47 protein-coding genes (2 of these 47 only partly in view) are annotated in these 56,656 nt (G+C 64.8%); 25 read left to right on the forward strand and 22 right to left on the reverse strand.

Annotation, left to right across the window (positions count from 1 at the left end):
• Nucleotides 1-233 carry the final stretch of a DUF2927 domain-containing protein gene (locus AB5Y59_RS01835; protein ID WP_069784460.1) on the forward strand. The gene continues 580 nt to the left of window position 1, outside the view, so 233 of the gene's 813 nt are visible here — the last part of the coding sequence; its start codon lies beyond the left edge, outside the window; its stop codon occupies nt 231-233.
• Nucleotides 234-428: 195 nt separating this feature from the next.
• On the opposite strand, the gene AB5Y59_RS01840 is transcribed toward AB5Y59_RS01835, so the two are convergent.
• The gene (locus AB5Y59_RS01840) at nt 429-683 is read right to left on the reverse strand and encodes a DinI family protein (RefSeq protein ID WP_010674481.1); all 255 of its coding nucleotides are present in this window, start codon (nt 681-683) and stop codon (nt 429-431) included.
• 225 nt (nt 684-908) lie between these two features.
• Here AB5Y59_RS01840 and AB5Y59_RS01845 point away from each other — a divergent pair, with 225 nt between their 5' ends.
• Together AB5Y59_RS01845 and ykgO are read left to right on the forward strand one after the other, a co-directional pair.
• A complete protein-coding gene (locus AB5Y59_RS01845; protein ID WP_139737321.1) occupies nt 909-1,178 on the forward strand; it encodes a type B 50S ribosomal protein L31 in 270 nt (89 codons plus the stop codon).
• Complete coding sequence (gene ykgO / locus AB5Y59_RS01850) at nt 1,175-1,300, forward strand: type B 50S ribosomal protein L36 (RefSeq protein ID WP_010674479.1); 126 nt, start codon at nt 1,175-1,177, stop codon at nt 1,298-1,300. The genes AB5Y59_RS01845 and ykgO overlap by 4 nt, the downstream gene beginning before the upstream one ends.
• A 68-nt stretch (nt 1,301-1,368) precedes the next feature.
• Here ykgO and araC read toward each other — a convergent pair whose 3' ends face one another.
• The 4 genes from araC to AB5Y59_RS01870 form a co-directional block, all read right to left on the reverse strand.
• A complete protein-coding gene (gene araC, locus AB5Y59_RS01855) occupies nt 1,369-2,280 on the reverse strand; it encodes an arabinose operon transcriptional regulator AraC (RefSeq protein ID WP_039040092.1) in 912 nt (303 codons plus the stop codon).
• 132 nt (nt 2,281-2,412) lie between these two features.
• Complete coding sequence (gene araH, locus AB5Y59_RS01860) at nt 2,413-3,414, reverse strand: L-arabinose ABC transporter permease AraH (protein ID WP_010674477.1); 1,002 nt, start codon at nt 3,412-3,414, stop codon at nt 2,413-2,415.
• A gap of 48 nt (nt 3,415-3,462) precedes the next feature.
• Nucleotides 3,463-4,959: an L-arabinose ABC transporter ATP-binding protein AraG gene (araG, locus tag AB5Y59_RS01865; RefSeq protein WP_201890593.1), complete on the reverse strand. Its 1,497-nt coding sequence runs from the start codon at nt 4,957-4,959 to the stop codon at nt 3,463-3,465.
• A 66-nt stretch (nt 4,960-5,025) separates the two neighbouring features.
• Nucleotides 5,026-6,009: an arabinose ABC transporter substrate-binding protein gene (locus tag AB5Y59_RS01870; protein WP_139737323.1), complete on the reverse strand. Its 984-nt coding sequence runs from the start codon at nt 6,007-6,009 to the stop codon at nt 5,026-5,028.
• A 360-nt stretch (nt 6,010-6,369) separates the two neighbouring features.
• Between AB5Y59_RS01870 and AB5Y59_RS01875 the strand changes: the two genes are divergently transcribed.
• From AB5Y59_RS01875 to araA, 3 genes are read left to right on the forward strand one after another with little or no spacing between them, the layout of a single operon-like run.
• Entirely contained in the window at nt 6,370-8,046 is a 1,677-nt protein-coding gene (locus AB5Y59_RS01875) for a ribulokinase (RefSeq protein WP_368211367.1), read from the forward strand.
• Nucleotides 8,043-8,741: an L-ribulose-5-phosphate 4-epimerase gene (locus AB5Y59_RS01880; RefSeq protein ID WP_045524707.1), complete on the forward strand. Its 699-nt coding sequence runs from the start codon at nt 8,043-8,045 to the stop codon at nt 8,739-8,741. The genes AB5Y59_RS01875 and AB5Y59_RS01880 overlap by 4 nt, the downstream gene beginning before the upstream one ends.
• A 15-nt stretch (nt 8,742-8,756) precedes the next feature.
• The gene (gene araA, locus AB5Y59_RS01885) at nt 8,757-10,256 is read left to right on the forward strand and encodes an L-arabinose isomerase (protein ID WP_342040739.1); all 1,500 of its coding nucleotides are present in this window, start codon (nt 8,757-8,759) and stop codon (nt 10,254-10,256) included.
• A gap of 71 nt (nt 10,257-10,327) precedes the next feature.
• Here the strand turns inward: araA and AB5Y59_RS01890 are convergent, their stop codons facing one another.
• Complete coding sequence (locus tag AB5Y59_RS01890) at nt 10,328-11,218, reverse strand: LysR family transcriptional regulator (protein WP_368211369.1); 891 nt, start codon at nt 11,216-11,218, stop codon at nt 10,328-10,330.
• A gap of 115 nt (nt 11,219-11,333) precedes the next feature.
• Here AB5Y59_RS01890 and AB5Y59_RS01895 point away from each other — a divergent pair, with 115 nt between their 5' ends.
• From AB5Y59_RS01895 to AB5Y59_RS01905, 3 genes are read left to right on the forward strand one after another with little or no spacing between them, the layout of a single operon-like run.
• A complete protein-coding gene (locus AB5Y59_RS01895; protein WP_368211370.1) occupies nt 11,334-12,485 on the forward strand; it encodes a methionine aminotransferase in 1,152 nt (383 codons plus the stop codon).
• 8 nt (nt 12,486-12,493) lie between these two features.
• Nucleotides 12,494-13,309, forward strand: coding sequence for a carbon-nitrogen hydrolase family protein (locus AB5Y59_RS01900; protein ID WP_368211371.1), 816 nt, complete (start codon nt 12,494-12,496; stop codon nt 13,307-13,309).
• Nucleotides 13,310-13,362: 53 nt separating this feature from the next.
• Nucleotides 13,363-14,133, forward strand: a complete 771-nt coding sequence (locus AB5Y59_RS01905; protein ID WP_119197703.1) for an ABC transporter substrate-binding protein — start codon at nt 13,363-13,365, stop codon at nt 14,131-14,133.
• A 92-nt stretch (nt 14,134-14,225) separates the two neighbouring features.
• Here the strand turns inward: AB5Y59_RS01905 and AB5Y59_RS01910 are convergent, their stop codons facing one another.
• Both AB5Y59_RS01910 and mprF read right to left on the reverse strand, forming a co-directional pair.
• Nucleotides 14,226-14,939, reverse strand: coding sequence for an AcvB/VirJ family lysyl-phosphatidylglycerol hydrolase (locus AB5Y59_RS01910; RefSeq protein WP_319885276.1), 714 nt, complete (start codon nt 14,937-14,939; stop codon nt 14,226-14,228).
• 10 nt (nt 14,940-14,949) lie between these two features.
• The gene (mprF, locus tag AB5Y59_RS01915; RefSeq protein ID WP_368211373.1) at nt 14,950-17,505 is read right to left on the reverse strand and encodes a bifunctional lysylphosphatidylglycerol flippase/synthetase MprF; all 2,556 of its coding nucleotides are present in this window, start codon (nt 17,503-17,505) and stop codon (nt 14,950-14,952) included.
• A gap of 219 nt (nt 17,506-17,724) precedes the next feature.
• On the opposite strand from mprF, the gene AB5Y59_RS01920 reads away from it, so the two are divergent.
• The 3 genes from AB5Y59_RS01920 to AB5Y59_RS01930 all read left to right on the forward strand — a co-directional run bounded on the left by AB5Y59_RS01920 (nt 17,725) and on the right by AB5Y59_RS01930 (nt 20,696).
• Entirely contained in the window at nt 17,725-18,435 is a 711-nt protein-coding gene (locus AB5Y59_RS01920) for a metallophosphoesterase (RefSeq protein ID WP_201926937.1), read from the forward strand.
• 178 nt (nt 18,436-18,613) lie between these two features.
• Nucleotides 18,614-20,041: an exodeoxyribonuclease I gene (gene sbcB / locus AB5Y59_RS01925; protein ID WP_342040744.1), complete on the forward strand. Its 1,428-nt coding sequence runs from the start codon at nt 18,614-18,616 to the stop codon at nt 20,039-20,041.
• Nucleotides 20,042-20,189: 148 nt separating this feature from the next.
• Nucleotides 20,190-20,696, forward strand: coding sequence for a hypothetical protein (locus AB5Y59_RS01930; protein ID WP_039038881.1), 507 nt, complete (start codon nt 20,190-20,192; stop codon nt 20,694-20,696).
• A 58-nt stretch (nt 20,697-20,754) separates the two neighbouring features.
• Here the strand turns inward: AB5Y59_RS01930 and AB5Y59_RS01935 are convergent, their stop codons facing one another.
• Nucleotides 20,755-22,470 (reverse strand): glycoside hydrolase family 36 protein, encoded by a 1,716-nt coding sequence (locus AB5Y59_RS01935; RefSeq protein WP_368211376.1) that lies wholly within the window; start codon nt 22,468-22,470, stop codon nt 20,755-20,757.
• 130 nt (nt 22,471-22,600) lie between these two features.
• Here AB5Y59_RS01935 and AB5Y59_RS01940 point away from each other — a divergent pair, with 130 nt between their 5' ends.
• The 3 genes from AB5Y59_RS01940 to cdd all read left to right on the forward strand — a co-directional run bounded on the left by AB5Y59_RS01940 (nt 22,601) and on the right by cdd (nt 24,813).
• Entirely contained in the window at nt 22,601-22,960 is a 360-nt protein-coding gene (locus AB5Y59_RS01940) for a CidA/LrgA family protein (protein WP_368211378.1), read from the forward strand.
• A gap of 58 nt (nt 22,961-23,018) precedes the next feature.
• Nucleotides 23,019-23,705 (forward strand): LrgB family protein, encoded by a 687-nt coding sequence (locus tag AB5Y59_RS01945; protein ID WP_368211379.1) that lies wholly within the window; start codon nt 23,019-23,021, stop codon nt 23,703-23,705.
• Between the two features lie 226 nt (nt 23,706-23,931).
• Complete coding sequence (gene cdd, locus AB5Y59_RS01950; protein ID WP_010674459.1) at nt 23,932-24,813, forward strand: cytidine deaminase; 882 nt, start codon at nt 23,932-23,934, stop codon at nt 24,811-24,813.
• 791 nt (nt 24,814-25,604) lie between these two features.
• On the opposite strand, the gene AB5Y59_RS01955 is transcribed toward cdd, so the two are convergent.
• From AB5Y59_RS01955 to AB5Y59_RS01965, 3 genes are all read right to left on the reverse strand, one after another.
• Nucleotides 25,605-27,269, reverse strand: coding sequence for an AMP-binding protein (locus tag AB5Y59_RS01955; protein WP_368211381.1), 1,665 nt, complete (start codon nt 27,267-27,269; stop codon nt 25,605-25,607).
• Between the two features lie 99 nt (nt 27,270-27,368).
• Nucleotides 27,369-27,647, reverse strand: coding sequence for a YfcL family protein (locus tag AB5Y59_RS01960; RefSeq protein ID WP_010674457.1), 279 nt, complete (start codon nt 27,645-27,647; stop codon nt 27,369-27,371).
• Between the two features lie 107 nt (nt 27,648-27,754).
• Nucleotides 27,755-28,870 (reverse strand): ATP-NAD kinase family protein, encoded by a 1,116-nt coding sequence (locus AB5Y59_RS01965; RefSeq protein WP_069652588.1) that lies wholly within the window; start codon nt 28,868-28,870, stop codon nt 27,755-27,757.
• A 117-nt stretch (nt 28,871-28,987) separates the two neighbouring features.
• Here AB5Y59_RS01965 and AB5Y59_RS01970 point away from each other — a divergent pair, with 117 nt between their 5' ends.
• The gene (locus AB5Y59_RS01970) at nt 28,988-29,710 is read left to right on the forward strand and encodes a TerC family protein (protein ID WP_010674455.1); all 723 of its coding nucleotides are present in this window, start codon (nt 28,988-28,990) and stop codon (nt 29,708-29,710) included.
• A gap of 86 nt (nt 29,711-29,796) precedes the next feature.
• Here the strand turns inward: AB5Y59_RS01970 and aroG are convergent, their stop codons facing one another.
• From aroG to AB5Y59_RS01995, 5 genes are all read right to left on the reverse strand, one after another.
• Nucleotides 29,797-30,852: a 3-deoxy-7-phosphoheptulonate synthase AroG gene (gene aroG, locus AB5Y59_RS01975; RefSeq protein ID WP_041212942.1), complete on the reverse strand. Its 1,056-nt coding sequence runs from the start codon at nt 30,850-30,852 to the stop codon at nt 29,797-29,799.
• 197 nt (nt 30,853-31,049) lie between these two features.
• Nucleotides 31,050-32,330 carry a 3-phosphoshikimate 1-carboxyvinyltransferase gene (gene aroA, locus AB5Y59_RS01980; RefSeq protein ID WP_041212941.1) on the reverse strand — a complete coding sequence of 427 codons (1,281 nt, stop codon included), beginning with the start codon at nt 32,328-32,330 and terminating at the stop codon, nt 31,050-31,052.
• A 170-nt stretch (nt 32,331-32,500) separates the two neighbouring features.
• Nucleotides 32,501-33,589 carry a 3-phosphoserine/phosphohydroxythreonine transaminase gene (serC, locus tag AB5Y59_RS01985; protein ID WP_010674452.1) on the reverse strand — a complete coding sequence of 363 codons (1,089 nt, stop codon included), beginning with the start codon at nt 33,587-33,589 and terminating at the stop codon, nt 32,501-32,503.
• A gap of 224 nt (nt 33,590-33,813) precedes the next feature.
• Nucleotides 33,814-34,743, reverse strand: a complete 930-nt coding sequence (locus AB5Y59_RS01990; protein WP_042017251.1) for an electron transfer flavoprotein subunit alpha/FixB family protein — start codon at nt 34,741-34,743, stop codon at nt 33,814-33,816.
• A 103-nt stretch (nt 34,744-34,846) separates the two neighbouring features.
• Complete coding sequence (locus AB5Y59_RS01995) at nt 34,847-35,596, reverse strand: electron transfer flavoprotein subunit beta/FixA family protein (RefSeq protein WP_368211383.1); 750 nt, start codon at nt 35,594-35,596, stop codon at nt 34,847-34,849.
• A gap of 126 nt (nt 35,597-35,722) precedes the next feature.
• On the opposite strand from AB5Y59_RS01995, the gene AB5Y59_RS02000 reads away from it, so the two are divergent.
• The 3 genes from AB5Y59_RS02000 (at nt 35,723) to AB5Y59_RS02010 (ending at nt 39,335) form a co-directional block, all read left to right on the forward strand.
• A complete protein-coding gene (locus AB5Y59_RS02000) occupies nt 35,723-37,366 on the forward strand; it encodes an electron transfer flavoprotein-ubiquinone oxidoreductase (RefSeq protein ID WP_368211384.1) in 1,644 nt (547 codons plus the stop codon).
• Nucleotides 37,367-37,781: 415 nt separating this feature from the next.
• Nucleotides 37,782-38,729: a magnesium/cobalt transporter CorA gene (corA, locus tag AB5Y59_RS02005; protein ID WP_005301617.1), complete on the forward strand. Its 948-nt coding sequence runs from the start codon at nt 37,782-37,784 to the stop codon at nt 38,727-38,729.
• Nucleotides 38,730-38,873: 144 nt separating this feature from the next.
• On the forward strand, nt 38,874-39,335 hold the full coding sequence (locus tag AB5Y59_RS02010; RefSeq protein ID WP_045524977.1) for a DUF2919 domain-containing protein: 462 nt from the start codon (nt 38,874-38,876) through the stop codon (nt 39,333-39,335).
• Nucleotides 39,336-39,344: 9 nt separating this feature from the next.
• Here AB5Y59_RS02010 and AB5Y59_RS02015 read toward each other — a convergent pair whose 3' ends face one another.
• Nucleotides 39,345-40,094 carry a hypothetical protein gene (locus AB5Y59_RS02015; RefSeq protein WP_368211386.1) on the reverse strand — a complete coding sequence of 250 codons (750 nt, stop codon included), beginning with the start codon at nt 40,092-40,094 and terminating at the stop codon, nt 39,345-39,347.
• 215 nt (nt 40,095-40,309) lie between these two features.
• Between AB5Y59_RS02015 and AB5Y59_RS02020 the strand changes: the two genes are divergently transcribed.
• The 5 genes from AB5Y59_RS02020 to AB5Y59_RS02040 all read left to right on the forward strand — a co-directional run bounded on the left by AB5Y59_RS02020 (nt 40,310) and on the right by AB5Y59_RS02040 (nt 46,598).
• Nucleotides 40,310-41,545 (forward strand): MFS transporter, encoded by a 1,236-nt coding sequence (locus tag AB5Y59_RS02020; protein WP_104455806.1) that lies wholly within the window; start codon nt 40,310-40,312, stop codon nt 41,543-41,545.
• Between the two features lie 60 nt (nt 41,546-41,605).
• Nucleotides 41,606-43,579, forward strand: a complete 1,974-nt coding sequence (locus AB5Y59_RS02025; protein WP_010674445.1) for a siderophore amonabactin TonB-dependent receptor — start codon at nt 41,606-41,608, stop codon at nt 43,577-43,579.
• 78 nt (nt 43,580-43,657) lie between these two features.
• Complete coding sequence (locus AB5Y59_RS02030) at nt 43,658-44,674, forward strand: amonabactin ABC transporter permease subunit 2 (RefSeq protein ID WP_010674444.1); 1,017 nt, start codon at nt 43,658-43,660, stop codon at nt 44,672-44,674.
• Nucleotides 44,675-44,686: 12 nt separating this feature from the next.
• Nucleotides 44,687-45,736, forward strand: a complete 1,050-nt coding sequence (locus AB5Y59_RS02035; protein WP_039038895.1) for an amonabactin ABC transporter permease subunit 1 — start codon at nt 44,687-44,689, stop codon at nt 45,734-45,736.
• 43 nt (nt 45,737-45,779) lie between these two features.
• Nucleotides 45,780-46,598 (forward strand): amonabactin ABC transporter ATP-binding protein, encoded by an 819-nt coding sequence (locus AB5Y59_RS02040; RefSeq protein WP_124244602.1) that lies wholly within the window; start codon nt 45,780-45,782, stop codon nt 46,596-46,598.
• 90 nt (nt 46,599-46,688) lie between these two features.
• Here the strand turns inward: AB5Y59_RS02040 and AB5Y59_RS02045 are convergent, their stop codons facing one another.
• A complete protein-coding gene (locus tag AB5Y59_RS02045) occupies nt 46,689-47,420 on the reverse strand; it encodes a 4'-phosphopantetheinyl transferase (protein ID WP_368211387.1) in 732 nt (243 codons plus the stop codon).
• Between the two features lie 185 nt (nt 47,421-47,605).
• Here AB5Y59_RS02045 and AB5Y59_RS02050 point away from each other — a divergent pair, with 185 nt between their 5' ends.
• Complete coding sequence (locus tag AB5Y59_RS02050) at nt 47,606-48,544, forward strand: ABC transporter substrate-binding protein (RefSeq protein WP_368211388.1); 939 nt, start codon at nt 47,606-47,608, stop codon at nt 48,542-48,544.
• Nucleotides 48,545-48,750: 206 nt separating this feature from the next.
• Here AB5Y59_RS02050 and amoH read toward each other — a convergent pair whose 3' ends face one another.
• The 3 genes in view from amoH to amoA are tightly spaced (at most 14 nt apart) and all read right to left on the reverse strand, a layout consistent with a single transcriptional unit that may run on beyond the window.
• Nucleotides 48,751-50,295 (reverse strand): amonabactin biosynthesis glycine adenylation protein AmoH, encoded by a 1,545-nt coding sequence (gene amoH / locus AB5Y59_RS02055; protein WP_368211390.1) that lies wholly within the window; start codon nt 50,293-50,295, stop codon nt 48,751-48,753.
• Complete coding sequence (gene amoG, locus AB5Y59_RS02060) at nt 50,292-56,555, reverse strand: amonabactin biosynthesis non-ribosomal peptide synthetase AmoG (RefSeq protein ID WP_368211392.1); 6,264 nt, start codon at nt 56,553-56,555, stop codon at nt 50,292-50,294. Before amoG ends, amoH begins: the two co-directional genes overlap by 4 nt.
• Nucleotides 56,556-56,569: 14 nt before the next feature.
• Nucleotides 56,570-56,656: the final stretch of an amonabactin biosynthesis protein AmoA gene (amoA, locus tag AB5Y59_RS02065; RefSeq protein ID WP_368211393.1), read on the reverse strand. The gene runs 663 nt beyond the window's last position; only the last 87 of its 750 coding nucleotides appear in the window; its start codon lies off the right edge, out of view; its stop codon occupies nt 56,570-56,572.

Here is a 56,656-nt window from a genome sequence, read left to right on the forward strand (position 1 = left end):
ACAAGGTGTTCCCCTCCATCTTCAATGACAGCAGCATCGACAGCTTTCTGACCGGGCTCGACTACGTGTTGCTCAAGCTTGCCTACCACCCGGCATTGCAGCCGGGGATGACGGCGGACGAGGTACGCGCGGCGCTCCCCACGGCCCTCAAGGCACTGCGTGTCAATGGCGACATCGCACAGGCCACCCAACGGGTGCAGGTCGACAGCCTCAAGCGCTGGGCGGGACTCTGAGCGCAGCCAGAAACATGACTCTTTCGCCTTTCGCCTTCATGGTCATGCGCCTCCCCCATCAACGCAACACGCAGCCCATGGCTGCGTGTTTTGAAGAGCGGTTCGGCAAAGCCAGTACAGGGATCATCATCCGGCTGGAGACTCCTCCTCTCGGCCTGGCAGATCACGACGATGCTTGCTGCTGAGAGCTTATCTTCAGGCCTCCAGAGCCTCTTCTTCCGGCATCCAGCTATCGGCGTTTTCCCACACCTCCTGAACCATGGCTTCGGCCAGCTCCTTGTCTTCCTTGCTGGCGCGACTGACTGTCAGAGCCATGGCACTACCCGGTGCCACCCGCACATGCAGATCGGGAAAGCGCTCGCCCAGTTGCTTGAGCAGCTCCTGGCGCAAGGCCTCCATGGTCGAGGTGGGGATCTGGTGTTTTCTGTCGATGATGATTTCCAGGCGCATAGGGTACGTCTCCATGATAATTAACTGTATTTTTATACAGTAATTTTAAAAAGTAAAGATGGTGGCTGCACATAGGCCCTCACCGCTCACACCTTCTCGCTGACGATGTGCAGCCGAACGGCCCCGATTTTCCCCCATCGCTGTCATCATGGAAAAAACAGTTGATATTGATTCTCATCCATCGCATCATTTATGCCTTGTTATAACATAACAACAGAGGCAATCATGCGCCCCCATATTCACCCTGAATACCGCAAGGTTCTGTTCCACGATCTCGCCAGCAATACCTACTTTCTGATCGGCTCCACGCTGGCCACCGATCGCACCAGAGTGTGGGAAGATGGCAACACCTACCCCTATGTGACGCTGGATGTCTCCAGCGCGTCCCACCCCTTCTATACCGGCAAACAGAAGCAGGTCGGCAAGGAAGGTCAGGTCGCTCGCTTCGGCCAGCGATTCGGTCAGTTCTTCAGCAAAGGAAAAGAGAAACAATGAAAGTCCTCGCCTCCCTGAAATCCGCCAAGTCGCGTCACCCGGATTGCCAGATCGTACGTCGACGCGGCAAGCTGTTCGTCATCTGCAAGAGCAATCCCAGGTTCAAGGCTCGTCAGGGCTGATTGCGCATCCGCCCCTCATGGATAACAAAAGCCCTCGTCATGAGGGCTTTGTCATCTCTGGGCTCTGCTCACAGCGGGGTGGCGCACTTGCGGTATTCGGTGGGGCTGACCCCCACCCGCTTTCGGAATACCCGCGAAAAGTAGAGCTGATCGTCATAGCCCACCTGCTGGCCTATGGTGGCGACCGACAACGGCGTGGTCTGCAGCAGCAGCTTGGCCCGCATGATGCGCTGATCCTCGCGCCAGCGCACTATGCTCACCCCCACCTGCTCGCGAAACAGGTGCGCGAGGCGCGAGGGGGACAAGAACACCTGCTCCGCCAGCGCTTCCACCGAGATCTCGGCCGAGAGGGACTCGCTCAGGATCTGGCACGCCTCGTGGACCCGGTGATCGATGGCGGGATAGGCATTCTGGGACGATGCCTCGTAGCAGCGGATGAGCAACCGCTCCAAGAGGTTCATGGCCAGTTGCTCCGACATGGGCCGCAGCTGCTTGTGGGTCTCCTCGATGTCGAGGAAGAGGGCGTCGAATTCGGTGAGCAGCTGGTTGTCCGCCAGTTGCAGCCGCCCCACCTGCTCCGTCACCTGGGGCCACTTGAGCCAGTCAGCCCAATAGGCTCGCGGCCGGAAATAGACCCAGCGGTGATACCACTCCCGGGCATCCGGCGCCCGGCCGTAATGGTGCACCGCCGCTGGAGGAAAGAGCAGCAGGTCGCCGGGTTCCACGGTGAAGGCCTTGTCCCCCTGAAAGATCTGCCCCTTGCCCTTGATGGTCAGATTGACGATGAACCCCTTCATGCCGTGGGGCCTGTCGATGGTGAAATCCAGCGCGCTCCCCTGCTCGATGGGAGTCATCCCCGAGACCAGGAAGACGTCGAAAGCGTAGCCAGGCAGCAGGGGATTGAGTTGTTTCGGCTTCTCTTTTTGCATCGAGGACATGGCGGAAAACAGGGTTTCAGTAAAAAAGTCGACATGGGCCATTGTAGAGATCCGGCGTAGGAACCCCCTAAGTTCGCAAGCTGTTCGTTGTGAAATTGTTGAACTGGCTCACAGCTTGCCGGGGAAAACACCGGGCCGGCGCGAGGCCGGCCCGGTGACAAGGAAAGACATCGCTCAGATACGGGCTTTGCGCACCTGCTTGTAGCGGTCGAACAGCACGGCGGCGAGCAGGATGAGGCCACGCACCACGTACTGGGCAAACGGGGAGATGTTGAGCAGGTTCATGGCGTTCTCCATCAGCCCCAGGATCAGCACCCCAGCGATGATGTAGGAGATCTTGCCGATCCCCCCCTTCATGGAGACCCCACCCAGCACGCAGGCGGAGATCACCACCAGCTCGAAGCCGATGGAGGTCATGGGCTGACCCGAGGTCATGCGGGATGCGAGGATGATGCCGGCGAGCGAGGCGATGAGCCCGGTCATGGTGAAGATGATGATCTTGGTGCGCACCACGTTGACCCCGGCCAGACGTGCCGCCTCCTCGTTACCCCCCATGGCCAGGGTATTACGCCCGAAGGTGGTCTTGTTGAGCAGCAGACCGAACAACACGAAGCAGACCGCCGTCAGCCAGATGGGCGTCGGGATGCCGAGCAGGGCGGAGTTGCCAAGCTCGAAGAAGCCCTCCTCCACGATGCCCACTGCCTTGCCGTCGGAAATGATGTATCCCACCCCGCGCGCCATCTGCATGGTGGCAAGGGTGGTGATGAGGGCGTTGATCTTGAATTTGGCAACGACGATACCGTTGATGAGGCCAAAGACAAGGCCCACCGAGAGACCGGCCAGAATGCCGAGGGGGATGCTCTCGGTGGCGTTGATGCCCACTGCGCAGGCAACCCCGGAGCAGGCCACCACGGAGCCCACCGACATGTCGAACTCGCCGGAGGCGAGGCAGAACAGCATGCCGCAGGCCACCATGCCCGACATGGAGACGGCAAGCCCGAGCCCCCGCATGTTGATAAGGCTGGCGAAGTTGGGGACCAGCACGCAGGCGAGCAGGAACAGGATGGCGAAGATCACCAGCATGCCGTACTGATCCCAGATGCGGGTCAGTTGCAGGCGGGTACCGCTCGCCGCGGTGTCGTTGGCGGCTTGGCCGACCGAGGTCGTTGTTGTCATGGTATTTCTCCTGAAAATTCCGGGTGCTATCTCGTTGCGGTCAGCGGGTCAACGGGCCGGCATGGCCAGATTGAGCGCCTTGACCTCGTTGGCCTCGTCGTGGGAAAGCTCGCCGGCGATCTCCCCCTCCCGCATGACCAGGATCCGATCCGCGATGCCCAGCACCTCCGGCAGCTCGCTCGAGACCACCACCACGGCAATGCCCACCTTGGCCAGATCGTAAATCACGTTGTAAATCTCGTTCTTCGCCCCGACGTCGATGCCCCGGGTCGGTTCATCGAGCAGGATCACTTTCATGTCTTCCGACAGCCAGCGCCCCAGAATGGCCTTCTGCTGGTTACCGCCGGAGAGGTTCATGATGGCCTGCTGGGGAGACGGGGTCTTGACCCGCATGTCGCGGATCCGCAGCCTCGCGTTCTCGTCTTCCCACTTCTGGTTGATCCAGAAGCCTCCCCACGCGTGGTGGCGGCGGGCGCTGATGTTGATGTTCTCCTGCACCGAATGGATGGGGATGATGCCGAGCGCCTTCCTGTCTTCGGTGCAGAGCATGATGCCGCTGCGAATGGCGTCGATGGGGCTCTGAATGACCACCTGTTTGCCAAACACCGATATCTCGCCCCCTCGAGGTGTCTCGGCGCCGAAGATAAGCTTCATCAGCTCGCTGCGCCCGGCCCCCACCAGCCCGAAGATGCCGAGGATCTCCCCTCTCTTTACCTCGAGCGACACCGGCGCCTTGAGGCCGGGCCCCATCAGGTGCTCCACCTTGAGGCCCGCCTCGCCTAGCGGCCTTGGGTTGTAGCCATAGATGTCGGTCAGCTCGCGCCCCACCATGGTCTTGACCAGCAGATCCCGGTCCACCTCGGCCATGGAAGCGAAGGTGCGCACGAACTGGCCATCCTTGAACACCGTGATGGCATCGCACAGGGCGAAGATCTCGTCCATGCGGTGGGAGACGTAGAGAATGACCTTGCCCTCGTCCCGCAACTGGCGGATGACCCGAAACAGCTGCTCAATCTCGCGGGACGACAGGCTGCTGGTCGGCTCGTCGAAGGCGATGACGCTGGCGTCCCGGGTCAGGGCCTTGGCGATCTCCACCATCTGCCACTGACCCAGGGACAGGTACTTGAGCGGCGTCTCGGGGGAGACGTCCATCCCGAGGCGCGCCAGCTGCCTGGCTGCATCCTGATAGAGCTTCTCCCGATCGATGACGCCGCGCCGGGTCGGCAACTGCCCCAGGTAGATGTTCTCCGCCACGCTCATTTCAGGGACCAGGTGCAGCTCCTGATAGATGATGGCAATCCCGCTCTCAAGGGCATCGACCGTGTTTTGGAACACTTTCTCCTGACCCGCCAGCTTCACCACCCCGCGGGTGGGCGCCTGAAAACCGCTCAGGATCTTGAGCAGGGTGGACTTGCCGGCCCCGTTCTCTCCCATCAGCGCGTGTACCGTGCCCTGCTGGCAGGCGAAGGAGACGTTCTGCAGCGCCTTGACGCCGGGAAACTCCTTGCTGATGCCGCAAAACTCCAGATATGGAACTTGATTCATGAGATGACTCCAGCCAGCCGGCACGGCGCACTCCGCCATGCCGGCATGGGTATCAAGGGATGGGGATCACAGCCCTTTCTTTTGCAGCTCGGCCTTGAAGTTGTCGCGGGTGATGAGTACCACGTCGGTCACCTCGGTGAACTTGGCAGGCTCGGCGCCGTTGACGACCCAGTCATGGAGCATCTGGATGCTCTTGTAGCCGTGTACGTCCGGGCTGGGCAGCAGGGAGCCGAGGAAGCCGGTGGCGCTGGACTTGGAGAGCTCGTTCACCGCATCCACCCCGTTGATGCCGATACCGATGACGTTCTCCGCCTTGAAGCCCTGCCCTTCGGTGGCGCGCACGCCGCCGAGCACCGTGTTGTCATTCATGCCGACGATGAGCCAGTTCTTGACCTCGGGGTGTTGCACCAGCATGGAGTTGGCGGCATCCAGCGCCCCCGGAATGTCGTTGCTCTTGGTGGGCGCGCGGAAGATCTGGCCCTCGGGGAAACCGGCGGCCTTGAGCGCGCCCAGGGAGCCCTCGACCCGGCGACGGGCGGTGTCGAGCTCGTCGGCGGTGATGGCGAGCACCCCGGTGGCCTTCAGATCCCACTGGCGCTTTTGCATCTCCTTGTAGAGCTCCTGCCCCTGACGCTCGCCAATCTTGGTGGCGGCCATCATCACCAGCGGCACCTGATCCATGGGCTGGCCCTTGGCGTTGACGAACTGGTCATCCACCGTGATGACCTTCAGATCCATGCTGTTGGCCTTGGCCATGATGGCGGCACCGAGTTTGGGATCCGGGGTACAGATGACGAAGCCCTTGGCGCCATTCGCCGCCAGACTGTCGATGGCATTGAGGGTCTTCTCCCCGTCGGGGACGGCTATCTTGATCACCTCGAAGCCCAGATCCTTGCCCGCCTTGTCGGCGAAGTTCCACTCGGTCTGGAACCAGGGCTCCTCGGGCTGCTTGACCAGGTAGCCCAGCTTCAGCGCTTCGGCCGAGAAAGCAGAATTTGCCATACCAAGGGCGAACCCCATCGCGATCATGCCTTTAACGATTTTGTTCATGCGAATGTCTCCAACGGTTCTATCAATCCATGTATCCACGCAATGCTGCTCGTTGAGTCAATCAAGTCGCAGCCATATAAAAACATGCTTAAACAGGACGTTATTGTTGTTGCTGGTTGAGCGAACCAAGTTGTAATCGTTTTCACTATTAAAAATGGAGAGCAGGATCACGCCATGAGATTGCAGCCATTTCGTCTATATAATTAGCAATTTCGTCACATATTGAATTTTAGAGAGCCGTCACCCTGTCGCACTGACAGCGTTAAAATCCATATTTCCAGCAGCCAATGGCTAACCGCCCCTCCTGCCCATCTCCTATGGTTCCCCCCAGTCACCCCTCATTGATGGTCAGGAGCACTTATGTCTGAGCACATCGTCATCGGACTCGATTTCGGCAGCGACTCGGTCAGGGCACTCGCCGTGCGCTGCCAGGACGGCGCCGAGCTGGCGACCCATGTCGTCTATTACCCGCGCTGGCAGGCAGGCCACTACTGCCAACCGGTCAACAACCAGTTCCGCCACCACCCCCTCGACTATCTGGAGTCCATGGAGCAGGCGGTGGTGGCGGTGGTGAGCCAGCTCACCCCGAGCCAGCGCGCCGCCGTGCGCGGCATCGGGGTGGACAGCACCGGCTCCACCCCCGCCCCCATCGACAGAGAGGGGCGCGTGCTGGCCCTGCGTCCGGAGTTTGCCGACAACCCCAACGCCATGTTCGTGCTGTGGAAGGATCACACCGCCATCGAGGAGGCGGAGGCCATCACCGCCCTGTGCCACGGCGGCCAGTTCCCCGACTACAGCCGCTACATCGGCGGCATTTACTCCTCCGAGTGGTTCTGGGCCAAGATACTGCACGTCTCCCGAGCCGATGCGGCAGTGCGCGCCGCCGCCTGCAACTGGGTCGAGCTGTGTGACTGGGTACCCGCCATCCTGAGCGGCACCCAGGCCCCGGCCACCCTCAAGCGCGGGCGCTGCGCCGCCGGTCACAAGTCCCTCTGGCACCCGAGCTGGGGCGGTCTGCCTGCCGCCGACTTCCTCAATGCCCTGGATCCGCTGCTGACCCAGGATCTCGACTACCCCCTCTTTACCGACAGCTGGACCGCCGATCTGCCGGTCGGCACCCTGACCCCGGAGTGGGCCGAGCGGCTGCACCTCTCCTGCGAGGTGGTGATAGCGGGCGGCGCCTTTGACTGCCACATGGGGGCGGTGGGAGCCGGGGCCGGCAACAATGCGCTGGTGAAGGTGATCGGCACCTCCACCTGCGACATCCTGATCGCCGACGAGGCCACCATCGGTGATCGGGCCATTGCCGGGATCTGCGGTCAGGTGGACGGCAGCGTGGTGCCGGGCATGGTGGGGCTGGAGGCGGGACAATCGGCATTCGGCGACATCTATGCCTGGTATCAGCGCCAGCTCGGCTGGCCGCTAGACAGCCTCGCCGCCCAATACCCCGAGCTTCGTACCGCCATCGAGGCCCACAAACGGGAGCTGTTGCCCAGCCTCGCCGCCGCCTGGGAGCAGCAGCGCGATCTCGCCCACCTGCCGGTGGTGCTCGACTGGTTCAACGGCCGCCGCACCCCCTATGCCAACCAGCGCCTGCAGGGCACCCTCACGGGGATCAACCTCGGCACCGATGCCCCCGACTTGTTCGGCGCCCTAGTGGCCGCCACCGCCTTCGGCGCCCGCAGCATCATGGAGTGTTTGACCCACCAGCAGGTGCCGGTGGAGCAGGTGATCGCGCTCGGCGGCATTGCCCGCAAATCAGCGACTGTGATGCAGACCTGCGCCGATGTGATGAACAGGCCCATCCAGGTGGTGGCCTCGGATCAGTGCTGCGCCCTGGGGGCAGCCATCTTGGCCGCCGTGGCGGCCGGGATCCATCCCGATGTGGCCAAGGCCCAGCACCACATGGCGAGCGCCGTGGAGCGCACCCACCAGCCACACCCTGAGCGGGTCGCCGAATACGAGCGCCTCTACCAGCGCTACCTCGCCTGGGGCGCCGCCGCCGAACCGCTCTACAACCGGGGGGTGCCGGCATGAACTTCAAGATCCTCAAGGAGCAGGTGCTCGCCGCCAATCTGGATCTGCCGCGCCATGGCCTGGTGACCTTCACCTGGGGCAACGTGAGCGGCATCGACCGAGAGCGCAATCTGGTGGTGATAAAGCCAAGCGGCGTCAGCTACGAGCGGATGCGGGTCGAGGACATGGTGGTGCTGGATCTGGCGGGCAAGCAGGTTGAGGGCGCCTTGCGCCCCTCCTCCGACACCGCCACCCACCTGGTGCTCTATCGCGCCTATCCGGAGCTTGGCGGCGTGGTGCACACCCACTCCACCCATGCCACCGCCTGGGCCCAGGCGGGGCGCCCCATCCCCATTTTCGGCACCACCCAGGCCGACTACTTCCACGGCGAGATCCCCTGCTCCCGCCTGCTCACCCCGGGCGAAGTGGAGGAGGACTACGAGGGGCTGACCGGTCATCTCATCGTCGAAACCCTCAAGCAGACCCCCATCCTCACCATGCCGGGGGTACTGGTGGCCAACCACGGCCCCTTCAGCTGGGGCAAGAGCGCCGAGGATGCAGTACACAACGCCGTGGTGCTGGAAGAGGTGGCCCGCATGGCCTGGCTCACCGGCCAGATCAACCCGGGGGCCCGCCCCCTGCCCGATTACCTGCTGGAGAAGCACTACCAGCGCAAGCATGGCAAACATGCCTACTACGGCCAGACAAAAGCATAAACAGAGGACACCAAGATGGAATTGATGAAACAGCTGGAAGTGTGGTTCCTGGTCGGCAGCCAGCACCTGTATGGCGCCACCACATTGAAGCAGGTGGCCGATCACGCCCACACCATCGCCAGCCAGCTCAACGAGGGGGCGAACCTGCCCCTCAAGATAGTGCTCAAACCCACCGGCACCACCCTGGATGAAATCAGCGCGGTGGCCCGGGATGCCAACCACGACCAGCGCTGCGCCGGGCTCATGGTGTGGATGCACACCTTCTCCCCCGCCAAGATGTGGATCCCGGCGCTGAGCCAGTTGCAAAAGCCTCTGCTGCAGTTCCACACCCAGTTCAACCGGGATCTCCCCTGGAGCGAGATCGACATGGACTTCATGAACCTGAACCAGACCGCCCACGGCGGACGCGAGTTCGGCTTCATGGGGGCCCGCCTGCGGCTGCCACGCACCGTGGTGGTGGGTCACTGGCAGGATGAAGAGGCCAGACAGAAGATTGGCAACTGGATGCGCATCGCCGCCGCCATCCACGACAGCCGCCACCTCAAGATCGCCCGTTTTGGCGACAACATGCGCAACGTGGCGGTCACCGAGGGCGACAAGATTGAGGCCCAGATCCAGTTCGGCTATCAGGTGAACTACCACCCGGTCGGCGATCTGGTCAAGGTGATCGATGCCGTGCCCAAGAGCGACATCGAGGCGCTGCTGGCCGAATATGAGGCGACCTACACCCTGACCGAGGCGGTGCAGGCGGGTGGGGGGCTTCGTGCCTCACTGTACGAGGCGGCGCGCCAGGAGCTGGGGATGAAGAAGTTCCTCACCGACGGTGGTTTTGGCGCTTTCACCACCACCTTCGAAGATCTCTATGGTCTGCACCAGCTGCCGGGCCTCGCCTGCCAGCGCCTGATGGAGCAAGGCTTCGGTTTTGGGGCAGAAGGGGACTGGAAGACCGCGGCCCTCTTGCGCACCCTGAAAGTGATGGGTGCAGGCCTTGCGGGGGGCGCCTCCTTCATGGAGGACTACACCTACCATCTGGAAGCGGGCAACAACCTGGTGCTGGGAGCCCACATGCTGGAAGTCTGCCCCTCCATCGCCGCAGGCAAACCCGTGCTGGACGCCCAGCATTTAGGCATAGGCAAGAAGGCCGATCCGGCCCGCCTGCTGTTCGCTGCCCCCGCCGGCAAGGCGGTCAACGCCAGCCTCATCGATCTCGGCAACCGCTTCCGCCTGGTGGTCAATCAGCTGGAGGTGGTGGACCTACCAGAGGCCATGCCGAAACTCCCGGTGGCGAGCGCCCTGTGGAAACCCCTGCCGGACCTGCAGACCAGTGCCGAGGCCTGGATCCTGGCGGGCGCCGCACACCACTCGGTGTTCACCCAGGCGGTGGACATCGAGCAGCTGCGCACCTTCGCCGACATCATGGGTATCGAGTTTGTGGTCATCGACGAGCACACCCGCATCCCCGCGCTCAAGGAGCAACTGCGCTGGAACGAGGTCTACTATAAGATCTGCCAGTGACCCTTTAATCGGCCAGCGGCCATCACAATGACAACAGCCCCGCCCGCGGGGCTGTTTCATTTCGCGTCCCCTCAGGGATGACCCTCCCCCTCCAGCAGCCAGTGACAGACCCGCTGCACCCCGTGGCGCTGGCTGTCAGGCCGGGCGAGCAGGGCGTATTCGTGATCCGTCTCCAGCACGGGGGCGAAGGGAGCGACCAGGGCGCCGCTCTCCAGCTCCTCGGCCACGATTGTGGGATCCCCGAGAGAGAGGCCAAACCCCTGCAGCGCAGCATTCATCGCCAAGTCCAGGGTATCGAACAGCTGGCCGCCCTGGGGCTGCCAGGGGGTGGCAACGAAGGCGGCAAACCAGTTGCGCCAGTCCCGCCGATCCGCGCTGGCATGGATGAGGGGCAACAGGGGCAGCTCGCTCAGGTCACGCTCGAACAGGTGGTGCTTGGCGGCAAAGGCCGGGGCACAGACCGGGGTCAGCCGTTCCCGAAACAGGGGCTGGCTGTGGGGATAGCGCCCCAGGCAGGGCTGGTAGACGATGGCGAGATCGAAGGGCTCCCGGGAGAAGTCGATGCCGTGGCTGTGGCTGCCACGCACCTCCACCGCCTCCCCCTCGAACGCCTGCAACCGCCGCAGCAGCCAGCGGCTGGCGCAGGAGGGCACCTTGATGCTGATCGCCTGCTCGTGGGGCAGGGTCTGCAGGGCACTGAGCCCCTCCCCCATGCGGGCCAGCCCCTCGCGCACGAAGGGCAGCAGCCGCTCGGCGGCGGGGGTCAAGGTGAGACAACGGGTGCCACGCACGAACAGCAGGTGGCCGAGGCGCGCCTCCAGCTGGGCGATCTGCTTGCTCACCGCCCCCTGGCTCACGCACAGCTCATCGGCGGCCAGGGTAAAACTCAGGTGGCGGGCAGAACACTCGAAGACTTGCAGGCCATAGAGAGGCAACTGAGTACGCGGCTGGGTGGACAACATGACAAGCCTCCATGCTTGAGAAAAACTCATGCATACCATGCCGAATAATCCGTTGTCCGGCAAGCCTTGGGGGGGCTAAAAAGGGACCTCTTTCACACACGCAGGTGACGGCCCCATGTCCATCCCCCAGGTTTCCAGCAAACTGCCCCAGGTGGGCACCACCATCTTCACCGTGATCGGGGATCTGGCCGCCCGCCACCCCAGCATCAACCTCTCCCAGGGGGCGCCGAGCTTCCCCTGCGATCCCGAGCTCATCCGGGTGACCCACGAGGCCATGCTGGCCGGTGAAAACCAGTACGCCCCCATGACGGGGCTGCCTGCCCTGCGCGAACAACTGGTAGCCAAGATTGCAGCCAGCTACGGCCATCACTATGACGCCGGCGAGGAGGTCACTATCACCGCCAGCGCCAGCGAAGCCCTGTTCTGCGCCATCACCGCCCTGGTGCACCCCGGCGACGAGGTGATCATGTTCGAGCCGGCGTTTGACAGCTACCGCCCCATGATCCAGTTGCAGGGAGCCACCCCTGTGGTGATCGCCCTCAAGGCGCCGGATTTCGCCATTCCCTGGGACGAGGTCGCCGCCCGCATCACCCCCCGCACCCGCATGATAGTGCTCAACACCCCCCACAACCCCACCGGCACCGTCTGGCAGGCGGGGGATCAGGAGCGCCTCGCCCGCCTGGTGCGCGGCACCGACATCCTGATCCTCTCGGACGAGGTGTACGAGCACGTGGTGTTCGACGGCGCCCTGCACCAGAGCGTCATCCGCTATCCGGAGCTGGTGGAGCGCTCCGTCGCCGTCTTCTCCTTCGGCAAGACCTTCCACGTCACCGGCTGGCGGGTGGGCTACTGTGTGGCTCCCCGTCCCCTGATGGAGGAGATCCGCAAGGTGCACCAGTTCGCCATGTTCGCCGCCGACACCCCCATGCAGTACGGCTTCGCCCACCTGTTGCAGCAACCGGCCCACTATCAGGGGCTGGCAGCCTTCTACCAGCGCAAGCGCGACCTGCTCGCCTCGGCCCTGGCCGGTTCGCGCCTGACCCTGCTCCCCTCGGCAGGCAGCTTCTTCATGCTGGCGAGCTACGAGCGGGTAAGCGACGAGCCCGACAGCCTCTTCGTGCAGCGGCTCATCCGCGATCACGGGGTCGCCACCATTCCGGTCTCCGCCTTCTATCACGACGGCACGGATCAAAGAGTCATCCGCCTCTCCTTCTCCAAGGATGACGACACCCTGCTGGCGGGCGCCGAGCGCCTGTGCGCCGTCTAGGGGGCACCATGGATTCACTGCGCGTTGCCGTCCTCCAGATGGTCTCCGGGGATGACCTTGACCACAACCTGACCCAGGCCGAGGCGTTGCTGCGTCAGGCCGCGGCCGAGGGGGCAGAGCTGGCCCTGCTGCCCGAATACTTCTACCTGATGCCGGTCGATGAGCGGGCGCGGGTGGCCCTGGCCGCCCCCGTTGGCGATCACCCCCTGCTTGCCTGGGCACAAGGCTTGGCCCGGGAGCTCGGCGTCTGGATCCTGGCCGGCACATTGCCGCTTGCCAGCCACGAGCCCGGCAAGATGCACAACAGCAGCCTGCTCATCGACCCGCAAGGGCAGCTCGCAAGCCGCTACGACAAGCTGCACCTGTTTGGCTTTTGCACCGGGCAGGAGCAGTATGACGAGGCCGCGACCATGACCCCGGGCCGGGAGGTGGTGAGCCATCCCCTGCCCTGGGGCGTGCTGCGCATCGGGATCTGTTACGACCTGCGCTTCCCGGAGCTGTTTCGCCTGGGGCCCGCCCCCGATTTCATCGCCCTGCCCGCGGCCTTCACCCACACCACCGGGCTCGCGCACTGGGCGCTGCTGCTGCGGGCCCGGGCGGTGGAAAACCTGGCCTTCGTGTTTGCCAGTGCCCAGGGGGGGCACCACCCCGGTGGGCGGCGCACCTTCGGCCACAGCATGATCATCGATCCCTGGGGCCGGATACTGGCCCAGGTAGAGGAGGGTCAGGGCATGGCCATCGCCACCCTGGATCTGGCAGCACAGCGCACGGTGCGCAGCCAGTTGCCGGCCCTAACCCATCGCAAGATAGCCGTCGGCCCTTGAGGCCGGCACCCTTTAGCACGCTAGGAATGACACCACACTTCAAGGGACTGACCATGAAACTCAACACACTGATGATGCTGATGGCCCTGGCCACCGCCGGCCAGGCCGCCGCCAAACCCCTGGTGATCGCCACCGATGCCACCTATCCCCCCTTCGAGATGGTCGACAGCAACGGCAAGCTCGGCGGCTTCGAGGTCGATCTGGCCTATGCCCTGTGCGCGGCCATGAAGACCGAGTGCGAGGTGATCAACCAGCCCTGGGATGCCCTGCTGCCCGGCCTGCAGGTGCGCAAGTACGACGCCATCATGTCCTCCATGAACATCACCGACGAGCGGCGCCAGAAAGTGGACTTCAGCCAAGTCTACTACATGATGCAGAACCGCTTCGTGGGGCGCAGCGACAAGGCCGCCGACTTTGCAGACGATCCGGCCCACTTCAAGGGCAAGGTGATCGCGGTGCAGGAGGGCACCCCCCAGGACAACTTCGTCACCGCCCGCTATGGCGAGGTGGCCAAGATCAAGCGCTACGTCAATGCCCAGTCCCCCATGCTGGATCTGCAGTCCGGCCGCGCCGACTACACCTTCGGCAACATGGTGCAGTTGAAGGTGGGCTTCCTCGACAAGGAGATGGGCAAGCAGTTCGCCTTCGTCGGTCCCCAGTTCAACGGCACCCAGGACAAGATCCTGGGAGAAGGGGTGGCGGTGGCCCTTCGCAAACACGATGACAAGCTCAAGGCCCGCTTCGATGCCGCCATCGAGAGCGTCAAGGCCGACGGCACCTTCAACACCCTGCTCAAGAAGTACCAGCTCGAAGATCTGCTCTGATCCCGGCATGCCAGCCCCCTGGACAGTTGCAAGGGGCCACGGCAACAGGGCGGCCATTGGCCGCCCTGTGTCGTTTTCCCAGCCTCTCGCCGTTATTGGGCCAGGCCCAGGTGCCCGGCAATCTCCTGATACAGGGTCTGGTAGTTGTCGTCGAAGTGGTGGGAGCCCGGCAGGGTCACCGTCGTCACGTTCGGCTGCTGCAAGCGCGGACAGAGTTTGACCGGGGAGTCATCCTCCGCGCCCTGCACGCAGAGCAGCGGCAGAGTCTGAATGCGTGTCACCTCCGGCAGGGTGGGATAGCGGCCCCCCTTGCCGTGCACCACCATGTCGCTGACGTGGATCTCGAAATCCGACGCCGTCGAGGGGGAGAGCATCACGGCCCCCGCCAGGCTGTCGCGATAGGCTGGCGGCAAACGATTGATGACGAAGGGCACTATCTCGGCACCAAAGGAGAAACCCACCAGCAACCAGCGCTGGCGCCCCCAACGGGACTGGTACTCGGTGAGGATGCGCACCAGATCCGCCGTCGCCTGCTCCGGCGTCTTCTTCTTCCAGTAATAGGAGAGCGAGCTCCAACCCACCACCGGCATGCCGTGGGCCTGCAACTGGGCGCTGAGCCCCTTGTCCAGCGCCGCCCAGCCGCCATCCCCGCTCATGAAGACCACCATGGGGGCAGACGAGGCTTGCACCACCGGCAACTCCACCAGCCCCAGATCCGCGCCGACCCGCCCCGGCTGGGCGGCCACTGCCGGCAAGGTGAACGAAGAGACGAAACAGCAAATCAACAGCAACAACATGGCTCTCATGGGCCAACTCCTATTTCTTCATGAGCCCGAAGGGGCCGCGACTGATGAGGGAGACGAGGTGAGTCAGGGTGCGGGGCAGCACCAGATGACCGGTACAGAGCAGGTAGCGGGGCTCCCACCTTGGGCCGAACTTCTCCTTGTAACGCCGCAATCCCTGGAAGTTGTAGAAACGGCTGCCCCGGGTGAACAGGGTGTTGCCAAGGCGGGCCCAGTAACCGCCGAGGGGGTTGTCGTTGAAGCCCGACATGGGGGCCATCCCCAGGTTGAAGCTGGCATAACCCTCCTGCTTGCCCCACAGCAGGAGCTCGACAAACAGGAAATCCATGACGGGCGCCGCCCCCGTGTCCAGGCTGTAGCGCATCAGATCGATGGAGAGGCTCTCCTTGTTGTCGCTGGTCCAGAGGTTGGCAAACCCGACGATCTGCCCCTCACGCCGCACCAGCGCCATCGGGTTGAGGGTGAGGTAGGCAGGATCGAAACTGCCCACGGAGAAGCCCTTCTCCCTGCCCTGCTTGCTGTGCAGCCAGCTGTCGGAGATCCCCTTCAACTCGGGCAGCAGGGGGGCAATCTCACCGGGGACCACCACCTCGAAGCGCAGCCCTTCCCGCTTGCCCTTGGCGTGGCTCTGGCGCAGGTTGCGCAGGCGACTGCCGGCGAGATCGAAGCTCGGCAGATCCACGATGGCCTCCTCCCCCAGCTTGAAGGGGATGAGCCCGAGATCCAGATAGACAGGCAGATAACGGGCCGACACCTGGTAGAAGACCGGGCTGACGTCGTGCTCGTCACAGCGCTCGCGAAACTGCCAGAGCAGCTCCTCCACGAGGGAGGGCTGACCGACGGGATCCCCCATCACTATCCAGCTGCTGCCCTCGGCCCCGTACATGAGGAAGGCCTCGCCGCTGGGATGGAACAGCAGGGACTTGTCACCGATCTGGGCCAGGTAGCCGTGGCCTCCCCCTGCCCGCATCACCAGCCCATGGGCACGGGAGAGCGCCTCGGCATCCGGCTTGCCGACGGCCAGGCGCAAGGGAGCCAGCAGATGGGCCACCCCGACCACCGCCAGCACCCCGATGACGCTCCCCATGGCGCGCAGGGCGCGGGAGGCGGCCCCGGGCCCGTGGGCCGAGACGTGCAGCCAGAGGGAGGGGTCGTACTCCACATGGCGGTAGGAGAAGAGCAGCAACCACAAGGCTCCCAGCAGCACGGCCCCCACCGACATCAGCCAGGAAGGGGTGAAGCGGGCGTGAAGCAGGGAACCCTTGCGATAAAAGAGAGGGCGGCAGGGAGTGATGACGAGCAAGAAGCCCCCGAGCAGCAGGGCAGACTCCCAGTCAAACCCCTTGAACAGGGAGAACAGCATGCCAAGCCCCAGCAGCCACTGGGTGATCCTGAAAGCCCCGTCATGGCGGCGATAAAGGCTGTGGGCCAGCAACAGCAGCAGCACGCCACTGACGCTGCCCAGCACATGGGAGAGCTCCAGCAGGTGCAGGGGCAGCACCTGCAGGAAGGCTTCAATCCGCCCCCTCATGGTCGGGATCATCCCGGAGCAGAGCAGCAGGGTACCCGCCGCGAAGGTACCCATGCTCACCAGGGCGGGCACAAACTCCCGGGTCGCCATCATCACCCCCTGCAGCCGGTGCAGGCGGGCCCGCTGTTGCAGCAGCTCCTGACCTGCGAACAGCAGCAGGGCACAGAGGAAGGGCAGGAAGTAGTAGACGCAGCGGTAGATAAGCAGGGAGGCGAGCAGCTTGTCCACCGGCAGATAGTGGGTGAGCAGCAGGCTCATGCTCGCCTCGAAGACCCCGATGCCCCCCGGCACATGGGCCAGCACCCCGAGCAGACTGGAGAGCACGAAGGCACTGAGCAGCACCGGATAGGGCACGCTGCCCGATGGCAGCAGCACATAGAGCACGGCGGCGGCGGCCATCCAGTCAAGCAGGGCGATGAGCAGTTGCAGCAGGCGGTATCTGATGCGCGGCAGGAACAGCGGGTGTCCGCGCCAGACCAGGGCAGCCCCCGGCCACACCAGATATGCCAGCACCGTCAGCAGGGCCAGGCCCCCCGCCAGTTGCAACAACCCGGTCGCCCAGCGGGGCCAGTCCACCAGCAGGGCCGCCCCCTGCCCCAGCAGCAGGGCACTGCCCCCCCAGCCCAGCAGACCGAGGAAGAAGGTGATGGAGCAAAAGAGGATCACCCTGGCCACCTCCCCGGTGCCAAGCCCCAGGGAGGAGTAGAGCCGGTAGCGTACCGAGGAGCCGGTGAGCAGCGCAAAGCCCAGGGTGTTGGAGAAGGTGTAGGCGATGAAGGAGGTCATCCCCACCTGCTGCCAGGGCAGTCGCTTGTCCAGCACCTTCAGGGCCAGCAGATCGTAGCAGCAGAGGCAGCCATAGCTGAGCAGGGTGAGCAGCAGGGCGCCCCCCAACTGCGGCAAGGGTTGAGACCAGATGGCCTGGCGGATGTCGTGCCAGTGCCACAGGTGGGTCAAATGATAGAGGACGGTCAAGGCCGCCCCCAGCAGCAGCAGGCTGCACAGGGGGCCTATCCAGATCAACAGCTGACGCCGCATTCAAGATTCCTGTCAAAAAGCGTGGAGAAAGAGAGGCTCCGAAAGCGGGCGGACAAGGCGCCCTCCCGGAGTGACTCCCCCACAGGCGGCGCGTGACGCCGCACGTTCACGGGGGCAATCCTATGATTTACCAGGCCCTGCCCGCTCGCCACTTTTCTTCTGTAACCTTATGTACAGGCAGACAAAACATCCCCGTCCGGGATAGAGGCAGGAGACGTCATGACACCCTCCCCCCTGATAAGACGTTTCCCCCAAAACGCCCAGGGGCGCGATATGGCCGTCGGCGACATCCACGGCCACTTCGCACTGTTGCAGCAGGCCCTCGACACCCTGAATTTTGATCCCGCCCGGGACCGTCTCTTCAGCGTCGGGGATCTGGCGGATCGCGGGCCCGAGTGCAGCGAGGTGATCCACTGGTTGGCCAGGCCCTGGTTTCACCCGGTCTGCGGCAATCACGACGACTACGTCTGCCGTTACGAGAGCTGCGATCGGGAGAACTGGATCCAAAACGGCGGCGGCTGGTTTCAGCAGCTGACCCCTGCCGAGCAGGCGGCGTTCGCCGTCCACTACCGCAGCCTGCCCCTGGCCATCGAGGTGGCCACCCCGGCCGGCCCGGTCGGGCTGCTTCACGCCGATTGCCCCTTCTCCGCCTGGCAGGGGCTGCTGGACCAACTCGATGCAGGGGTGAGCGGCGGACGGCTTCGGGCCATCAAGAACGTCTGCCTCTGGTCAAGGCGCCGCATCGAACGGCTGGACGAGAGCGGGGTCGCGGATCTCGCCGCCCTGGTGGTGGGCCACACCCCGGTGAGGGTGCCGATGCGCCTTGGCAACGTCCACTACATCGACACCGGCGGCTGGTATCCCGAGGAGGGCGGCTACTTCACCCTGCTGGACCTCAATACCCTGACCCCTCACTTTCCCCAGCCCTGAGCCGAACCGATGGGATGACCAGGCTCACGGACAACGCCCACTGCCCATTAAAGCGCCAGGCGAACGCCCCGGACTTCGCTCTGCCAGCGCGATGGTTTACCATGCAGGCAATTGCGGTGCATGGCACCCCCACCCAGGCGCCAGGCGCCGCCGTCATCGGATACTCCTTTCGAGCAACATGAGCACATCAGCGCACCCGGCCAGCGGGCCCACGTTCTACTTCCACGACTACGAGACCTTCGGCATCAGTCCGGCCAAAGACAGGCCGTCGCAGTTTGCGGGCATTCGCACCGATGCGGATTTCAACATCATCGGCGAGCCGCTGGTGATTTACTGCAAGCCGCCGGCAGATTACCTGCCGGAGCCGGAAGCCTGCCTCATCACCGGCATCACGCCGCAAAAGGCGATGAAGGACGGCCTGTGCGAGGCGGATTTCATCCGTCAGATCCACGAGCAGTTCGCCGCCCCGGGCACCTGCGTGCTCGGCTACAACAGCATCCGCTTCGATGACGAGGTGACCCGCTACACCCTCTATCGCAACTTCTATGACCCCTATGCCTACGCCTGGCAGAACGGCAACTCCCGCTGGGACATCCTCGACATGCTGCGGGCCTGCTACGCCCTGCGCCCGCAGGGGATAGAGTGGGCCCTGGACGACGAGGGCAAGCCGAGCTTCAGGCTGGAGAAGCTGACGGTGGCCAACGGCGTGGCCCACGCCAACGCCCACGATGCGCTCTCGGATGTGCTGGCCACCATCGAGATGGCCAGGCTGGTGAAAAAAGCCCAGCCCAAGCTCTTCGAGTACCTCTTTGATCTTCGCAACAAGAACAAGGTGAAGGCCCTCATCGACGTGGTGACCATGAAACCCCTGGTGCACGTCTCCGGCATGTTCTCCCCCTGGCAGGGGTGCGCAAGCTGGGTGTCGCCGCTCGCCTGGCACCCCACCAACCAGAACGCGGTGATCATGGTGGATCTGACCCGTGACCCGACTCCGCTCATCGAGCTCTCCTGCGAGGAGATCCGCGAGCGCCTCTACACCAGAAAAGAGGAGCTGGGGGATCTGGCCGGCATTCCGGTCAAACTGGTGCACATCAACAAGTGCCCGGTGCTGGCCCCGGCCGCTACCCTGACGCCGGAGCGGGCGGACGAGCTGGGCATCAATCGGGCACAGTGCCGCAAGAGCCTGGATCTGCTGCGGGCCCACCCCGAGGTGCGGGAAAAACTGGTGGAGGTGTTCAACCAGGAGTTTGCCGGCAGCACCGACGGCGACCCCGACACCCAGCTCTACGCCGGTTTCTTCGGCCACGGCGACAAGTCCACCATGGATCTGGTGCGCGCCACCCCGGCGGATCTGCTGGGGGAGCGGGAGTTTGCCTTCACGGATCCCCGTCTGCCCGAGATGCTGTTCCGTTACCGCGCCCGCAACTGGCCCCACACCTTGAGCGAAGCGGAGCAGAAGCGCTGGCGCCTGCACTGCAGCGACTACTTCAGCCGCCGCCTGCCGGATTATGTGCCGCGCCTGGAAGCCCTGGCGGAACAGAACCAGGGGAACGAACGGAACTTTGCGATTCTAAAGAGTCTCTATCACTACCTTGAAAATCTGTGAGATGTGAGCCGTTTCACAGTTAAAAACCGATGCGTTTCCCCGGCTCGCGACATAATGGGCAGGGAGCCCAAGCTCCTGATAGTGTGAATATTTAGATGCGCTGGCGGCATGGATGCCGTGCTTTCGACTGTTGGGGAACTCTCGTTTTATGCGTTCAGCTCTGCCTGCTTTGACACTCGTCGCCTGTGCCCTGCTGCCCCAGGCCGCCCTCGCTGGCGCCCGGTTCGAGGTGCCAGACTACCTCTTGCGCCTGCCGGAGCAGACCTACCGGCTCATCGAGCGCAATTTCAGCACCCTCTACCAGCAGACCGACTTCACCCCGCAAATCACCAACAGCTATTTCAACCACTCGGATCTCTACCGCTTCGCCGGCATTCCCCTGGCCATCACGCCGCAAAACGGCTTCCAGATGGAGGTGTTCGGCCAGCTCTACAACAAGTCGTCCCAGATCTATGCCCAGATGAGCCAGGATCTCTCCCTCTATCGCACCCTGCGGGTGGACATGATGGGGGATCAGAGCGACGAGATCGCCATCGGCATGGGGCTCGGCATCCCCCTGACAACTCGCCTCACCGTCAAGGCGCTCGCCTCCAGCAACGAGATCCCGGGCTATGGCTCCGCCAATTACGCCATCGGGATGGAGTGGCACTTCTAGAGACCATTTCGCCACATAAAAAAGGCTCCCGAGGGAGCCTTTTTGTAGTGCAACGCCATCAGGGGTAGCGGATCACCGCCCCCTGCCCCCCTTGCAGCACCAGGGTGCTCCCCAGGGGCGTCTCGTCCCAGAAGTCCGTGCCCCCCGGCGTCAACGGGAACTCGCAGGCGTGCTCCCCCCAGTTGAACAGGCAGAGCAGCTCGCCGCCCTCGGGCAGCGCCACCCGCCCGCGCTCGAATGCCATCCCCTCGAAGCGGGCCGCCGGGGTGCGAGCGGCGCTCAGGGCGAGCAGCTTGCCAAGGCGCGCCCCTTGCGTCTCGTCCAGATCCTGCAATCTGTCCCCCGCCAGCACCATGCCACCGCTCGCCACCAGGGCGGCCAGGTGGAAGTCGTACTCGGCGCGGCTCCCGTGCTGGCCCGGGATATCCCGCAGGCAGACGCAGTCGGGGTCCAGCACCCAGAGCCGCTCGTGCTGCCAGGCGCGGCAGAAGGCTTCTCGCGCTATCTGGCGAAAACGGGGGCCCTGGCGCTCCACGTCATCGCTCACCCGCATGCCGTGCACCAGGCCGAGGCTCGGCCACAGCGGCGCATTGCAGCCGAGCAGGAAGGCCCCCTCCCCGGCGCCGCGCAGGATGGCGGCCATTCCGCGCCGATAGGCCTCCACCCGGGTGGCGGCGGGGTCGTGGAAGCGCCCACCGTGGATGGCCCCCCAGAAGTTGGCATCGAGCTTGAAGTAGTTAATGCCCCACTGGGTACGCAGGGTGCGAAATACCTGCTCCAGGTGCGTCTGCACCTCGGGGTGGGTGCCATCCAGCACGTACCAGGGGGTGCAACGCCAGCCCCCGTAGGTGACCCGCTCCGAGGGGAGCGGCAGGCCATCCTCCCCTTTCACGAACCAGTCAGGGTGATCCTGGAACACTTGCGAGCCGGGCTCGGCGATAAAGGGGGCGACCCAGAGCGCAGGCTCGCAACCGGCGGCGCGGATCTCCCCTGCCAAGGCCGCCACCCCCTCCTCGAACTTGGCAGAAGGGGTGAGCCAGTCCCCCATCTTCCCCTGATAGCCATCGTCTATCTGCACGTAGCGCAGGGCCGGGAAACGCTCGGCCCGCACCGCCAGGTTCTCGCGAATGTCCGCCGCGCTCACGTTCGCGTAATAGTGATACCAGGAGCACCAGCCGCTCGGGCGCGTGGGCACCTCCCCCACCAGGGAGCCGTGCTCGGCGGCGATATGCTGCGCCAGCGTCGCGAGCAGGGCCTCCCTGTCCGGCCCCTCCAGGCAGATCAGCGCCTCGCTCTGCCAGTGCGCACCCGGCGCCAGGGTGCGCCCTTCGGTGTTCATCACGATCTCGAGGCGCCCGTCGGGATGGAGGCGAAACTCCCCGCCAAAGCGCTGGCAGCTCGCAAAGGCCAGCAGCAGCCAGCCCCCCTCCTGCGCCACCAGCAGCAGGTTGTGCACCGTGTGGTAGCCATGGTCGGCGGTGATGCGATAGACAGACGCATCGGGGCAGCGGCCCAGGTGCTCGGGGGCATTCCAGCGTCCCCCGGTCTGGGCCAGCATCTGGAACCCCTCTCCGTAGATGGCCGCGTCGGGCGCAAGTCCGAGATCCCCCTCAAACAGCCGCCAGTGGTGGACGGCCTCGGACTGCTTCCCGGTGTTGTCGAGCCTCACCCGGCAAAGCGGCCCCTCCCACTGGCGGGTTTGCAGCAGGGTGTCAGGGAGGGCGGGATCAGCGGGCAGTTGGCGCAACCGGGCCAGGAGAGAGGGGGTCGACATGGGAACTCCTTCTTGTGAATGGGGATGAAGCCGGGGCCATTGTATCCCCTGCGGGCCAGTTGACCCTGTTCCCTCCCCCCCGTGCCTGTTAAACTGCGACCTTGCTCACACTTGCCAAGATGAGGCCCCCGTGCTGCTGCAACGCACCCTGCGCTACCTTCGTGATTTTCTGGTCATCATCGCCTGTCTGCTGGCAGGCAAGGCCGTGGCGGCCATCCTGCCCTTCGCCTTCCCCGGCAGCATCATCGGCATGCTGCTGCTGTTCGTGCTGCTCTCCTTGCAGATCGTCCGCTTCTCCTGGGTCGAGCTGGGGGGCGGCCTGCTGCTGCGCCACATGGGGGTGCTGTTCGTGCCGGTGTCGGTGGGCCTGGTGGCCTGGCTCGAGCCCCTGCGCCAATCCTTCGGTCTCATCATGCTCTGCGTCGTGCTCGGCATCGTGCTCATCCTGGGCGCGGTCGGCCACCTCTATCAAAGGATGAACAAGCCATGATCCTCTGGTTCGCCCTGCCCCTCACCTCACCTTACCCTGTCATCACAAGGATGCAGCCATGATCTTCTGGTTGGCCATTCCCCTCACCCTGGCCCTCTATTTCATGACCCGGGCCCTCTACCGCCGCCTGCCCTGGCCCGTCATCAATCCGGTGCTGATCCCCACCGCCGTCATCATCGGCCTGCTGCTCTGGCTCGATCTGCCCCTGGATCAGTACCAGCAGGGGGCCTCGCCCCTGACCGCCCTGCTGGAACCCGCCGTGGTGGCCCTGGCCCTGCCGCTTTACCAGCAGGCACGCCAGATCCGCGACAAGCTCACACCCATCCTGGCCTGTACCCTCACCGCGGTGCTCATCTCGGTCTGCACCACCCTGGGGGTCGGCCACCTGATGGGGGCGGATCCGGCGCTGCTCGCCTCCATCGCCACCAAGTCCATCACCACGCCGCTCGCCATGAGCGTCAGCCAGTCCCTCGGCGGCATTCCCGCCATCGCCGCCGCCGTGGTGGTGGTGGTGGGGATCCTGGGGGCCCTGGTGGGCTATCCCCTGCTCAAGCTGATGCGGGTCACCGACCCCGAGGCCCAGGGGCTCGCCATGGGAGCCTGCGCCCACGCCATCGGCACCGCCGCCTCCGCCGAGCAGGGGGTGACCCAGGGCGCTTTCTCGTCGCTGGCCATGGTGGTGTGCGGTGTGCTGACCGCGGCCATCGCCCCCCTGCTGTTCGCCCTCTACCACTGGCTGGCCTGATCCCCGTTGCCATGGCCGCCCCTGCGGCCATGGCCTCTGTGCCCTTTCACCGTTTCCATCCGATACCCTCGCCTCCCTGATGCCGGGAGCTGGCGCACAGATTGCGAAAGACAAACGTTTCCTTTACCATCCCCGCCCCTTTGCCCATCAAGGCGTGAGCGCGCTCACACAATTCGCCGCGCTTGCTCCCTACAATGGCCCCCCAATTGGCCTTTGAGGACACAGTATGCATCCCCGCTTTGCCAAGCCATTCGAGACCCTTTCCGCCCCGCTCCAGGCCGCCCTGCTGCCCATGCTGGGGGACGATTTCCAGGCCCGTTTCACCCCGGACCAGGTCGCGACCCTGAAGGCCGCCACCGGGCTGGATGACAGGGCCCTGCGTCTGGCCTTGCTGCCGCTGGCGGCCGCCTGCTCGGTGGCCCCCATCTCCAGGTTCTTCGTCGGCGCCATCGCCTGCGGCCTGAGCGGCACCTGGTACTTTGGCGCCAACATGGAGTTCGCGGGCCAGGGGCTGTTCCACTCGGTCCATGCCGAGCAGTCCGCCATCTCCAACGCCTGGCTGGGTGGCGAGACCGGGATCTCCGAGATCACCGTGAACTACACCCCCTGCGGCCACTGCCGCCAGTTCATGAACGAGCTGAGCACCGCCAAGACCCTGAAGGTCTCCCTGCCGGACGATCTCAGCGAGCTGCAATCCTTCCTGCCCCACTCCTTCGGCCCCGCCGATCTCGAGATCACCGATGCCCTGATGAGCCCCCAGGCTCACGACGAGCTGGTGCTCGAGAGCGACGACCCCCTGTGGCAGGCTGCACTCGCCGCCGCCCGCCAGAGCTATGCCCCCTACAGCCAGGGCTATGCTGCGGTGGCGCTGCAGTTCGAGGACGGGCGCATCTTCTGCGGCCGCTATGCCGAGAACGCCGCCTTCAACCCGAGCCTGCCGCCGATGCAGATGGCCTGCGCCCACGCTGTGCTGGGTGGCGAGGATCTCGCCACCGTGCGCCGCGCCGTGCTGCTGGAGAGCAAGGATGGCCAGATCAGCCAGCGGGACTCCGCCCAGTCCACCCTGAAGGCGCTGGGCTCGGTCGAGCTTGAGTACAAAGCCGTCTGACCCCGGCATCCGCCAACGGGAAGGGGAGCTGCGGCTCCCCTTCTTGCTCTCTGCGGCTCTCATCCTGCCCCTCACCCCCTTTCTCTGCGCCTCTGGCGCCGTGCATCAGATGCCCCCCTGCCCCATGTGAGGGCGACCTCCCTCCGATAACCTTATTGGCAGACCTCCTCTGCGGTGGCGGGAAGCCCAGGTTAAGGGGTCAATGCCCCGCCCCCGCCCCTTGCGACCCCCGTGTGTGACCCCAAGATGCATTTGCCAAGCCACTGGGATCCCGCCTTTCCATGGATTTTGCAAATACCTTTCCCTGCCGTTCCCCCGACGCGGGGCGGTATGGCGGTGGCGGGAAGCCCAGGTTAAGGGGCCAATACCCCGTCCCCGCCCCTGGCGGCCCCCGTGTGTGACCCCGAGATGCATTCACCAAGCCACTGGGATCCCGCCTCTCCATGGATTTTGCAAATACCTTTCCCTGCCTGTTCCCTTGATGAGGGGCGGTATGGCGGCAGCGGGAAACGTCGGGGAAGGGGTCAATGCCCGCCCCCGCCCCTGGCGGCCCCCGTGTGTGACCCCAAGATGCATTTGCCAAGCCACTGGGATCCCGCCTCTCCATGGATTTTGCAAATACCTTTCCCTGCCGATTCCCCCGACGCGGGGCGGCATGGCGGCGGGAAACCTCGGGTAAGGGGTCAATGCCCCAGCCCCCTGTCGGGTTGCTTCCCCCTGAAATACAGCGGGGGAGCCACTGGCTCCCCCGACTGTCATTGATGTGGCCGATATGGCGGCGCCGGTCCCTGTCAGGACTCCCACAGGATGCGCTGGCTGCCGGACCAGCGCTCGCCGATGTCCGCGTATTTTTGTTCCAGCAGGTGGCGGCGGATCTTCATGGTGGGGGTCAGCACCCCGTTCTCGATGTTCCAGGGGCTCTTGACCACCAGGATGCCCCGCAGGCGAGCATGGGATTCCAGCTTGTCGTTGACCCGATTGAGGGCAGCCTCCAGTTGGGCCTCCACCCCGGCCTTGTCCCCCTTCATGGCGCTCTCGGCGAGCTGCACCAGGGCGACCGGCTGCGGCATGCCGTAGCCGATGACGCAGAGCTGCTCGATGATGGGCTCCTGCCCGAGCATCCCCTCGATGGGCACCGGGGCCACGTACTTGCCCTTGGCGGTCTTGAAGACGTCCTTCATGCGGCCGGTGATGGTGAGGTAACCCTCCCTGTCCAGCTTGCCCATGTCACCGGTGTGCAGCCAGCCCTCGGCGTCGATGGCCTCTGCACTGTGCTCGGGATCCTTGTAGTAGCCCACCATCATGCCGTCGCAGCGACAGAGGATCTCCCCCTCGTCGGAGATCTTGATGGTCACCCCGGGCCCGGCCTTGCCGACGGTGCCTATCTTGTCCGCCCGGAACGGGTAGTTGAGGGTGGAGTAGGCGTGGTTCTCGGTCATGCCCCAGGCCTCGGTGATATGGATGCCGATGCTGTAGTACCACTCCAGCAGCGCCGGGGCCACCGGCGCCGAGCCGCAGCCCAGCACCCGCGCCTGATCCAGCCCCAGCCCCTTTTGCAGCTTGCTCTTGATGAGGCTGGAGACGAGGGGGATCTTGAGCAGCAGCGCCAGCTTTTTCTGGGGCAGCTTCTCGTGGATCTTGATGCGGAACATGGCCCAGAGCCGCGGCACCGAGATGAAGACGGTGGGACGGCAGCGCTTGACGTCCTCGATGAAGGTGTCGAGGGATTCTGGGAAGGCGATGGTGGCACCGCTGAACAGGCTGCCGCCGTAGATGTAGACCCGCTCCGTGATGTGGGCAAGGGGCAGGTAGGAGAAGCCGCGATCCTCGGCGGTGAGGGAGACCGCCTCCACCAGCTTCTCGCAGGACCAGGCGTAGCGCTCCACGCTCAGCATGGCCCCCTTGGGCTTGCCGGTGCTGCCGGAGGTGTAGACCAGGCTCAGCAGGGCATCCGGCGCCTGCACCGGGCTGTCCGGGATGGGGTCGTATTGCGCCAGCAGATCGTCCCACTGGTGGGCGGCCGGCATGGTGTCGTAAGGCAGGGCGATGCGCAGCAGATCCCCGGGCACCCCCGCCTCCTGGCTCTTCCAGTCGTCCAGCTTGCCGACGAAGATCGCCCTGGTTTCGCTGTGGCGCAGCACGTATTCGATGGTGTCGACGTTGGCGGTGGGGTAGATGGGCACGCTCACGTATCCCCCCATCTGCATCGCCAGATCGGCGATGAACCACTGGGCGCAGTTCTTGGAGAGCAGCGCTACCTTGTCACCGGGCTCCAGGCCCAGGGCGCGCAGTGCCGTCACCATGCGCCGCGCCTCGTCGGCAACCTCACCCCAGGTGAAGTCGACGTATTCGCGGTGGATGGTCTGACGCAGATAGATTCGGTCGGGACACTGCCGCTCCCAGTGATAGAGCATCTCGAGCGGCAGTCTGGTGGCAATGCGTGAGGTGGAGGCCATGGTTTAATCCCTGAAACAAAAGGCGAGCCTCATTATTAACCTTTTGATAACACTCAGGGAAGCAGATTACTTAAACTTGTGTTTGAACTGCGAATGGGATCAAGCTTCCGCCTGGGCCTGCAGACGCTTCCACATCTCCTGCACCAGCACCTCGTCCTGCTCGGAGAGCTCACCTTGCAAGATGGCCTCGTTCAGGCTGCGCAGCACATAGCTCTTGACGTCCCGCACCAGGGTCTTGCCCTCCAGCTCGGCGCGCGCCACCGCAAGGGAGATGTGCCCTCGCAGATAGCCACCCGCAAACAGCTCGTCTTCGCTGGCCGTGGCGACCATGGCGTCGATCAGTCCCAACAACTTGTGTTCAAAATCGTGAATCGTCATTTAACGCAGCCTCATTTCCGGGGTTGCCGGCAAAAAATTCGGGGAGTGGAACCGCGATCCGGTTGATCGCGGCTCTCTGGCGCCAGGCCAGCCGCATCCTTGATGTCCTATTCCGGGTTGGCCACCGGGTAGATGACCTGATCCTTGTATCCCGTGGTTATGCGCAGATAACCACTCAACGACCGGTTCAGTGCCGGATCGTCGGTGTCCACCAGCAGCGGACGGCCTTCTAGCGCCGCCAGCTTGGCTTTGGTGGCGAGCACCTGGATATGCTCGCGCCCGACGGCCCGGATCACGTCTGGACTCAATTGCTGATTTCCGCGCCCGAACAGATGTCCCTGACCGCCGATCAGGGTGATGATCAGACGGCAGCGACGGCCGCGGATCCGGGTCAGGATCTCGGCGGCGCTGAGATCCTGCCCGATAAGCCGGCCATTTTCCACCAGATCCACACCGAGCAAGGTATTTTCCAGACCCAGCTCCCCCATGCAGGCGGCCACCGTGCTCCCCGACCCCATCAGGTAGAGGGTATCGGGCTCCATCTGCTCCACCACACCGGCGGCAAGATCGGCGAGCACCAGCTCCTCGGACTCCCGTCCCCCCTGCTTGACCGCCTGCACGTAGCGCAGATCCCCGGGCACCAGCAACTGGCCGTAGTGGCGGGCGCGCACCTTGCCGGCGCGAAACGCCTCCTCGTCGATGTCCATCACCTCCGCATCCACCAGGCTCAGGAGCTCCCCTGCGATCATTCTGGCCGCCACCCGGCCACTCGCCGCCGGCGTCACCCCGTAGACCCCGGAGTGGATCTTGCACCCCGCCGGGATGCCGAGCACATGGCAGGACTCCCCCACCGCCGCGCAGATGTCACGGGCGGTGCCATCGCCACCGGCGAAGAGCAGCAGATCCACCCCGGCATCGCGCAGGGCCAGGGCGGCAGCCCGGGTGTCCTCGGCGCTCGTCTGCGCCCCGGCAGGCCGATGGACGATGCGATGGGGCAACCCCAGCTCGGCGGCGAGGTCGGCCCCCATCTCTTCGGCCACCGTCAGCAGCTCGAATGGGGTGGTCAGCTCGCACAGGGGCAACAGGGCCTGGCGAGCCCGCTCCCGGGCCTTGGGGACGGCCCCGCGCGCCAGCGCCTCGGCGACCATGCCGTCACTGCCCTTGAGACCGACGGCCCCGCCGATGCCGGCGACGGGGTTGATGATGAGCCCTAATCGAAACATGTTTCCCTCCTGTTGGATCGCCGCCATTTTTATCTTTTCCCGCCACTGGGACAAGCCATGACCCCCTGCTAAAATGCGCGGCTTCTACCTCAATCACTGTTCAACCAAGGTTCAATCATGCTGGAATGGATTGCGGACCCCTCCGCCTGGGTCGCGCTCGCCACCCTGACCCTGCTCGAGATCGTGCTCGGCATCGACAACATCATTTTCATCTCCATCCTGGTGGGTCGTCTGCCGGAAGCCCAGCGCCAGAAAGCGCGCATCCTGGGGCTGGGGCTCGCCATGGGCACCCGCATCCTGCTGCTGCTCTCCTTGGCCTGGGTGATGCGCCTCACCGAGCCCCTCTTCACCGTGCTGGGGGAAGCCATCTCGGGACGGGATCTCATCCTGCTGGTGGGGGGTCTGTTCCTCATCGCCAAGAGCACCCACGAGATCCACCAGAGCCTGGAAGGGGCCGCCGAAGAGGCGGGTGTGGTGAGCAAGACCGCGGGCTTCCTGTCCACCCTAGTGCAGATCGCCATCCTCGACATCATCTTCAGCCTGGACTCCGTCATCACCGCCGTGGGCATGGCGGATCATGTCCCTGTCATGGTGCTGGCCATCATCATCGCCGTCGGCGTCATGATGTTTGCCGCCAAGGCCATCGGCGACTTCGTCGATACCCACCCCACCATCAAGATGCTGGCCCTCTCCTTCCTTATTCTGGTCGGGGTGGCGCTGATGGCCGAAGGGCTGGATCTGCACATTCCCAAGGGTTACATCTACTTCGCCATGGCCTTCTCGCTGGTGGTGGAGATGATCAACATCCGCCTGCGCGGCCACCAGGAGCGGGCCAAGTAAACCGCGACCTGCCGAGAGATGGCCAAACAAAAAGCGCGACCCAGGGTCGCGCTTTTTTATTGCCCCGCCAACGGGGCGCCTTGGGCTCAGAGGGCGTTGCGAGCGGCCACGGCGTCCGCCAGGTTGCGCAGCAGCACCTCGGTATCGGCCCAGCCGATGCAGGCGTCGGTGATGCTCTGGCCGAAGGTGAGCTCGCACCCGTCCACCAGATCCTGACGCCCTTCCACCAGGTGACTCTCCACCATGACGCCGAACACCGCCTTGCTGCCGGCACGCAGCTGACCGGCCACGTCCTCGGCCACCAGCATCTGGTTCTTGAACTGCTTGCTGCTGTTGGCGTGGCTGAAGTCGATCATCACTTTCTGGGGCAGACCGGCCTTGTCCAGACCACTCACCACCTCATCCACGTGACGGGCGCTGTAGTTGGGCTCGCGGCCACCGCGCAGGATGATGTGACAGTCCGGGTTGCCAGCGGTCGAGACGATGGCGGAGTGGCCGTACTTGGTCACCGACAGGAAGTGGTGCGGGGCGCTGGCGGCGCCGATGGCATCGATGGCCACCTTGATGGTGCCGTCGGTGCCGTTCTTGAAGCCCACCGGGCAGGAGAGACCGGAGGCCAGCTCGCGGTGTACCTGGGATTCGGTGGTACGGGCGCCGATGGCACCCCAGCTCATCAGATCCGCCACGTATTGCGGGGTGATCATGTCGAGGAACTCGGAGGCGGTCGGCAGCCCCATGTCGTTGAGATCCAGCAAGAGCTTGCGACCCAGGCGCAGGCCGTCGTTGATCTGGCAGCTGTTGTCGAGGTAGGGGTCGTTGATCAGCCCCTTCCAGCCCACTGTGGTACGGGGTTTTTCGAAGTAGACCCGCATCACGATCTCCAGCTGATCTTTCAGCTCGTCGCGCAGCACCTTGAGGCGTTTGCCGTATTCCAGGGCGGCGACCGGATCGTGGATGGAGCAGGGGCCGATCACCACCAGCAGGCGATCATCGTCGCCGGCCAGGATGTTGTGGATGGCCTGACGGGATTCAAACACGGTGGCCGAGGCGGTGTCGGTCGCCGGAAACTTCTCAAGCACCGCAACCGGGGGCAATAACTCTTTGATTTCACTGATACGAACGTCGTCGGTTTGATGCTGCATGACCAAGTTTCCTGCTAGATGACTGCGATAAAGAGATCTCAATCTAGCCCTGTGCCGGGTCGGTGTAAATAGAAAATTACATTCTTCGACAAGGAATTTTATTATCGCACCTTGCAAGTTTGCATAATGCTGCTAGGAGGCATGAAAAAAGCGGGGGGCAGTGATGAAAAGGCCCGCACGAAGCGGGCCGAAAGGGCTCAGGCCTGACTGACGCTGGCCAGCTTGTCGAAGTAGTCCGGGAAGGTCTTGGAGGTGCAACCCGGATCATTGATGGTGACCGGCGTATCGGAGAGTGCCACCAGGGAGAAGCACATGGCGATGCGGTGATCGTTGTAGGTGTCGATGGCCGCGTGGGTCAGCTGTGCGGGCGGGATCACGGTGATGAAGTCGTGCCCCTCCTCCACTTCCACGCCCAGCTTGCGCAGCTCGGTCGCCATGGCGTGCAGGCGGTCGGTCTCCTTCACCCGCCAGTTGTAGATGTTGCGGATGGTGGTGGTGCCCTCGGCAAACAGCGCCGTGGTGGCGATGGTCATGGCCGCATCCGGGATGTGGTTCATGTCCATGTCGATGCCGTGCAACGGCCCCTGCTCGGCCTCGATGAAGTCATCGCCCCAGGTGATGCGGGCCCCCATCTTCTCCAGTACGTCGGCGAAGTGGATGTCCCCCTGGATGCTGTGCTTGCCGATGCCGGTAACCCGCACCTTGCCCTTGATGGCGCCCGCCGCGAGGAAGTAGGAGGCGCTGGAGGCATCCCCTTCCACCAGGAAGTCCCCCGGGCTGACATAGGTCTGGTTGCCCTTGATGTAGAACACCTTGTAGTCGTCGTGCTCGATGACCACCCCGAACTGCTTCATGATGTGCAGGGTGATGTCGATGTAGGGCTTGGAGACCAGCTCCCCCTTGATGTGGATGCGGGTGTCGCCGGCCGCCATGGGGGCCGCCATCAAAAACGCCGTCAGGAACTGGCTGGAGACGGAGCCGTCGATGTGGACATCGCCACCCCAGAGCCCCTTGGCATCCACCACCAGGGGCGGATAGCCATCTTTCTTCAGGTACTGGATGTGGGCACCCGCTTCGCGCAGGGCATCCACCAGGTGACCGATGGGGCGCTCTTCCATGCGCGGCTCGCCGCCCAGGGTGTACTCGCCGGAGCCCAGGCACAGGGCGGCGCACAGGGGGCGCATGGCAGTACCGGCATTGCCGAGGAACAGGTTGACCGGTGCCGAGACCGCGAAGCTGCGACCCAGACCGTGCACGGTGCACTCGGTCTTGTCGGCGGAGAGCTTGTACTTGACGCCGAGCTGGGTCAGCGCCGCCAGCATGTGGCGGATGTCATCGCTGTCGAGCAGGTTGGTCAGCCGGGTGGTGCCCCGGGCCAGGGCCGCCAGCAGCAGGGCCCGGTTAGAGACACTCTTGGAGCCGGGCAGATTGACCACCCCGGCCACGCTAGAAATGGGTTCCAAACGCAACGAATTCATAGACTTCCTGTTCGATCTCAATTAAATCACCTGACCGGACGTTAACAGCCCGCGTCCCCCGCGGCAAGTTCGACAGTGGCACGACCGCGGGAGAGGGCGGCCTGGGTCAGGATGGGTCTGAAAAACAGACGCCGGGGAGTCCCCGGCGTCTGGCAATGGGGAGACACGCCTCAACCGTGGCGTTTGGCAAAGTCATCCATAAAGCTGACCAGGGCCTTGACCCCTTCCAGGGGCATGGCGTTGTAGAGGCTGGCGCGCATGCCACCGACGATGCGGTGTCCCTTGAGGGCCAGCAGACCGGCCGCTTCCGATTCCGCCAGGAACAGCTTGTCCAGAGCCTCGTTCTTCAGCTGGAAGGGCACGTTCATGCGGGAGCGGCAGGCCACATCCACCTTGTTGCCATAGAAGCTCGACTGATCGAGGTAGCCGTAGAGGAAGTCGGCCTTCTCCTTGTTGCGTGCTTCCATCGCCGCCAGGCCACCCTGCTCCTTGAGCCACTCGAACACCAGACCGGCCAGGTACCAGGCGTAGGTGGGGGGCGTGTTGAACATGGAGTCGTTCTTGGCGGTGAGCTGGTAGTCGAAGATGGACGGCACATCGGCGCGGGCCTGGTTCAGCAGGTCATCGCGCACGATGGCGATGGCCAGACCAGAGGGGCCTATGTTCTTCTGGGCACCGGCGTAGAGGATGCCGAAGCGGCTCACGTCGAGGGGACGGGAGAGGATGGTGGAGGAGAGATCCGCCACCAGGGGCACATCGCCGGTTGCCGGGATGTCGAACATCTCGATGCCATCGATGGTTTCGTTCGGGCAGTAGTGCACATAGGCGGCATCGGCGCGAAACGCCGGCGTCGGCAGCAGGTGGGAGACCCCCTGCTCGTTCTTGGCCACCCCCTGGAAGGTCTGGATGTCACCGTATTTCTGGGCTTCATCCACGGCGCTCTGGGCCCAGACGCCGGTCACCAGGTAATCCGCCTTCTTGTTGGCGCCACCCAGCAAGTTCATGGGCACGGCGGAGAACTGGCCGCGGCCACCGCCGTGCATGAAGAGCACCTTGTAGTTGTCCGGCACCGCCAGCAGGTCGCGCAGGTCCGCTTCGGCCTTCTCGGCGACCGCCATATAGGGCTTGCCGCGATGGGAAAGCTCCATGACCGAGGCTCCCAGCCCCTGGAAATTACAAAATTCGCGCTGGGCGCGCTCCATGACTTCAACCGGCAACATGGCGGGGCCGGCGCAGAAGTTGTAAATCTGTTTGCTCATGACGCTTTCCGTGAATGGATGTGTGTGATCGGTGACTCGAACGTTTTTACACGACAGCCCCCCGTGGGGGCAAAGGCTTTTTGGGATCCAGCGCAACCTTTTGCCCTGGCGCCACCGGGCACCCATCAGACAAAAGCCCTGAACGGGCCAGGGCTTGCAGAGAATATGCATGGAAACGGGGGCGAGACAGCACGGACGGCTTTCTTCGCCCCTTTGTGGCAAATTTACAGCTTGGCGGTGAGCTCCGGCAGCAGGGTGAAGAGATCCCCCACCAGACCGTAGTCCGCCACCTGGAAGATGGGGGCCTCGGCGTCCTTGTTGATGGCGACGATCACCTTGGACTCCTTCATCCCCGCCAGATGCTGGATGGCGCCCGAGATGCCCACCGCGATGTAGAGCTCGGGGGCCACCACCTTGCCGGTCTGCCCCACCTGCAGGTCGTTGGAGACATAACCCGCATCCACGGCGGCCCGCGATGCCCCGACGGCAGCCCCCAGCTTGTCCGCCAGAGCGTCGATGAGGGCAAAGTGCTCTTTCGAGCCGAGTGCCCGCCCGCCGGAGACCACCACCCGGGCCGCCCCGAGCTCGGGTCTGGCGGAGCGCACCGCACGCCGCTCGATGAGCCGGGTACGGCAGCGCACCTCGGCCACCGGCAGCGATTCCATCACGGCACGCTCCTCCCCGGACCCGGCCTTGGCGAACGCGGTGGGCCGCACGGTGAGCACCTTGACGGGGGCGCTGCTCGCCACCCGGGCGATGGCGTTGCCCGCATAGATGGGACGCAGGAAAGTGTCGGGCCCCTCGATGCCGGTCACCTCGGCGATCATCTCCACTCCGAGCCTGGCCGCCACTCGCGGCAGCAGATCCTTGCCCTGGCTGCTGGCCGCCATCAGGCAGTGCTGGTAGTCCCTGGCCACCTCGGCGAGCAGTCTGTCGACCCCGTCGTTGAGCCCCTCCGCCAGCATGGGATGTTCCGCCAGCAGCACCCGGTTTACCCCCGTGAGGGCGGCGGCCTGTTCCCCCGCCTCCGTCAGCCCCTGCCCCAGCAGCAAGAGATGCACCTCGCCCCCCAGGCGCCCCGCCGCCGTGACCAGCTGGGCCAGGTTGTCGGCGATCCGCCCCTGATGATGTTCCGCAATCACAAGTACGCTCATGGCAGCACCTTCATGTCATCCATTGATCCCTTGCTCCCCTGGGCCGCTGCCCCATGCATGGCGCTCACGCCTGCGGGAGGCATCCCTCTCATGCACCTGCCCATCAGAGCACCCGGGCTTCGTGCTTGAGCTTGTCCAGCAGCTCGTCCACCGAGCCCACCCTGATGCCGGCGCTGCGCACCGGCGGCGCCATCACTCCGAGCTGCCGTGTCTGGCCGGCCGGCGCTACCCCGAGGGCGGCGAACGGCTGGCTCTCCAGCGGCTTGCGCTTGGCCTTCATGATGTTGGGGAGGGAGGCGAAGCGCGGCTCGTTGAGGCGCAAGTCCACGGTCACCACGGCGGGCAGCCCCATCCCGAGGGTCTCGAGGCCACCGTCTATCTCGCGGGTCACTTGCAATTCCCCCTCCACCAGCCTGATGGCGGAGGCGAAGGTGGCAAGCGGCCAGTCATTGAGGGCGGCGAGCATCTGCCCTACCTGATTGTTGTCCGAATCGATGGACTGTTTGCCGAGCAGCACCAGGTCGGGCTGCTCCTGCCCGCACACCGTTTGCAGGGCCCGGGCCACGGTGAGCGGGGTCAGGGTCTCGCCGGTAACATAGTGCAGCGCCCGATCCGCCCCCAGCGCCAGGGCATGGCGCAACTGCTCGGCCGCAGCCTCGGGGCCGAAGGTCACCACCACCAGCTCGGATGCCACGCCGGCTTCCCGCAGCCTGACCCCCTCCTCCACCGCGATTTCACAAAACGGGTTGATGCCCATCTTCACATTGGCGAGCTCCACATCGGAGCCATCCCCCTTGACCCGGATCCTGACGTTGTAATCAACGACCCGTTTGACTGCGACCAGCAGCTTCATGGCGGTCATCCCTCATACCTGTTGTGTGGGTCCACCTTGTCGTCACTCACTTTTCTGCTGACAAAGTGGTTTACGTTTACGTAAACTACCAGCACTACCCTAGGCCAAGTCGAGCGCAGAGGCAAGATGGAACGCGAAGCAATGGAATTTGATGTCGTCATCGTCGGTGGCGGCCCGGCAGGCCTGAGCGCCGCCATCGCATTGAAGCAGCAGGCCCCGGCCCTCTCGGTCTGCCTGCTGGAGAAGGGGGCCGAGATCGGCGCCCACCTCATCTCCGGCGCCCTGCTCGATCCCGTCGCCCTCAGGGAGCTGCTGCCAGAGAGCTGGCAGGAGGCCCCCCTCGGCGTGCCGGTGACGGATGATCAGGTCCATCTGCTGCAAAGCGACAGCCGCTCCCTGCAACTGCCCCACTGGGCGGTGCCACCCCGCATGCACAACGACGGCAGCCACATCATCAGCCTCGGCACCCTCTGCCGCTGGCTCGGCAAGCAGGCCGAGGCCCTCGGAGTCGAGATCTACCCGGGCTTTGCGGCGAGCACCCTCATCGTGGAGGAGGGCCGGGTGCGCGGGGTGGTGACCGGCGATCTTGGCCTCGACAAGGAGGGCAACCCCAAGCCGGATCACGTGCCCGGCATGGCCCTGTATGGCCGCTATACCCTGTTTGCCGAAGGGGCGCGCGGCCACCTCGGCAAGCAGCTGATCGCCCGATTCCATCTGGAAAATAGCGCCCAGCCGCAGCATTACGCCATCGGCTTCAAGGAGTTGTGGCAGGTGCCTGCGGGACAATCCCATCCTGGGCGGGTGCTCCATGGCAGCGGCTGGCCCCTTGGTGAGGGAAAGGGCAACAAGAGTCAGGGGGGCTTTTATCTCTATCATCTGGCCCAGGATCAGGTGGCGGTCGGCCTTATCGTCGATCTCAACTACCAGAATCCCTGGCTCAGCCCCTTTGACGAATTCCAGCGTCTCAAGCACCACCCCCTCATCGCGGCAACGTTGCAGGGGGGCGAGCGCATCAGCTACGGCGCACGGGCCATCGCCAAGGGGGGCTGGCACTCATTGCCGCGCATGCACTTTCCCGGCGGCCTGCTCATCGGCTGTGACGCGGGCACCCTGGACTTCTCCCGCATCAAGGGGATCCACACTGCCATGAAGTCCGGCATGGTGGCGGCCGCGACGGTCGCCATGGCACTGCGAGGAGGGGATGAAGGGGGACGGGATCTGGCCGAGTTTCAGGACGCGCTGCTGCAAAGCTGGCTGACCCGGGAACTGAAGAGGGCCCGCAACGTTGGGGCCGCCCTGCACCGCTTCGGCCCCTGGCTCGGCGGCGCCTTCAACTGGCTGGAGCAGCGACTCTTTGCCTTGACCTCTCCTTTTACTCTGCTGGACAAGGAGCCGGATTACCGCCAGCTGCGCCTGGTCAGCCGTTGCCAGCCCATCGACTACCCCAAACCCGACGGCAAGCTCAGCTTCGACAAGCTCTCTTCCGTCTATCTGGCCAGCACCAGCCACGACGAGGATCAACCCTGTCACCTGACCCTTCAGGACGCGCGCATTCCGGTCGAGGTCAACCTGCCCACCTGGGCCGAACCCGCCCAGCGCTACTGCCCGGCGGGGGTGTTCGAGATCCTCGATGGGGATACCCGGCCAAGGCTGCAGATCAACGCTGCCAACTGCATTCACTGCAAAACCTGCGACATCAAGGATCCCAGCCAGAATATCGTCTGGACGCCGCCCCAGGGTGGCTCGGGCCCCAACTATCCCAATATGTAACAGGCTTGCCCACGCAAACCAGAGCAGATAACAAGGAGACGCAGCCCCGGAACACCGCACGGAGACCGTTTCCTGCGCTTGGCCGGGGGCTGTCGCAGGGCGACCAGCAACCCGTCATTCCCGCCGGTGAGCCCGGACCCTCCTCCACTCCAGGGCGAACAAAGGAGGCGACGTCGGGATCGCCCGTTTCGAGGTCGGCGTGGCTGATCCGACCTCGCCGATTTTTTGAGCGAACAGGCTGAACCCCCGATGAATAGGCCCTGACAAGCGGGTCCCGCCCCTGTATAGTTCGCCGCATTCAGGTTGTCCATCGGCCTCGTTATGCTATTTCATGGGATCGCTTTCCGTGCGATCTAAGGCCGCATGAACCTGTGCAACCATCCCTGATTACCCATGACTTCTTAAGGGGGGACAGATGATCACCGCCTACATTCTCAACAACAAGGTGCTGGACATAGTCACGCTCGGGCCGGATGACATCGTTCCCGACAACACCGTCTGGCTGGATGCCTACAAGCCGGACACAGCGGAGCGAGAATGGTTGACGGGCCTGTTCCTGGAGGAGGTGCCGGACAAGGAGGAGCTCGATGACATCGAGGCATCCGCCCGCTTCTACTGGGACACCGACGGTCTGCACATCCACTCCCTGTTTCCCCAGCGCATCGGTCGCGACACCAAGGGTGTGCACGTCTCTTTTACCCTGCGCAACAACCTGCTGATCAGCATCCGCGAGGACGACATCGGCCTGGTGCGTCTGCTGCGCCACTACATGCGCCAGGACAGGCTGGAGGTCGAAGACGCCCTCGACATCCTGCTGGAGGTGCAGAACCTCAAGGTGGAGTATCTCTCAGACCTGATCGAGGATGGCTACAAGACCCTGGAGAACACCGCCGATCAGATCTTCGAGCCGGACCAGATCAACCCCATGCTCAAGGAGCTGATGGCCCAGGAAGAGGCCAACGGCCAGATCCGTCTCTCCCTGCACGATACCCGCCGCGCCCTGCGCTTCCTCAAACGCAGTCTGCGCCAGCGCATGACGGGGGAGCAGAACAAGTGGATCGACGAGATGCTGCACGACGTGGAATCCCTGCTGCCCCATACCCAGTTCCTGTTCGACAAGATCAACTTCCAGCTGGAGGCCTCCATGGGGGTGACCAATCTGGAGCAGAACAAGGTGATCAAGATCTTCTCGGTAGCCGCGGTGATCTTCCTGCCGCCGACCCTTATCGCCAGCATCTACGGCATGAACTTTGGCCGCATGCCGGAGCTCGCCTGGGAATACGGCTACCCCCTCTCCCTGGTGCTGATGGTGATGTCATCGCTGGGCACCGGTCTCTTCTTCAAGAGAAAAGGCTGGCTGTGACGCCGGAACCCGGCAACTAAAGACTGTGGATTGGGGGGGCTGGCCCCCCGATTAATTCCCGGCCGTTGCCGACCTTGCAATGGCCTGCCCTGTGCCCCATATCCCCTTCATCACTCGCACTGCATGAATGGATACCGGGCCACCATGACCCTCTACCCCGAACACCGTTACGACGATCACGGCCAGTTGCGCCCCCCGCTCTGGTTCTGGCCCATCGCCCTCTTGCTGACCCGCTCGGTCTGGCTGTTTCTGATGGCGGGGGTCACCCGGGAGAGTGGCAGCGCCATCCTGACCCTCTTCTACCCGGACAAGCTCACCCTCTATGTCAGCCTGCTGACGGACGTGCCCGCCATGCTGGCGCTGCTCGCCTGCGGCGGCACCCATCGCCAGACCCACAGTGCCAGAGCCTGGCTCAGACGCCACAGCCGCGCTCTGCTGCTTTGCTCCACCGCGAGCGGCCTGGTGATGCAACTGCACAGCCTCAATCTGCAGCAGTGGTCGTTCAACTGGCCCACCGCCCTGGTGCTCATCGCCAGCCTCTGGGCGCTCTGGTATCTGCTAAGAAGCCGCCAGTTGCGGGATTACGCTCTGGATCAGCCCCACTGACAGGCTGGTTCACTGGCGCGTGACCCGGATCTGCAGAGTCTGGCGTTCGCTGCCGCTGGCCCCGCCCATGCCTGATGGATTGGCGATCGCGGCCTCCCGGCTGCCTTGGGTTGTGGAAAGCTCCCCCACCGTCAGCCACTGGCCCGGGGCGCCGTTCACCTCGGTGGCACTCTGGCCGGTGTGTATGTTGCCTCGCTCCACTCTTGCCTGTTCACTGCTGAGGGCCACCTGCACCCTGTCCCCTATCAGGGTCGCGGTGGCGTAGAGACCGTTCATCAGCGGCATCATGCCCACCACCCTTCCCCCCTGCCACTGGTAAAAGGTGACCGGCTGATAGGACCCCATCTGCAACAACACGGGCCGCCCGGAGAGGCCACGCACCTGCCAGTTGTCACTCTGGCTGCGTTCATAGTGCCGGGCATCCCCCCCCAGCAGCCACTGCCGTTTGGCATCCAGGCCCAGCCCCACTCCGGCCTGCTGACTGCTGGAGGCGCCATCCACCCGCCACTCGATGAGCAGGCTTTGGGGCGGCTGGTTCACTTGCGCCAGGGTACGCTCGGCCTCCTGCAACTGGGCGGGGGTTCCACTCAGTACCAGCTGGTTGCCCATGGCGCTCACCCCGAGATCCGGGTAGATCTCCTTGAGCGTCTGCACCGCGGCATCCGCCTCGAATACCGGTATGACCTTCACTTCGGCCCTCAGGGGCAATGCCAGCAACAGGCAGCACCCCAGCCCCCAATACCCTGATCCAGCACGCATCTTCTCCTCCCGGCGTTCACCGCCACCCTCTCGCTTCCTGCCATCATGGTCCATGGCGCCCCGATTACAACGGGCCTGGTATGCATCCCCACACAGAGGCACCTGATAAAGACTCGTTAAGATACCAATCAATACAAATAAAAATGGTTATCATTTGTTGTCACAACAAAAACCCTCGGATACAATTCGGACTCATTTTTTCGAGTCAGCCTCTGATGAAGCCAGAATCCGTCGCATCCACCCCTGCCGCCATCCACCTGGCGCTGCTCATCAACATGCTCTCCATGGGCTGCATGATGATGGTGATGCCCCTTGGCCCGGAACTGGTAACCCGCCTGGGGATGCTCCCGGAGCAGACAGGTTACTTCAGCGGCGGCGCCACCCTGGGAGCCGCCCTGCTGGGCCTCCTGGCCGCCCCCTGGCTCGATCGGGTCAACCGCAAACCCGCTCTGCTGGTGCTGCTGGTCCTGCGCTTCCTGCTCTTGATGGCTTGCGCCCTGGCCGAGGATAGCCAGACCCTGCTGCTGCTCTTTATCCTGTCCGGCTGCGTGGCCGGCCCCCTGGGTGCCATCCTGATGGCGGCGGTGCTGGATCTGGTACCGCCCGCCGAGCGGGGCCGCCGTCTCGCCTACGTGGGCATGGCGTTTTCCCTGGCCGCCATTCTGATCGTGCCCGCGGCCCTCGTGCTGGCCCAGTGGTCTGGCTGGCAGAGCCCCTTCCTCTTGTTTGGTGCAGGCGGCCTGCTGCTGGCCCTGCTGTGTGCCATCTGGCTGCCGTCCCTGCCGGTCAACCGGGCCCCGGCAGGCCAGGGGATGCGCCAGTTGCTGGGGTCACCGCTCTGCCAGGGAGCCCTCTTCATCCTCTGCCTGCAGATGTTCGGCCACTTCCTGCTCATTCCGCACTTTGCCAACTACTTCCAGTTCAACCTGGGTTTCCCGCGCGAGCAGATCGCCAGCCTCTATCTGTGCGGCGGCCTTGCCAGCATGGCCACCATGCGCCTGTGCGGCGGCTGGATCGATCAGGGCCGCGCCCAGGGCGCCATCCTGCTCACCAGCCTGGCCCTAGCCCTGATCACCCTGGTGGGCTTTGCCTTGCCGGCAGGCCTGCCTCTCTATCTGCTGTTCACCCTCTTCATGGCCCTGAGCTCCGCCCGTGCCAGCACCACCCTCGCGGTCACGGCGGCCATTCCGGCCCCCCACCAGCGCGCCGCCTTCATGTCTTTCCAGGGCTCGGTCACCAATGTGGCCGCGGGCCTCGGCAGCCTGTTCTCCGCCAGATATCTGGTCTCCGACGAGGGGGGCGCCCTGCACGGTTTCCCCACCCTGGCCTGGATCAACATTGCGTGCACCCTGGTGGCCTGCGCCGGTGTCTGGTTCCTCATCCGGAGCCTGAAGAGCACAAGAGATAACAATAATCCTGCCTCTGGCACCGCCAGACAAGGAAGTCAGTGAGCACCGGATCAGAAGAATCCGGACCCCATAACCTCAGTTATATCCATGGAGTTTTTGACAATGCAGTTGCAGCACGGCCTCTTTAAACTGAACCCCATTCTGCTCTCCCTTGGTCTGCTGGCCGTACCGGGCCTGGCCCAGGCCGAGTCCGTCAAGGCCAACGAGACGGTGGTGGTCACCGCCACCCAGACCAAGCACACCGAGCTGACCGCCCCGGCCAGCGTCTCCGTGGTCACCCGCGCCGATCTGGACAAGATGAACGTCAACAACATCGGCGATGCCCTCAAGCACGTGCCCGGTGTCAACATCATCGGCACCAACCCCACGGGTCGCAACGAGATCAAGATCCGCGGCATGGGCGGTGACTACACCCTGCTGCTGGTCAACGGCAAGCGGGTCAACGCCCGCGAGACCCTGGGCAGCTCCTTTGGCAACGACTTCGACTTAAGCTCCATCCCCATGGCCGCCATCGAGCGCATCGAAGTGATCCGCGGTCCCGTCTCCTCCCTGTACGGGGCCGATGCCCTCGGCGGCGTGGTCAACGTGATCCTGCGCCAGGCCAAGGAGAACACCGAAGCGGCCGTCGGCTACACCCACACCATGCCCACCAAGGGGGATGGCGGGGATGCCAACCAGGGTAGCGCCTTCGTCTCCGGCGCCCTCATCGACAACAAGCTGCTGGGCAGCGTGGTGGTGGAAGGCTATCAGCGGGATCGCTGGAAGAGCGAGCAGTCCAACAACCCGGATGCCGACGCCCTGGAGAAACGGGAAGTGGTCAACGTGCTCTCCAGCCTGAAGTGGCTGGTGGCCGACAACCAGGACATCGACTTCGATCTGGGTTACAACCAGAACGACATGGACAGCTACTTCAACAACGTGCCCCGTGCCCCGACCGCACCGGCCACCCCCCACAACGTGCAGAAACTCGATCGCCTGAGCCTGGGGCTGACCCATAACGGCCGTTGGGAACACTTCGACAGCCGCGCTCGTTACTACTTCGAGCAGACCGATCTGATGGATGACTCCCAGCTCAACGGTGGCGCCGCCGACATCACCCAGACCAACAACACGGTGGATGGCCAGTTGAGCGGCTACCTCGGGGATCACCTGCTGACCTCGGGTGCAGAGTTCCGCAAGACCGAGCTGGAGCACAGCCGCAGCATCCAGAACGGCAGCGTGGATGCGAGCCAGAGCGCCCTCTACCTGCAAGACGAGTTCGGCTTTGGGGATCTGGCCCTGACGCTCTCCGGCCGTCTGGATCACCACGAGACCTATGGCAACGAGTTCAGCCCCCGTGCCTACGCCCTCTACTCCCTGAGTGACGAGTGGGTGATCAAGGGCGGCGCCGGCAAGGCGTTCAAGGCCCCGACCCTGGCCCAGTCCAGCGAAGGGTTCGCCACCACCGCCTGCCGCGGCGCCTGCAAGGTGATAGGCAACCCGGATCTGAAGCCGGAAACCTCCGTCAGCTACGAGCTTGGCACCGCCTACAACGCCGATCGCTTCGGTGCAGGCGTGACCGGCTTCCACAACGAGATCGAGGATCTGATCCAGAGCGATCAGTGGGGCCCGGGCTACCGTCCGACCGTCATGACCTACCTCAACGTCAAGAAGGCCCGCATCAAGGGGCTGGAGCTGACCGGCTGGTTCGACGTGCTGGACAACGTGCAGCTGACCGGCAACCTGACCCTGCTCGACTCCGAAGACAAGAGCACGGGTGACGATCTGGCCAAGACCCCGGATCACACCGGCAACATCGGCCTGGACTGGAAGGCGAGCGACGTGGTCAGCGCCAACCTGGCCTGGCAGTATGTCGGCAGCCAGGTGATCAAGGTGCCGGCCCGCAACGCCCAGGCATTCACCTCCAAGCATTACCAGACCCTGGACGTGAACACCAAGTGGACCGTCACGCCGGCCCTGGACTTCAAGCTCGGCATCACCAACCTCACCAACACCCAGCGTGACGAGGTGGCGACCGACGCCGACTTCATCCTGGAAGGTCGCACCGTCTACGCAGGGGTCGATTACAAGCTGTAATCCATCCTGTATACGGGAGCCCCGGTCGCGGGGCTCCCTTTTTGCGTTTCTGCCTCCCCGAATTCAAGGAGTCATTGAGTGCTCAGATACCAAGCTCGGCTGTTCTGGCTCGGCGTGCTGCTCCTCTTCCTACTGATTTGTCTGTCACTGGCCACCGGGGCCGGTGTCTATGGTGGCCGCGAGGTCGCCGGTTTCCTGATGGGCGATCCCGCCTTCGTGGCCGATGAAAAGCTCGCCATGATAGTCCATACCCTGCGCCTGCCCCGCACCCTGGCAGCCCTGGTGGTGGGGGCGTCACTCTCCCTGGCGGCTTCCATGCTGCAAAGTGCCACCCGCAACCCTCTGGCCGAACCCGGCCTGCTCGGGGTCAATGCCGGCGCCGTCTTTGCTCTGGTGATCGGCCTCACCTGGTTTGGCGTCGAATCCGCCTACGGGTATCTGCTCTGGTCCGGCATGGGGGCCCTGCTCGGCAACCTCATCGTGCTGGGCCTCGGCCTCATGGTGGGGCGCTCCAACCCCCTCAAGCTCATCCTGGTAGGGGTCGCCCTCTCCGCCACCTTCGGCGGTCTTTCCAACTTCCTGCTGCTCTCCAACCGGGTGGTGCTGGAGCAGTTCCGCTTCTGGAACTTAGGGTCCCTTGCCGCCTCCAGTCTGGAAGCGGTACTCACCGTGGTCCCCTTCGCCCTGGCCGCTCTGCTGCTGACACTGGCGCTCTGTCGCCCTCTCACCCTGATGCAGATGGGGGATCACCAGTCCAGGGCCCTCGGCATCCGCCCCACCCGGGTGCGGATCGGCGTGCTCCTGGCCGCAACGCTCTTCACCGCCTGCGCCATCGCCATCGCTGGTCCCATCGGCTTTGTCGGCTTCCTCGCCGCCTACTGCGCCCGCCTGGTGGAGCCGGTTCGCCTCGCCATCCAGGTGCGCTTCTCCGCCCTGTTCGGGGTGCTCTTTCTGCTCGGAGCCGATGTGCTGGCCCGCTGGCTGATCCAGCCCTACGAGCTGCCCAACGGCGTCATTCTGGCGCTCATCGGGGCGCCCGTGCTCATCCTGGTGGTGCGCAGCGGCGGCTTCCGCTCCCTGCTGGCCGTCAAATAAGGTGCCACGCCCATGAAGAACTCTCTCTCACTCCCGAGCGGCACCCTCTGCCTTCGCCTTGGCAGCCACACCCTGTTGCTGCACCGTCGCGCCTGGCTCATCACGCTGGGGCTCCTGGTCGCCCTCACCCTGCTCTCCCTGCTGGCCCTCACCCTGGGTTCCGGCAAGATCACCATGATGGGGGTGATCCAGACCCTGCTCGGGGAGGGAAGCCGACTCGATCAGGTAACCGTCTTCAAGATCCGCCTGCCGCGCCTGTTGGCAGTGCTGGTGGCCGGCGCCGCCATGGGACTCTCGGGCTGCCTGGTGCAGACCCTGGTGCGCAACCGCCTCGCCACCCCGGACATGATCGGGGTCAACGAGGGGGCATCCCTTGCCATCATCATCTTCTCCCTCTATTTGACCCTGGGTACCTGGCCCTGGTGGGCCGCCCCCTTCGGCGCCCTGTTTGCCGCCGCCGTGCTCTATGCCCTGTGCAACAAGCCGGGGGAGCAGGGCTACCTGTTCGTGGTGATCGGCATCGGGGTCTCGGAGCTGATGAATGCCCTCGGCCAGTTCGTCATGTCCACCCAGTCCCTGGTGCACCTCACCAGCCTCTATCTGTGGAACATGGGCAACTTCGTCGGTCAGGGCTATGGCACCTTGCTGCCGGTAAGCCTGCTGCTCCTGCTCATCTGCCCCTGGACCGTCTGTCTCTCCCGCTCCCTCGGCGTGCTGCGCCTGGGACCGGTCACCGCCCGTACTCTCGGGGTCAACGTGAACCGGGTCCAGCTCGGGGTGCTGGCCCAGGCCATCATCGTCGCAGCCCTTGGCACCGCCATCGGCGGCCCCGTGGTCTTCATCGCCATGGCGGCACCCATCCTTGCCTCCTGGCTCAGCCGGGATCGCATCGTGCCGCTCTGGATTGCCGCCCTGTGCGGCGCCCTGATGCTGCTCGCCAGCGACACCCTGGTGCGGGTGCTGGCCAGCCCCCACGAAGTGGCTACCGGCATCATGACCCGCATTCTCGGCGGCCTGCTGCTGCTCTTCATCCTGCTCAAAGATCGCCAGAAGGCCGACTGACCATGGCATTCATCCATTTTCAATACAGACCGAGGGCCGCCCGATGACGCTCACCGTGAACCGACTCCAGTTCGGCTACCCGCAAAAGACCATCTTCAAGGAGATCTCCTTCTCCCTCCCCCGGGGCAAGCTGGTGGGGATCGTCGGCCCCAACGGCGGCGGCAAATCCACGCTGCTCAAGCTCCTTGCGGGACAGGAGCAGCCCCGGTCCGGGGAGATCCTGCTCAAGGAGAAGCCACTCGGTGCCTATGGCGCCAAAGCCCTGGCTCGGGAACTCGCCTATCTGCCCCAGCGTCCCCTGGTCCCCCCCGGTATCCTGGTGGAGCAGCTGGTGCAATACGGCCGCCATCCCCATCAGGGCTGGTTCAATCAGTGGAGCGAGGAAGATGCCCGCATGGTGGACTGGGCCCGGGAGCGGATGCAGCTCGATGCCATCTGGCACCAGAGCGCCAGTTCGCTGTCCGGCGGTCAGGCCCAGCGGGTGTGGCTCGCCATGGTGCTGGCCCAGGATGCGGACATCATCTTGCTGGACGAGCCCACCAGCGCGCTGGACATCGGCCACCAGACCGAGGTGATGGAGGCCATCCATCGGGTCGCCGCCGAGGGCAAGACGGTGCTTATCGTCATCCACGATCTCGCCACCGCCGCCCGCTACTGCGACGAGCTGATTGCCCTGGGGGATGGCGCCATCCAGGCCATGGGCCCGGCCCGGGAGGTGGTGACCAAGCCCCTCATCGATCGCCTCTACCAGACCGATGTGGACATACTGCACGCCCCCGGCGACGGGGCCCCTGTCATCGTGCCCCGCCGACGCGCTGACGAAGTGCCCCGCCTGCGTGCCGACCATGACGTGTCGGCCTGAGCAAGACCCTGTGCCAGAGAAAGAAACCGCCTGATGGCGGTTTCTTTCTCTGGGCTTTGCGTTGGCGTTATCCGGGCGCTGGTATCGTGCTCACAGCAGCAAGACGGTAAGCACGCCCCCCGGCAGGGCTTGCCAGTGCAGGGTGGCGCGCCAGCCGGCGGGCAGGGTCGGCGTCAGCGGGCATTTGAGCTCCAGGGTGAGAGTCTGCGCCGTCATGGCGAGCCAGCGGGCATCGAGAAAGTCAAAGTAGCGCCCCACCCGGGGATAGAGCCCCTTGAAGAGGCTCTCCTTGGCGGAAAACACCAGGGTCAGTCCCTCTGCTAGGCTCAGCTGGGCGTCGTGAACCCCCGCCTCCAGCCGTCCCCACTCCTCCCCATCCATGATGCCGGGCCAGAGCTGCGCCCCTTGGTCGCCATCGAGCCAGGCCTCCAGATCCAGCCCTATTCCCTCCTGGCCCAGGCGCACCGCACACAGGGCCACCCCCTCTCCCGCCAGCCGGCTGTGGCTGATGCTCCCCTCCACCCCTTCAGGCCAGAGCGGCTCCCGGGCCGCTCCGATGGCCACGCTGCATCCTGCAAGACAGAAGGGACGCAGGGCCTCACGGGCTGCGAGACGCCCCGCCAGAAACTCCCCGAGGCGCTTGGGGGCAGCCCCCTGCAATGAAGCAGGCAGGGTGATGCCCTGTGCCCCAAAGCACTCCGGCGAGAAGGCGGCGGGATCAAAACAGACCCGATGAAGAGGCAGCGTCTCAAGACCCGGCAGGCACAGGGTATCGGATTGACGGACAAAGGATCCATCGAGTGAGGGACAACGAGGCAACATGAAAGGCTCCTGACAGGGGTCTGCGATGGTACCAAAGCAAGCCGAGGTCATGCCACAAATACAAATGACAACGCTTCTCACTTGCTTTGTGGTAGCATGTCCCCGCCCATTCGGGGCTGGCCGGGCGGCTCTCAGGCACTTTCCACAGACTCCGGCCCACCGATTTCACCCATAAGGATGTCACCATGAAGATCTTCTCCCCGCTGGCCACCTTGCTCATGCTGGCCAGCCTGACGGGCTTCCAGGCCCAGGCGGGCAGCCGCCAGGTCATCGATGCCAACGGCCAGTCCCAGAGCGTCCCCGATGCGCCCCGGCGGGTCGTCGTGTTGAGCGAACTCGATCTCGACAGCGCCCTGACTCTGGGGGTGCAGCCGGTGGGCACCGTCAATGGGCGCGGCCAGTCCACCCTGCCCCGCTATCTGCTGGACAAGGCGGGCAAGGAGATCGCCGTGGTCGGGGATCTGGACAACCCCAATCTGGAGACCCTCATCGATCTGGAGCCGGACCTCATCCTCACCGGCCAGACCAAGCCCGAGCTCCTCGCCCTGCTCAAGGAGATAGCCCCCACCGTCGTCACCGGCAACTGGGGCGAGCCCTGGAAAACCGTATTCGGTCGCAGCGCCGACGCGATGAACCGGGGGGCCGAGGCCAAGGCGTTCCTCACCCAGTATGAGGCCCGCCTGGCAGAGGCCCGCAGCAAGCTCGCCCAGCATCAGGGGGAACAGATGAGCATAGTGCGCTGGAACCCCAAGGGGCCGAGCTACATGCACGGCGGCACCTTCGCCAGCAGCGTGGTCACCGAGATGGGGCTCACCCGCCCCTCCCACCAGATTGGCGACAAGAGCCCCCACTCCCCGGCCCTGAGCCTCGAGTCCCTCAACCTGCTGGACGGTGACTGGCTGGTGATCGGCACCCTCAGCACCAGCGGGGATGCGGTGGATGCCATGAAGCAGGCCGAGCAGACTCCGGCCTTCCAGCAGCTCGGCGCCATCAAGGGCAAGCGCTTCGGCGCCGTGGACGGGTCACTCTGGACCTCCACCGGCGGCCCCCAGGCGGCCCTCAAGGTGATCGACGACGTCGAGCGCCTGCTCACCAAACCGGATGCCGCCCCCATCGCTCACTAAGCCCCCTCGGTTTACAGCCAACAAGAAGCCCGCATGATGCGGGCTTCTTTTTTATCCATCGCTCTTACCGCCCGGCAAGGCCGCCTACTCGGGCAAGGGCAGCGCCTTTCTGTCGAGCTTGCCGCTCCCGGTCTTGGGCAGGGCATCCAGCAAGAGGATCCGTGCCAGCACCCTGTTGTTGAGGCATCGAGCCTGCAAGCCCTTTGTCACACCGGCAATGGCAGCGCCTTTCTGTCGAGCTTGCCACTGCTGGTCTTGGGCAGGACATCCAGCAGGATGAGCCGCGCCGGCACCATGTAGTGCGGCAACGTCGCCTGCAGCCCCTTGCGCAGGGCCAGCCGATTGAGAGTCACCCCGCTTTTCGCCTCCACGTAGCCCACCAGCATGGCCTCGTCCCCCTCGCCCACCAGACGCACCGCCGCCTCCTGCACCCCGGCCTGGTGGCGCAGTCCCGCCTCCACCTCGCCGAGCTCGATGCGAAAACCCCGCAGCTTGATCTGATCGTCACGCCGCCCCAGATAGAGGAAGCGGTCCGCCCCAAGGAGGCGCACCCGATCGCCAGTGCGATAGAGGCGATGGGTGGCAAGGCGCAGGAAGGCGGCGCTGGTCAAGGCCGGCTTGCGCCAGTACCCCTCGCACAGGGCCGGGCTCTCGATGCAGAGCTCGCCGCACTCCCCCTCTGCCACCGGCTGCCCCGCCTCGTCCAGCACCCAGTGACGATAGCCGGGCAGGCTGTGGCTGATGGTGATCTGCCCGCCAACCGGCGGCCAGCGCACCTCGCTCACCAGGGACCAGACAGTGGCCTCGGTCGGCCCGTAGCAGTTCCACAGCCGCCGGGTGCGGGCACAGAGCTGCTCGGCCAGACCTGGGTCCAGCGCCTCGCCACCGCACAGGGCGGTGAGGGTATTGCGCCCCTGCCAGCCCGCCTTGAGCAGCATGCGCCAGCACGCCGGGGTGGCCTGCAGCCAGTTGATGGAGGGGTCGGCCTCGAGCAAGGCCAGCATCCCCAGGGGATCCTTGTTGTGCTCACCGCCGGCCACCGTCAGCCGGCCACCACCCCAGAGCGGCCCCAGCATCTCCAGCAGGGAGATGTCGAAGGCCGGGGTGGTGATGAAGAGCCAGTGGCAGTTCGGTGAGAGCCCGAGCCGCTCGCGGATCCCGTCGAGGAAGCAGAGCAGGGCCCGCCGGCTGATGACCACCCCCTTGGGCTCGCCGGTGGAGCCCGAGGTGAACATCATGTAGGCAGCCAGGGCATCATCCACCTGGGGCCAGGAGACGGGCCCTGCAGCTGCCGGCCCGTCGAGAGTGCGCAGCGGACAACCGAAGGCGGGAGCCGGTCTGTCGCCGTCGCAGATCACCGCCGACAGGCGCGCCTGGCGAGCGATCCCCTGCAGTCGTTCCACCGGAAAATCCGGTTCAAGGGGCACGAAGGTGAGACCGAGGCGCAGGCAGGCCAGCAGGCTGGCCACCAGATCGGGGCTGCGGGAGAGATAGAGGCCGACCCGCTCCCCCACCGCCAGCCCCTGCAATCGGGCGGCAATCTGGGCCACTCGATCATTGAGTGCGCCGTAGCTGAGCCACTGCTCATCTGATCCGCCCTCACTGATGCCCTCCCCGCCCATACGGATGGCGGGGGCCAGCGGGGTGGCGGCCAGACATGCCGCCAGCCGCGCGCCTAGGTTGGCCGCCCCCTCGCGGGGGGCAGGCCGGGTTTGCACGAGCGGAGCCTCATGCTTGATGGTCACCGTCATAGCGCGGCCTCCGTTTGGCGCACCAGCCAGTGTCGGTAGAGCCGGCTGGGGGATGGATGGGCCTTGAGGGTCTGCAGGGTGAGCGGCGCTCGATCCTGTGCGAACGCCTCGTTGAGGGCCGCCAGCAGGGCGAGCTGCTGCACCGAATCCACCCCGAGTTCACACAGGGTCTGCTGCCAGATGCCGGGCACGCCGCACTGGCGCTCCCACAGAGCCACCAGCACGCGGGCCTCGGCCGGCGGCTGAGCCAGACCGGGCTCCGTCCTGGTGGCGGCCACCTGCGGCATCACCGGGGGCAGTGCCGTCGCCACCACACTGGCCGGTTGGCTCAGATCCGCCTGCGCCAGCCAGTCGAGCTCGACCAGCCAGTCAGCCAGCACCGCCTCTGCCCGTGCCTCGGGGATCTGCTCGCCATCGAACTCGAGGCGCAGCTGGAGCGTCTCACCCCGGCTGCTGACCACCAAGGAGAGCGGCAGCTCCACCTTCTCCACCACGGTGCCAAAGCGCGGCACCAGCTGGTGGGGTTCGGGGGCGACAGGGGCCGCCGGCATGGGGTAGTTCTCGAACACGAACAGACTCTGGAACAGGCGTGCTCGGCCTTTGGTCAATGCCGCCAGCGACTGGGTGCCGTGCTCGTTGAGCGCCATCAGATCGGTCTGCAACCGGGCGATATGCTCGGCAAGGGTCAGCTCGGTGCGCCACTCAAGCGCCAACGGCAGGCTGTTGATGTAGAGCCCGACGCTCGCGGTGATCCCCTCGATGGGGTAATCCCGGCCCGGGGTCACGTTGCCCACCAGGGTGACGGCATCGCCAGAGCGGCGTGCCAGCAGACGGTGCCAGGCATATTGGGCCAACAGGCCCGCGGTCACGCCAAGGTCGCGGGCACGATGGGCGAGCAGGGTCGCCACCTCGGCCGGCAGCGCCGTGGCGCACACCGCCGGTCGCTGCTGGGTATGGCGCCCGCTTGAGCCTGCGTCCAGCGTCACCCCGAACAGGCAGGCGAGATCGTTAGGCTTTGTTAGCAGCTCCTCCCGCCCCTGCCAATAGGCGTCGGCGCTGCGGGTTTGGCTGGCGATATGGCGGCCAAATTCGAGCCAGGCGGTATCCGGCTCGCCCTGCGGCAACAGGCCGTTCATCAGCGCCTGATAGGCGCGATGCAAGGAACCCAGCAACACGGGACCGCTCCAGCCATCCAGCACGCCGTGATGGGCGCTGAAGATCACCTTGTGGTGATCGGGGGCCAATTTGAAACAGGCAAGGCGCAGCAGGGGGGCCTGTTCCAGCGGGATCGGGCTGGCCAGATCCTGCTCGCGATAGGCCTGGACCCGTGTCTCTGCATTTTCCACTTCAGACAAGTCCTCATAGTGGAATGGCAACTCGGCGTGCTTGAGGATGCGCTGGAGCGCCACCCCGTCCGCCAGCACCAGCTCGCTGCGAAGGGCCGGCCAGCGGGCGATCTGCCCCTGCCAGGCCTGACGGTAGACCGCCACGTCCAACGGCTGGTGATAGTCCATCTCGGTCTGCAGGTGATAGGCGTGATCTCGGGGCAGCAACGCCCTGTGATGGAACATGCTCTGCTGAAGCGAGGTCATGGGCAGCAGGGTCTCCACTTCGCGTCCGCTCAGCACCCCATCGAGCGCGGCTTGCGAGAGGCCAAGCCCCGGGAAGTCGCTCGGGGTATGGCGCGGAGCCTTCACCGTGCAGCAGTGCTCCACCAGCGCCGTCAGGTTGTCCGCCAGCCGCGCCATCAGGGCGTCGCTCGCCTGCTGGTTGAGGGCGCCCACCTGGCGCAGGGTGAGACGGCCATCAAACACGCCACCGTGCAGGCTGACCAGCTCGCGCGGCAGGTTGTCAGGGGACGTGGGGGCCCCAGGTGCCATCGGCAGAGGCTGCCAGGGCTGAGCAGCCTCGCCCTGATGGCTGACCCCCAGGTAGTTGAAGACGGCAAGGGCCTGGGGCAGCTCAGCCCCACGTGGGTGGTGCAGTCGCAGGGCGTTGAAGCCCACCCCTTTGTCCGGCACGGCGCGCAGCTGCTCCTTGGTGGCGCAGACCAGCGCGTCCCACTCCTTGGCATCCGCCAGTGCCAGCGGGTAGGTGCTGGTGAACCAGCCCAGGGTACGGCTCACGTCGAGTTCCGCATCGATGGCCTCACGGCCGTGCCCTTCCAGCATCACGCAATGACGTGCGCCATAACCCAGCTCGCTCAGGGTGCGGGTCAGTGCCGCCAGCAGCAGGTCGGGCACCCGGGTGAAGTAGGCCTGGTTGGCGGTGTCGATGAGCCGGGCAGTGGTCTCCTGACTCAGTTGCAGCAGGCTGGCGGCGGCGCGGCCATCGGCGGCGCGCGCCGCTTCCAGCAGGTGACCCTGGCTGCCCTCCCCCTGAGCCAACCAGAAGCCAAGCTGATCCTCTTCCCGTTTGGCGTAGGCCGCGAGCCCCTCGCCCCACTGGCGATAGCTGCTGCCCTTGGCGGGCAGCGGCTCGCCCCTGCTCACCCGGGCCAGATCCTCGGCCAGAATGCGCCAGGAGACGGCATCGATCACCAGGTGATGGAAGGCGAGGAAGAGCCCCTCCACCGTCTCGCCCTCGCGCTCCCCTTCGAGGGATAGATTGCGCAGGCGGGCCCAGGCCAGGGTGTGGCCGCTGGCAGGGTCGAGCTCTCCCTGCAGCTCGGTCAGGCGGGCCTGCAGCTCGGTCTCATCGAGATTGGCGGCATCCAGGGTCGGCAGTGGCGGCAATGGCAGTTCGGCCAGGTAGCGCTGGCCGGTCGGGGTCACCGCCAGACGCAGGGCATCGTGGTGCTGGCGCAGGGTATTCAACCAGCCGCGCAGGGCCTCATCGTCCACCCCGGCCGGCAGGCGCAGGATCACCCCCTGGTTCCAGTGACCGGATTTGGCAAAGCCCTGCTCGAAGAACCAGTGCTGAATGGGGTGGAGCGGGAACTCGCCGGTCAGGCTGCCCTGCTCGCTCCTGTGGCTGACCGCCTGCTGCTGGCCGAGCTGGCGGCAGAGGCGGCGCACCGTCTTGGCTTCGAACACGTCCTTCACGCTGCAGTGCAGCCCCGCATCCCGCAACCGGGTGGTGAGCTGGATGCTGAGGATGGAGTCACCGCCCAACCGGAAGAAGTCATCCTCCACCCCGAGCGGTTGCTTGAGCACCCCTTGCCAGATGGCGAGCACGGTCTGCTCCAGTTCGTTTTGCGGCTCGCCCTTGCTCTGCTGCCAGACGATGGCGGGCAGTCGGCGCAAGTCCAGCTTGCCGTTGGGGGTGAGCGGCATCTCGGGCAACCAGCAGAGGCGTGCCGGCACCATGTATTCGGGCAGGCACTCGCCGGCTCGCTGCAGCAGGGCATCGCCGTCAGGCTCCCTGGCCCCGGCCTGCAAACAGGCGTAAGCGAGCAGACGACCCTCCTGCACCACCACCTTGATCTGGCGGATGACCGGGCACAATTCGGCAAGCCGGGTCTCTATCTCACCCGGCTCGATGCGATAGCCGCGCAGCTTGATCTGCTCGTCTATCCGGCCCAGATACTGGATGTTGCCATCGCGGCGCAGCAGGGCCCGATCGCCGGTGCGATAGAGGCGATGGGTACGTTCCGCCATCGCCAGCTCGATAAAGGCCTCCTGGGTACGCTCCGGCAGATTGAGGTAGCCGCGGGCCAGCCCCAGCCCCGCCAGGCAGAGCTCGCCGGGCACTCCCACCGGGCAGGGGTTGCCCGCCTCGTCCAGGATCAGCGCCTTCAGGTGGTTGACGGGTCGACCGATTGTGATGGGCGCCCCCGGAGTGAGCCGCGCGCAGAGCGCGGTGACGGTGCACTCGGTCGGGCCGTACATGTTGAACAGGGCCACCCGCTCTCCCCAACGCTCCACCAGGCTGCTCGGGCACGCTTCGCCGCCAAAGCCGATGGCCTTGAGGGAACCGAGATCCGTCGGTGGCAGCAGGTTCGCCAGCAAAGTGGTCGGCAAAATCATATGGCTGGCGCCGCAAGCGATCGCGGCACCGATCACCCCCTCGCCCGGCTCGCCGAAGTGCAGGGCCGCGCCGCAGTAGAGGGGCAGCAAGCTGGTCATGTTGCCTGCATCGAACGACAGAGACATGCAGTTGAACATGGCGCCATTCTGATCGAGGGCGATACGTTCGCCGTGATCCGCCATCAGGTTGACCAGGCTGCCCTGCTCCACCATGACCCCCTTGGGCAGGCCGGTGCTGCCGGAGGTGTAGATGATCTGGGCCAGCATGGCGGCGTCCCGGGGCAGTGCGGGCGTGCTGGCTGGCATCTTGTCCAGCGCAAGCTGGTGCAGATCGTGATACGCGGCAGTCGTACCCGCCAGCGCCTCCCCAAGCCGCGGGTCCGGCACGCCACCCAGCACCAGGCTGATGGATGCATCAGTGAGGATATGGGCCAGCCGCTCGGCGGGATAGGCAGGATCGAGCGGTACATAGGCCGCCCCCGCCTTCCAGCAGGCGAGCAGGGCGATAACGAAGGCCACATCGCGCCTGGCCTGGATGCCGATGGCGGCGCCCGGGGTGACGCCCTGAGCCAGCAGCCAGTGAGCCAACTGGTTGGCTCGCACCTCCAGCTCGCCATAGGTCAACGATTGCGCACCGTCGCTCACCGCCAGCGCGTCCGGCAACTGAATAGCGCGCCGCTCGATATGACAGAGCAGGGTGTCGCGGCTCGGGTAATCCCGCGGCAGGTCGGCAAGCTCGGCGGCCAGCGCGGCCTGGTCGGTGCCCGCCTCCAGCGGCAACTGCCAGATGTCGGTCTCGGGAGCCGCCACCACGGCGCGCATCAGGTGCAGCAGGCGATCGGCATAAGCCTGGATGGTCTCTCGCTCGAACAGGGCGGTGGCGAACAGCCAGTCCACCCTGACGGAGTCCATCAGCTCGGTCACCTTGACCGAGATGTCGGTCTTGGCCGGCAACACAGGAGAGGTCTCCTCCACCAGCTGGCAACCGGGGATGAGATCGTTGAAGTCCACCTTGGCCTGATAGACCAGCATGATCTGGAAGATGGGGTTGATGGCGGTGGTGCGATCGGCGCCGATGGCCTCGGCCAGCGCCTCGAAACGGTATAGCTGGTGATCGAAGGCCGCCAGATCCTCCTCCCGGCACTGCTGCAGATAATCGACAAAGCTGGGGCGCCCCTCAAGCCGGGTGCGCAACACCAGGGTATTGACGAAAAAGCCCACCAGGGACTCGATCTCGTGGCGCTCGCGATAGGCGAGCGGGGTGCCGATCACCACCTCCTTCTCGCCGCTCTGGCGCACCATCAGCAAGGCAAACAGGGCGTGCAGACCGATGAAGTTGGAGGTGCTGTGCCGTTGGCACAAACGCTTGAAGCTCTCCCACAGGTCGCTCTCGATGGTGGAGAAGACCAGCTCGCCGCCGCTGTCCTGATGGGCCGGGCGCGGCTTGTCGAGCGGCAGACCGTGCACCTCGGGGCTGCCACCGAGCCGATCGACCCAGAACGGCTTGAACTCGGCGTGATAATCGAGAAAACGGTCCGAGTTGAACCAGCGGGCATAGTCGAGGTAGGTGAGCGGCAGTTCGCTCACCTGCAGGGGCTCGCGGTTCTGATGGGCAAGAAAGGCGCGCTTGAGATCCGCGAACATGTTCTTGACCGACCAGCCATCGGAGATGATGTGGTGCTGGGTGATCAGCAGTACGTGCTCGCGGCTGCCCAGCCGGATCAGGTGCACCCGGCTCAGATCCCCCTGGGTCAGGGAGAAGGGGCGGCCTATCTCCTCGCGCACCCGGCGGGCCACATAGGCCTCGCGCTCGGCAGCGGGCTCTGCGCTCACGTCCTCAATCTGCAGCTTGAAGGGCGTATGGGGCAGGATCTCCTGCGCCCCCCTTCCCGCTTCGTCCTTGATGAAGCGGGTACGCATGCTGGGGTGGCGGGCAAACAGGTGGTCGAAGGCAAACTCCAGCGCCGCCGTGTCCAGCTCGCCGCTCACCCTGAAGTAGACCGGCATATTGTAGAGGTGGGAGGCCTCTTCGTACTGCTCGATAAACCAGAGTCCGCTCTGGGAGGACGAGAGCGGCCCCTGCCGGGCGCCCTCGGAGGCAATGGGCGCCTCGAAGGCGGCGCGGGCCGCCAGGCAGCGCACCAGCTCATCCTTGTGGGCCTTGATGGTGGCGCCGATGGCCGGCGTCACCGCCTCCTTGCTCGACTGGGAGATAAGCTGGCCCTTGTCGTTCAGCGCCAGCTTCACTCCCTGCCGTTCCAGCTGTTTCAACAGCAAAATCATATTGTTCATCTGTTTCTCAAGCCTCAGGCACTCAGGGTGGCGCCGCCGTCGACGACCAGATCCTGCAGCGTGATGTGGCTGGCCAGATCCGAGGCCAGGAAGAGGACGGT

The sequence above is a fragment of the Aeromonas sp. s10 genome (assembly GCF_040907975.1).
GTDB lineage: Bacteria > Pseudomonadota > Gammaproteobacteria > Enterobacterales > Aeromonadaceae > Aeromonas > Aeromonas caviae.

Excerpts from the sequence above, each read along its gene's own strand:
- serC (WP_010674452.1), bottom strand. The coding sequence starts at position 33,589 with ATGAGCAAACAGATTTACAACTTCTGCGCCGGCCCCGCCATGTTGCCG.
- AB5Y59_RS01920 (WP_201926937.1), top strand. The coding sequence starts at position 17,725 with ATGACACCCTCCCCCCTGATAAGACGTTTCCCCCAAAACGCCCAGGGG.
- AB5Y59_RS02040 (WP_124244602.1), top strand. The coding sequence starts at position 45,780 with ATGACGCTCACCGTGAACCGACTCCAGTTCGGCTACCCGCAAAAGACC.
- amoH (WP_368211390.1), bottom strand. The coding sequence starts at position 50,295 with ATGACGGTGACCATCAAGCATGAGGCTCCGCTCGTGCAAACCCGGCCT.
- AB5Y59_RS01990 (WP_042017251.1), bottom strand. The coding sequence starts at position 34,743 with ATGAGCGTACTTGTGATTGCGGAACATCATCAGGGGCGGATCGCCGAC.
- AB5Y59_RS01955 (WP_368211381.1), bottom strand. The coding sequence starts at position 27,269 with ATGGCCTCCACCTCACGCATTGCCACCAGACTGCCGCTCGAGATGCTC.
- araC (WP_039040092.1), bottom strand. The coding sequence starts at position 2,280 with ATGGCCCATGTCGACTTTTTTACTGAAACCCTGTTTTCCGCCATGTCC.
- AB5Y59_RS01840 (WP_010674481.1), bottom strand. The coding sequence starts at position 683 with ATGCGCCTGGAAATCATCATCGACAGAAAACACCAGATCCCCACCTCG.
- AB5Y59_RS01905 (WP_119197703.1), top strand. The coding sequence starts at position 13,363 with ATGAAACTCAACACACTGATGATGCTGATGGCCCTGGCCACCGCCGGC.
- AB5Y59_RS02050 (WP_368211388.1), top strand. The coding sequence starts at position 47,606 with ATGAAGATCTTCTCCCCGCTGGCCACCTTGCTCATGCTGGCCAGCCTG.
- mprF (WP_368211373.1), bottom strand. The coding sequence starts at position 17,505 with ATGCGGCGTCAGCTGTTGATCTGGATAGGCCCCCTGTGCAGCCTGCTG.
- AB5Y59_RS01935 (WP_368211376.1), bottom strand. The coding sequence starts at position 22,470 with ATGTCGACCCCCTCTCTCCTGGCCCGGTTGCGCCAACTGCCCGCTGAT.
- AB5Y59_RS01870 (WP_139737323.1), bottom strand. The coding sequence starts at position 6,009 with ATGAACAAAATCGTTAAAGGCATGATCGCGATGGGGTTCGCCCTTGGT.
- amoG (WP_368211392.1), bottom strand. The coding sequence starts at position 56,555 with ATGAACAATATGATTTTGCTGTTGAAACAGCTGGAACGGCAGGGAGTG.
- araG (WP_201890593.1), bottom strand. The coding sequence starts at position 4,959 with ATGAATCAAGTTCCATATCTGGAGTTTTGCGGCATCAGCAAGGAGTTT.
- araA (WP_342040739.1), top strand. The coding sequence starts at position 8,757 with ATGGAATTGATGAAACAGCTGGAAGTGTGGTTCCTGGTCGGCAGCCAG.
- AB5Y59_RS01900 (WP_368211371.1), top strand. The coding sequence starts at position 12,494 with ATGGATTCACTGCGCGTTGCCGTCCTCCAGATGGTCTCCGGGGATGAC.
- AB5Y59_RS02020 (WP_104455806.1), top strand. The coding sequence starts at position 40,310 with ATGAAGCCAGAATCCGTCGCATCCACCCCTGCCGCCATCCACCTGGCG.
- AB5Y59_RS01875 (WP_368211367.1), top strand. The coding sequence starts at position 6,370 with ATGTCTGAGCACATCGTCATCGGACTCGATTTCGGCAGCGACTCGGTC.
- AB5Y59_RS02035 (WP_039038895.1), top strand. The coding sequence starts at position 44,687 with ATGAAGAACTCTCTCTCACTCCCGAGCGGCACCCTCTGCCTTCGCCTT.
- AB5Y59_RS01890 (WP_368211369.1), bottom strand. The coding sequence starts at position 11,218 with ATGTTGTCCACCCAGCCGCGTACTCAGTTGCCTCTCTATGGCCTGCAA.
- AB5Y59_RS01960 (WP_010674457.1), bottom strand. The coding sequence starts at position 27,647 with ATGACGATTCACGATTTTGAACACAAGTTGTTGGGACTGATCGACGCC.
- AB5Y59_RS01995 (WP_368211383.1), bottom strand. The coding sequence starts at position 35,596 with ATGAAGCTGCTGGTCGCAGTCAAACGGGTCGTTGATTACAACGTCAGG.
- AB5Y59_RS01895 (WP_368211370.1), top strand. The coding sequence starts at position 11,334 with ATGTCCATCCCCCAGGTTTCCAGCAAACTGCCCCAGGTGGGCACCACC.
- AB5Y59_RS01880 (WP_045524707.1), top strand. The coding sequence starts at position 8,043 with ATGAACTTCAAGATCCTCAAGGAGCAGGTGCTCGCCGCCAATCTGGAT.
- corA (WP_005301617.1), top strand. The coding sequence starts at position 37,782 with ATGATCACCGCCTACATTCTCAACAACAAGGTGCTGGACATAGTCACG.
- AB5Y59_RS01910 (WP_319885276.1), bottom strand. The coding sequence starts at position 14,939 with ATGAGAGCCATGTTGTTGCTGTTGATTTGCTGTTTCGTCTCTTCGTTC.
- AB5Y59_RS01845 (WP_139737321.1), top strand. The coding sequence starts at position 909 with ATGCGCCCCCATATTCACCCTGAATACCGCAAGGTTCTGTTCCACGAT.
- aroA (WP_041212941.1), bottom strand. The coding sequence starts at position 32,330 with ATGAATTCGTTGCGTTTGGAACCCATTTCTAGCGTGGCCGGGGTGGTC.
- AB5Y59_RS01970 (WP_010674455.1), top strand. The coding sequence starts at position 28,988 with ATGCTGGAATGGATTGCGGACCCCTCCGCCTGGGTCGCGCTCGCCACC.
- AB5Y59_RS02025 (WP_010674445.1), top strand. The coding sequence starts at position 41,606 with ATGCAGTTGCAGCACGGCCTCTTTAAACTGAACCCCATTCTGCTCTCC.
- AB5Y59_RS01945 (WP_368211379.1), top strand. The coding sequence starts at position 23,019 with ATGATCTTCTGGTTGGCCATTCCCCTCACCCTGGCCCTCTATTTCATG.
- sbcB (WP_342040744.1), top strand. The coding sequence starts at position 18,614 with ATGAGCACATCAGCGCACCCGGCCAGCGGGCCCACGTTCTACTTCCAC.
- AB5Y59_RS01930 (WP_039038881.1), top strand. The coding sequence starts at position 20,190 with ATGCGTTCAGCTCTGCCTGCTTTGACACTCGTCGCCTGTGCCCTGCTG.
- cdd (WP_010674459.1), top strand. The coding sequence starts at position 23,932 with ATGCATCCCCGCTTTGCCAAGCCATTCGAGACCCTTTCCGCCCCGCTC.
- araH (WP_010674477.1), bottom strand. The coding sequence starts at position 3,414 with ATGACAACAACGACCTCGGTCGGCCAAGCCGCCAACGACACCGCGGCG.
- AB5Y59_RS02010 (WP_045524977.1), top strand. The coding sequence starts at position 38,874 with ATGACCCTCTACCCCGAACACCGTTACGACGATCACGGCCAGTTGCGC.
- AB5Y59_RS02000 (WP_368211384.1), top strand. The coding sequence starts at position 35,723 with ATGGAACGCGAAGCAATGGAATTTGATGTCGTCATCGTCGGTGGCGGC.
- AB5Y59_RS02015 (WP_368211386.1), bottom strand. The coding sequence starts at position 40,094 with ATGCGTGCTGGATCAGGGTATTGGGGGCTGGGGTGCTGCCTGTTGCTG.
- AB5Y59_RS01965 (WP_069652588.1), bottom strand. The coding sequence starts at position 28,870 with ATGTTTCGATTAGGGCTCATCATCAACCCCGTCGCCGGCATCGGCGGG.
- ykgO (WP_010674479.1), top strand. The coding sequence starts at position 1,175 with ATGAAAGTCCTCGCCTCCCTGAAATCCGCCAAGTCGCGTCACCCGGAT.
- aroG (WP_041212942.1), bottom strand. The coding sequence starts at position 30,852 with ATGCAGCATCAAACCGACGACGTTCGTATCAGTGAAATCAAAGAGTTA.
- AB5Y59_RS02045 (WP_368211387.1), bottom strand. The coding sequence starts at position 47,420 with ATGTTGCCTCGTTGTCCCTCACTCGATGGATCCTTTGTCCGTCAATCC.